The sequence below is a fragment of the Bifidobacterium santillanense genome (genome assembly GCF_018555385.1).
Lineage (GTDB): Bacteria > Actinomycetota > Actinomycetes > Actinomycetales > Bifidobacteriaceae > Bifidobacterium > Bifidobacterium santillanense.
In genome coordinates this window covers 1-57,671 of sequence record NZ_JAFEJS010000011.1, presented here as the reverse complement: position 1 = coordinate 57,671, position 57,671 = coordinate 1, and the positions used below count along the sequence as shown (strand labels likewise).

At 63.8% G+C, this 57,671-nt stretch carries 37 protein-coding genes (1 of these 37 running past the window's edge); 10 read left to right on the top strand and 27 right to left on the bottom strand.

Annotated elements, in window-relative coordinates; genetic code table 11:
• The 15 genes from JS528_RS09365 to JS528_RS09295 form a co-directional block, all read right to left on the bottom strand.
• A protein-coding gene (locus JS528_RS09365; protein ID WP_214358794.1) for an alpha-galactosidase crosses the window boundary here: on the bottom strand, window positions 1–1,441 show its 5' portion. 710 nt of this gene lie to the left of the window's left edge; 1,441 of the gene's 2,151 nt are visible here — the first part of the coding sequence; it begins with the start codon at window positions 1,439–1,441; its stop codon lies off the left edge, out of view.
• Between the two features lie 880 nt (window positions 1,442–2,321).
• On the bottom strand, window positions 2,322–3,290 hold the full coding sequence (locus tag JS528_RS09360) for a hypothetical protein (RefSeq protein ID WP_214358793.1): 969 nt from the start codon (window positions 3,288–3,290) through the stop codon (window positions 2,322–2,324).
• A gap of 780 nt (window positions 3,291–4,070) precedes the next feature.
• A complete protein-coding gene (locus tag JS528_RS09355) occupies window positions 4,071–5,858 on the bottom strand; it encodes an ABC1 kinase family protein (RefSeq protein WP_214358792.1) in 1,788 nt (595 codons plus the stop codon).
• Between the two features lie 135 nt (window positions 5,859–5,993).
• A complete protein-coding gene (locus tag JS528_RS09350; RefSeq protein ID WP_214358791.1) occupies window positions 5,994–6,275 on the bottom strand; it encodes a phasin family protein in 282 nt (93 codons plus the stop codon).
• A 138-nt stretch (window positions 6,276–6,413) separates the two neighbouring features.
• A complete protein-coding gene (locus JS528_RS09345) occupies window positions 6,414–7,181 on the bottom strand; it encodes a type 1 glutamine amidotransferase (protein WP_214358790.1) in 768 nt (255 codons plus the stop codon).
• A 14-nt stretch (window positions 7,182–7,195) separates the two neighbouring features.
• The gene (locus JS528_RS09340; protein WP_214358789.1) at window positions 7,196–8,629 is read right to left on the bottom strand and encodes a Mur ligase family protein; all 1,434 of its coding nucleotides are present in this window, start codon (window positions 8,627–8,629) and stop codon (window positions 7,196–7,198) included.
• Window positions 8,630–8,636: 7 nt separating this feature from the next.
• A complete protein-coding gene (dnaB, locus tag JS528_RS09335) occupies window positions 8,637–10,148 on the bottom strand; it encodes a replicative DNA helicase (RefSeq protein ID WP_420838211.1) in 1,512 nt (503 codons plus the stop codon).
• Between the two features lie 258 nt (window positions 10,149–10,406).
• Window positions 10,407–11,747 (bottom strand): MATE family efflux transporter, encoded by a 1,341-nt coding sequence (locus JS528_RS09330; protein WP_240541445.1) that lies wholly within the window; start codon window positions 11,745–11,747, stop codon window positions 10,407–10,409.
• Window positions 11,748–12,473: 726 nt separating this feature from the next.
• On the bottom strand, window positions 12,474–14,360 hold the full coding sequence (locus tag JS528_RS09325) for a [protein-PII] uridylyltransferase family protein (protein ID WP_214358787.1): 1,887 nt from the start codon (window positions 14,358–14,360) through the stop codon (window positions 12,474–12,476).
• A gap of 155 nt (window positions 14,361–14,515) precedes the next feature.
• The gene (locus tag JS528_RS09320) at window positions 14,516–14,854 is read right to left on the bottom strand and encodes a P-II family nitrogen regulator (RefSeq protein WP_101622482.1); all 339 of its coding nucleotides are present in this window, start codon (window positions 14,852–14,854) and stop codon (window positions 14,516–14,518) included.
• Window position 14,855: 1 nt separating this feature from the next.
• The gene (locus tag JS528_RS09315) at window positions 14,856–16,142 is read right to left on the bottom strand and encodes an ammonium transporter (protein ID WP_214358786.1); all 1,287 of its coding nucleotides are present in this window, start codon (window positions 16,140–16,142) and stop codon (window positions 14,856–14,858) included.
• Window positions 16,143–16,464: 322 nt separating this feature from the next.
• Window positions 16,465–17,613: a signal recognition particle-docking protein FtsY gene (ftsY, locus tag JS528_RS09310; RefSeq protein WP_214358818.1), complete on the bottom strand. Its 1,149-nt coding sequence runs from the start codon at window positions 17,611–17,613 to the stop codon at window positions 16,465–16,467.
• Between the two features lie 1,208 nt (window positions 17,614–18,821).
• A complete protein-coding gene (locus JS528_RS09305; protein WP_214358785.1) occupies window positions 18,822–19,274 on the bottom strand; it encodes a hypothetical protein in 453 nt (150 codons plus the stop codon).
• Window positions 19,275–19,449: 175 nt separating this feature from the next.
• On the bottom strand, window positions 19,450–20,496 hold the full coding sequence (locus JS528_RS09300; protein ID WP_214358784.1) for a glycosyltransferase family 2 protein: 1,047 nt from the start codon (window positions 20,494–20,496) through the stop codon (window positions 19,450–19,452).
• A 135-nt stretch (window positions 20,497–20,631) separates the two neighbouring features.
• Window positions 20,632–21,411, bottom strand: a complete 780-nt coding sequence (locus tag JS528_RS09295) for a TetR/AcrR family transcriptional regulator (RefSeq protein ID WP_240541444.1) — start codon at window positions 21,409–21,411, stop codon at window positions 20,632–20,634.
• A 210-nt stretch (window positions 21,412–21,621) separates the two neighbouring features.
• On the opposite strand from JS528_RS09295, the gene JS528_RS09290 reads away from it, so the two are divergent.
• Window positions 21,622–22,989: a glycosyltransferase family 2 protein gene (locus JS528_RS09290; RefSeq protein ID WP_240541438.1), complete on the top strand. Its 1,368-nt coding sequence runs from the start codon at window positions 21,622–21,624 to the stop codon at window positions 22,987–22,989.
• Between the two features lie 4 nt (window positions 22,990–22,993).
• Here the strand turns inward: JS528_RS09290 and glf are convergent, their stop codons facing one another.
• Entirely contained in the window at window positions 22,994–24,169 is a 1,176-nt protein-coding gene (gene glf / locus JS528_RS09285; RefSeq protein WP_214358783.1) for a UDP-galactopyranose mutase, read from the bottom strand.
• 234 nt (window positions 24,170–24,403) lie between these two features.
• Here glf and JS528_RS09280 point away from each other — a divergent pair, with 234 nt between their 5' ends.
• Complete coding sequence (locus tag JS528_RS09280; RefSeq protein WP_214358782.1) at window positions 24,404–25,435, top strand: glycosyltransferase family 2 protein; 1,032 nt, start codon at window positions 24,404–24,406, stop codon at window positions 25,433–25,435.
• Between the two features lie 105 nt (window positions 25,436–25,540).
• On the opposite strand, the gene JS528_RS09275 is transcribed toward JS528_RS09280, so the two are convergent.
• The 4 genes from JS528_RS09275 to JS528_RS09260 form a co-directional block, all read right to left on the bottom strand.
• On the bottom strand, window positions 25,541–26,971 hold the full coding sequence (locus tag JS528_RS09275) for a hypothetical protein (protein WP_214358781.1): 1,431 nt from the start codon (window positions 26,969–26,971) through the stop codon (window positions 25,541–25,543).
• Between the two features lie 246 nt (window positions 26,972–27,217).
• Window positions 27,218–28,252, bottom strand: a complete 1,035-nt coding sequence (locus JS528_RS09270) for a right-handed parallel beta-helix repeat-containing protein (RefSeq protein WP_214358780.1) — start codon at window positions 28,250–28,252, stop codon at window positions 27,218–27,220.
• 260 nt (window positions 28,253–28,512) lie between these two features.
• The gene (locus tag JS528_RS09265; protein ID WP_214358779.1) at window positions 28,513–29,817 is read right to left on the bottom strand and encodes a hypothetical protein; all 1,305 of its coding nucleotides are present in this window, start codon (window positions 29,815–29,817) and stop codon (window positions 28,513–28,515) included.
• A gap of 222 nt (window positions 29,818–30,039) precedes the next feature.
• Window positions 30,040–33,135 (bottom strand): immunoglobulin-like domain-containing protein, encoded by a 3,096-nt coding sequence (locus JS528_RS09260; RefSeq protein ID WP_214358778.1) that lies wholly within the window; start codon window positions 33,133–33,135, stop codon window positions 30,040–30,042.
• A 206-nt stretch (window positions 33,136–33,341) separates the two neighbouring features.
• Between JS528_RS09260 and JS528_RS09255 the strand changes: the two genes are divergently transcribed.
• From JS528_RS09255 to JS528_RS11805, 5 genes are all read left to right on the top strand, one after another.
• Entirely contained in the window at window positions 33,342–34,550 is a 1,209-nt protein-coding gene (locus JS528_RS09255; protein WP_214358777.1) for a CAP domain-containing protein, read from the top strand.
• A gap of 167 nt (window positions 34,551–34,717) precedes the next feature.
• Window positions 34,718–35,962 (top strand): nucleotide sugar dehydrogenase, encoded by a 1,245-nt coding sequence (locus JS528_RS09250; protein ID WP_214358776.1) that lies wholly within the window; start codon window positions 34,718–34,720, stop codon window positions 35,960–35,962.
• Window positions 35,963–36,049: 87 nt separating this feature from the next.
• Window positions 36,050–37,531, top strand: coding sequence for an MATE family efflux transporter (locus JS528_RS09245; RefSeq protein WP_214358775.1), 1,482 nt, complete (start codon window positions 36,050–36,052; stop codon window positions 37,529–37,531).
• Between the two features lie 112 nt (window positions 37,532–37,643).
• Entirely contained in the window at window positions 37,644–38,669 is a 1,026-nt protein-coding gene (locus JS528_RS09240; protein ID WP_214358774.1) for a glycosyltransferase family 2 protein, read from the top strand.
• Window positions 38,670–38,746: 77 nt separating this feature from the next.
• The gene (locus tag JS528_RS11805) at window positions 38,747–39,835 is read left to right on the top strand and encodes a glycosyltransferase (RefSeq protein ID WP_214358773.1); all 1,089 of its coding nucleotides are present in this window, start codon (window positions 38,747–38,749) and stop codon (window positions 39,833–39,835) included.
• On the opposite strand, the gene JS528_RS09230 is transcribed toward JS528_RS11805, so the two are convergent.
• Window positions 39,774–41,273 (bottom strand): hypothetical protein, encoded by a 1,500-nt coding sequence (locus tag JS528_RS09230; RefSeq protein ID WP_214358772.1) that lies wholly within the window; start codon window positions 41,271–41,273, stop codon window positions 39,774–39,776. The genes JS528_RS11805 and JS528_RS09230 overlap by 62 nt on opposite strands.
• 160 nt (window positions 41,274–41,433) lie before the next feature.
• Here JS528_RS09230 and JS528_RS09225 point away from each other — a divergent pair, with 160 nt between their 5' ends.
• A complete protein-coding gene (locus JS528_RS09225; protein ID WP_214358771.1) occupies window positions 41,434–44,115 on the top strand; it encodes a glycosyltransferase family protein in 2,682 nt (893 codons plus the stop codon).
• Window positions 44,116–44,197: 82 nt separating this feature from the next.
• On the opposite strand, the gene JS528_RS09220 is transcribed toward JS528_RS09225, so the two are convergent.
• From JS528_RS09220 to rfbA, 6 genes are all read right to left on the bottom strand, one after another.
• Window positions 44,198–45,652, bottom strand: a complete 1,455-nt coding sequence (locus JS528_RS09220) for a sugar nucleotide-binding protein (RefSeq protein ID WP_214358770.1) — start codon at window positions 45,650–45,652, stop codon at window positions 44,198–44,200.
• A 13-nt stretch (window positions 45,653–45,665) separates the two neighbouring features.
• Window positions 45,666–46,688: a dTDP-glucose 4,6-dehydratase gene (rfbB, locus tag JS528_RS09215; protein ID WP_214358769.1), complete on the bottom strand. Its 1,023-nt coding sequence runs from the start codon at window positions 46,686–46,688 to the stop codon at window positions 45,666–45,668.
• Window positions 46,689–46,799: 111 nt separating this feature from the next.
• Window positions 46,800–50,900 carry a glycosyltransferase family 2 protein gene (locus tag JS528_RS09210; protein ID WP_214358768.1) on the bottom strand — a complete coding sequence of 1,367 codons (4,101 nt, stop codon included), beginning with the start codon at window positions 50,898–50,900 and terminating at the stop codon, window positions 46,800–46,802.
• Between the two features lie 23 nt (window positions 50,901–50,923).
• A complete protein-coding gene (locus tag JS528_RS09205) occupies window positions 50,924–52,162 on the bottom strand; it encodes an ABC transporter ATP-binding protein (protein ID WP_420838210.1) in 1,239 nt (412 codons plus the stop codon).
• 4 nt (window positions 52,163–52,166) lie between these two features.
• A complete protein-coding gene (locus JS528_RS09200) occupies window positions 52,167–52,991 on the bottom strand; it encodes an ABC transporter permease (protein ID WP_214358767.1) in 825 nt (274 codons plus the stop codon).
• Window positions 52,992–53,069: 78 nt separating this feature from the next.
• Window positions 53,070–53,963, bottom strand: a complete 894-nt coding sequence (gene rfbA, locus JS528_RS09195; protein ID WP_214358766.1) for a glucose-1-phosphate thymidylyltransferase RfbA — start codon at window positions 53,961–53,963, stop codon at window positions 53,070–53,072.
• Between the two features lie 129 nt (window positions 53,964–54,092).
• On the opposite strand from rfbA, the gene JS528_RS09190 reads away from it, so the two are divergent.
• Both JS528_RS09190 and JS528_RS09185 read left to right on the top strand, forming a co-directional pair.
• Window positions 54,093–55,514 (top strand): tyrosine-type recombinase/integrase, encoded by a 1,422-nt coding sequence (locus JS528_RS09190; RefSeq protein WP_214358765.1) that lies wholly within the window; start codon window positions 54,093–54,095, stop codon window positions 55,512–55,514.
• A gap of 81 nt (window positions 55,515–55,595) precedes the next feature.
• Window positions 55,596–57,671 (top strand): InlB B-repeat-containing protein (locus JS528_RS09185; RefSeq protein ID WP_214358764.1); only part of this gene is annotated, 2,076 nt, incomplete at its 3' end.

Genomic DNA, 57,671 nt, shown 5'->3' with positions numbered 1-57,671 from the left:
AGTCGGAGTCGACGTCGGTGCCGATGCCGGGCTGGACGTTGTAGTCGAACTTGAAGTAGCCGACGCCGTACTCGTCGACGAGGCGGTCGACGACCGTGTCGAGGTGTTTGCGCGCCTCGGGGCTGCGCAGGTCGAGCACGTAGCGCTCCTGCTCGACGACGCGGTGGCCGTTGCGCATGAAGAACGCGGAATCGGGGAGCTTGTCCGCCATCGGGCTTTTGACGCCGATGACCTCGGGCTCGAGCCACAGACCCGGGACCATGCCGGCGGCGCGGATCGCGTCGACGACCTCGCCGAGGCCCTTCTTCCCGGGGAAACGGGTCCTGGACGGCAGCCATTCGCCGACAGTCGGCCACCAGTTGCCGGAGTCGTCGTACCAGCCGCAGTCGATGCAGAAGATCTCGATGCCGACCTTGGCGGCGGCCTCGATGAGCGGCAGTTCCTTCTCGGTGGTCGGGTCGCCGTAGATCGTGTTCATGTAGTCGTTGAAGATGACGCGCGGACGGGCGTTGTCGACGTGGTCCGGCTGCGTGCGCATCGCACGACGGTAGTCGGTGACGGCCCTGACGACGTCGTCGAAGTCGCCGCCGAGCGCGACCGACGCCGGGACGGTGGCGAAGGTCTCGCCGGGCTTGAGGTTCCTTGCCCAGCCGTGGTCGACGCTGGTCGGACCGGTCAGGGCCATGTAGGCGTCGGCGGTGTCCTCGCCGATGTCCCAGCGCCATGCGCCGTTGTGCTCGATCTGGAACAGCCACGCGAGGCCGAACGTCTTGGACTGCTCGATGGCGAGCGGGGCGAAACGGCCGGTGGACCAGGTGCTGGTGGACACGACGCGGTGCTCGCCGCGCGGGTCGACGTTGGTGAGCTCCTCGGCCATGTCCGGGAAGTAGTCGCGCAGGGGCGTGGCGTGCCAGCGGCCCTCGGCAAGCCAATCGTACTTGCCCTCGATGGACTCCCATGCGGCGAGGTCGGCCTGCTGGCCCTCCGGCGCGCCGAACGCGGACGCCCAGCTGGTGATCTGCTCGATGCTCAGCGGAGGCTCGGTCTTGTCGGCGTTGGTGTTGGTGACGGTCGCATAGGTGCGGAACATCGGGATGCCGTTAGGCAGCTCGTAGGTGACGGTCACGGCGACGCCCTGCTCGGGGTCGGCGACCTCGACGTCGAGGCGCTTGACGCCGCGGGCCTTATCCTCGGACTCCCTGTGACCCACATAGCGCAGGTCGCGGCCGAGGGTGGTGTGGATGAGCTTGTCGCAGGCGATCCAGTGGCCGGTGCCGGCGATCTCCATCTCGACGATCGGGATGCGGTGGTCCAATACCGCCTTGACCGTTCCGCCGCCTTCGGTCGTCGCCTCGACCGACGCGACGGACACCGGGGACTCGTCGTCCCATTCGAACCGCAGGGTCAGCGCGTCATTGCCCCACGAGAAACCGTTCGCCATTGCGTTCCTCCTCGATGCACACCACGGGCGTCCGACTTCGGGGCGTCGGCCACGGTCCGGCGTCACCGCCGTGCCCGTTGCCGCCTTCATCCGCGACGCGCATCATGCCGGTCGGCCCGAACCGCACATCGTCCGTGCCGACCTTCGTTTTCCGTTGTCGTACGACACTATATTTTGATACCGGTATAAAGTCAAATCAGAACGCAACCATCCTTGGAATTTCAGGCGTTTCTCCCATTGTTATCATTTCTTTATTTCAACGGTTTCATACTATCGAGGACCGTGAGGCCAAGGTCTGCGCACGGAAGACGCCGATCATCCCGGGAACAACATGATCCGGCCCCTCTTTCGCATCACGCGCCAGACCTGCCACTTCTTCAACGGCATCGGCCTGCCGCTGCCCTCTTCCGCATCACGCACCGGACCTGCGCCTAAGGGATCCTGCCGGATCCGACTACACCCCTGATTACCCGCCACCCCCACCATGACCGTACGCTGAGCCCTCCTAGGCGTACGTCTTCCGTGGCCCGACCGGTCCTACCCCCTGTTTTCGTACGCCAAGCGATGGCCAGCATACGAAAACAGGGAGTTCGACCCGAATACCCACCGACAACGTACGCCAGGACGAACCCAACGTACGAAAAGCGGGGGTTGGGATGTGGAACCACGGGGAACGTACCCGATTCCCGACGTGCCGGCGCATCCCCGTCCACCGGCGAGATATGAGGCCACGGGGAACGTACCCGGCCCCAACATGCGGCAACGTGAACCCATTCCAGCCGGGTCGGAACCACGGGGAACGTACCCGTCCTCCAACAGGAACCCACCGACGGCCGGAATCGGAGGAAACATAACCGGACCCACGGGCCGGCGAGTCGAATCACCATGGACGACCGACCCAAGGCACCCCGACCTCGGAGAGCATACGAACCAAGGGCTTCTGCGCCACGACGTCGTCGTAATCGCAGTGAAGGACCGTCGTGACTCCAAGCGTCCGCAACGTCTGGTCTCGGTTCAGCTGGGCACCGACCACCTGTTTCACCGATCGACGTCCGGCCATGGAGGGATCGGAGTATTTGCGCATGCCGTCGTATTCCAGCACGATGATCCGCCCGTCATGAAGACGCCATAGGAAATCCACGCGGAACGTGCGATCCGCGGTTCGGAACTCCACCTGGAACTCGGGTACGGCGAATCCGCTGAGCACCGTCACGCCGTAGGTCATCGACTCGCCACCGTTCTCGCACTTGCCGTTGGCATACCTGAGCGCTCTCTCCACCGCAGTGCAGTCGGCGCGCATCCCGCGACACACCGCCCGCACCTCATCCATATCCACTCCCCTGCGGATGGCGGAGTCGAACATCGGCAGGGCCTGCAGGAACGAAGCTTCCGACGCGCAGTCCACCAGCGATCTCGCGGCACCGGTAACGGGAATACCCGCAACCATCACGGGCCGGATCGCCGGCACGAAGACACGCCGCAACGTATAGGCCCCCTGGGCCAAGGGCGTCCTGTCGCCCCTGCCACGGTCATCCGCAACCATCAGCTCACCGGCATGCATCCGCCACGTATGATCGAAACCATACGCATCGATAGCCGTCAGACCGGCGAACACCCATTTCAGATGCATCAGATGCAACGCCCGAGCCACATGCAATGACTGCTGACACGCGTTCAGCCCTCTCCAATACTCCGCTCTGGCGTACACATTCGGATACGGCGCAACCAGTTCACCGACGCCGAGTCGCCGATGCAAGGCTCGACGGGACGCGTCGTCGGCGCCGTACAGACATCTCCGCTGCGATTCGGCTTCACGAATCAGATCATTCACTACCTTGTGCTGTCTCATGATTCCACGGTATTGGACGGGGAAGGGGAACGCCACATCCGCATACGGGATGGGAATAACGGTTCACGGTCCGGTGGATGAACCTCCCCGACGTCCGAAAAATGTGGATAACTCCTCCCAGATTGGTCCGGTCACGGATGAACGGCCACCTGGGATGAATAAGACGGCGCATTGCATCCGAGAGGCCAACGACCCCAGCCACATGACATCATGTCTCGGATACGACGACCACGAATCGGGCCACCGGAGCTCATCATCCGGAGGTTGAGCGGCTTCCCCACCATGACCGTACGCTGAGTCCGCCTAGGCGTACGTCTTCCGTGGCTCTACCGGTCTTACCCCCTGTTTTCGTACGACAAGCGACGGCCAGCATACGAAAACAGGGGGCTTGATCCGGATACCCACCGACAACGTACGTCAGGATGGGCTCAGCGTACGAAAAGCGGGAGTTGGGGATGTGGGACCACGGGGAACGTACACGATTCCCAACAATATTCCCCACTGCCGTCTCCCGTAGGGTTGTGGAGCCACGGGGAACGTACTCAACTCCCGACGTGCGGCAACGTGAACCCATTCCAGCCGGGCGAGGGACCACGGGGAACGTACCCGGGCCCCGACAGGAGCCCACTGACGATCGGAATTACGGGAAACGCAACCGGGGACACCCAGGTCGGAGCTGCTCCTCGCCTTCAACTACGGAGCACATCGAAACGTAACCGGGGACACCCGGGCCGGAGGCCACGGGTGAACGGCCGGCCCCGGACGGAGGACCGACGAGGGCTAGCGCTTCTTGGACTTGCGGCCCTTCAAGTAGATGTCGAGGACGATCCAGCAGCCGAGGATGAAGGCGACGACGTAGCCCAGGAAGCCGACGATCGGGATGCCGAAGATGATCGGCTTCATGCCGGCGTAGTAGACGATCGACGAGCCGATGAACAGGCCGACGACGATGAGGGCCATCGTCAGACGATTGACCATGTCGGACAGCAATTGGAATGGCTCCTGGGAGCCGACGAGCTCCATGTTCATGCGCAATTGGCCGCGCGTGAGCATACGGGCGGCGACGTTGAGCTCGCTCATCGCGTCGAGCGCGCTGTGCAGGGCCACGTGCCCCTCGACGCCCAGGGACTTGAGCTCGTCCTCGACGGTCTGCTTGGTGGTCTTCGACGTGGCGATGTGCTGCGAGATGATCTCGATCATGTTCACGTCGGGGATGAACTCGTCCAACAGGCCCTCGAGCGTGACGAGCGCGCGCCCGACCGTCGTGATCGTGCTCGGCACCTCGATGCCGTGCCGCTGCGCGAGCGAGGTCAGGGCCGTGATGAACGCGGCAATGTCGAGGTCGGCGAGCTCGACCGTGCCGTACTCCTTGACGATCACGTCGAGGTCGGCGAGCAACGCGGGGTAGTCGGCCGGATCGGCCTCGGCGCCGGCGAAGCGCAACAGGCCGTCGGCCAGGGATGGCGAGTCGTGCTTGGCGACGGCGAAGATCATCTCCTTCATGACCGCGCGCGTCTTCGAGTCGAGACGCCCGGTCATGCCGAGGTCGATGAGCACGATCTGCCCGCCGCGCACGATGATATTGCCCGGGTGCGGGTCGGCGTGGAAGAAGCCGTCGTCGAGGATCTGCGTGGCGTAGTTGTCGACGAGCTTGGTGCCGATGTCCTTGAGGTCGTAGCCGGCGGCGACCAGTTCGCCGGAGTGCGAGACGGAGATGCCGTCGACGTACTCCATGACGACCACGTGCTCGGTGCACAGGTCCGGGTACGGCGTCGGGCAGTCCATGTACTTGAACCGCGAGGCGAACCGCTTGAATTCGGCGAGATTGCGGGCCTCGACGAGGAAGTCGGTCTCCGATTCGAACGTGTCCCACAGCTCCTCGACCACGCCCTTGAGGTCGACGATCTGCGAGGAGCCGATCACCTTGGTCGCGGCCTTGGCGATCGAGCGCATGATGGAGACGTCCTGCGCCATCGTCTCGCGCACGCCGGGGCGCTGGACCTTGACGGCGACGTCCTCGCCGGAGACGAGCGTGGCGCGGTGGACCTGCGCGAGCGAGGCGGAGCCCAAGGGCTTGGGGTCGATGTGCGCGAAGATCGTGTCGATCGGACGGCCGTATTCGCCCGAGAGCACGTCGATGACGGTCTGGTAGGGCATCGGATCGGCGTCGGCGCGCAGCTTGGCGAGCTCGTCGCAGAAGCTCAGCGGCAGGATCTCGGAGCGCATCGACAGGATCTGGCCGACCTTGACGAACGTGGGGCCGAGCGCCTCGAACATCAGGCGCATCTTGACCGGGGTCAGACCCTTCAGGGCGTCGAACTGGTTGACGATGCGCGTGATCTGCGCGAGACGCTTGGCCTTGCCCCAGCGGGTCAGATGGTAGCGCTGGGAGAAGTCGTCGCGGTGCGCGCCGAACAGGCCGATGGTCTCGGCGTACGCCGGGTACGCACCGGACGGGTAGTACGGCGATTCGGCGGAGGCGCGGACGCTCTCGGCCGACGGGGCGGCCGACTCCTTCGGCGCCTTGTCCGGAGAGGGGCGCTGCGACGTCGTATCTTCGGTTGTCATGTCTGCGACCTCCCTATCCTCTCCGGGTCATCCGCGCTCATCCGCGGCACTACGCAAGACGGGAGCGTCCCCGCGCCGACGTCACGGCTCGGGGTCCGCTCCCATGTGATTCATACGGCCCGACGGCCGGTCGACTCAGACCTCGGACGGCTTGTCCTCGGTCTCCTCCGCCGGGGTCTCGGCGTCGTCGGACTTGGCGGCGCGCTTCTCGTCGTCCTTGTCGGCGTCCTTGACGAGGGACTCACCCACCTTGCGCTTGAGCTCGGTGTTGAGGCTCTTGCCCTGCTCGACGGTCAGCTCGCCCTTCTTGACGAGGTCGTCGACGAGCTCGCTGCCCTTCTCGTATCCGGTGGCGAGGGCGCCGATGCCCGCCAGCACGACCTTGCGCAGGCCGTCACCCAAATCGAAATCAGCCATGATGTCCCTCCTTGTGAGGCCGGGCGCGGCCTGATGCCGCGCGCTCGTAGTTCTTAGGGTACTCCAACGGGGTCCGCCCGATTATTGGACGACACCCACGGATTCCGTCTGCCCGGCCGCCCGGACCGGCCCGGTCCGTCAGCGCGGACGAGCGGCGGCGACCTCGCGGGCCTTGGCGGCGACCTCGTCGAGGCGCGCGAGCTCGGCGGCCTGATCCGGGGTCTGCGCGTCCGTGGCGAGACGGCCGTCGTTGAGTTCGCCGTAGCGGCGTTCGACGGCGTTGCGGATGAGGAAGTCGGCGATGAGCGGGTTCTTCGGCAGCAGCGAGCCGTGCATGTACGTGCCGATCACGTTGTTGAAGCGCGCGCCCTCGGTGAAGTCCTCGCCGTTGTTGCCGCGCCCCTCCTCGTCGACCGAGCCGAGCGGCGACGTGCCCTCACGCAGGAACGTCTGTCCGGAGTGGTTCTCGTAGCCGATGATGTCGCCGAAGTCGTCGGAGTGCTCGACGAGGTTGCCGATCATGCGCACGTCCTTGCCGATCGTGTACGCGCCGATCACGCCGATGCCTTCGAGACGCGAGCCCTCGACGGTCTCGAAGTACTCGCCGAACAGCTGGTACATGCCGCAGATCATCAGCATCGGCGTGCCGTGGAACGCGAGCGAGCGGATCAGGTCGGCGCGTTTGAAGAAGTCGTCGATGATCTTGCTCTGGCCGCTGTCCTGGCCGCCGCCGCCGAGGATCAGGTCGACGTGGTCGGGCCAGTCGTCGCCCTGGTTGTACTGGTGGATGACCGGCTCGTAGCCGTACAGTTCGAGGCGGCGGCGGATCGTGAGCACGTTGCCGGAGTCGCCGTAGATGTTCATGTCCTTCGGGTAGAGGGACATCACGTCGATCGTCTTTCCCATTGTCGGAAACCTCCTTACTTGCCCACGCCGGCGTCGGCGACGTGCGCGATGCGGCCCAGTGCGGCGCGCACCTTGAGCATCGCGGTGTACGTGCAGTAGATGTGCTTGCGGGTGCCGGGGTTGCGCGCGACGAACGCTGCGAGCGCGGCGTCGATGTCGGTGTCGACCGCGCCGACCGGCACCTGGTCGTAGCCGAGGCGCAGGGCCATGTCCCACGCGCGCACGCCGGAGACCTGCGCGACGCCGGTTTCACGCAACGACGTGAAGTCGACGTCCCACAGCCAGCTCATGTCGCGGCCGTCGGCGTACTCGTCGTTGATGACGATCATCGTGTCGGCGCCCTCGGGCGGGAAGCTCGCGAGCGAGAGGCGGAAGCCCATCGGGTTCTTGACGAGCAGCAGCTCGGTCGGCGAACCGTTCACGTCGATGACCTCGCCGCGGCCGAACGCCGGGGTGACGCGCGAGACGGCGGCGATGAGGTCGTCGTCCTTCGCCTGGGCGAACCGGCGCAGACGCGCGCGGAAGTCGGACACCGGCGTGCCGGCCGAGGCGCCGGCCACGGACGGGGTGCGCGCGATGGCGTCCCGCCGCACCGCGCGTACGACGGCGAGCGCGGCGGCGGCGTTGTACAGGTTGTACACGCCCTCGAGCCTGACGTCGGTGTGGTGTTCGTCGCCGTCCATGAGGAACGTGGCGGCGTGGTCGCCGACCGCGGTGAGGGTGACGTCAGCGGGCAGGGCGGCCTCCGAACCAGCGGAGGCGGATGAGCCGGCCACGGACGGCGATGCGGCGGACGTCTCCCCCTCGACCGACACGGTCGTGGCCATGTCGTCGTCGGACGGGAAGAAGCGCTTGAGGTCGTCGGACAGGCCGAAGTAGCGCACTCCGGTGCCGGCGGGCGCGAGTCTGGCGAGGCGCGCGATGCGCGGGTCCTCGCGGTTGAGCACGACGGTGCCGTCGGTCGCGGCGGCGGCCTTGCCGAGCAGGCGCGCGGTGTTGTCGATCTCGCCGAAGCGGTCGAGCTGGTCACGCATCACGTTGAGCAGGAGCGAGTAGCGGGGGCGGACCTGATGCACGAAGTGCACGGCGTATGCCTCGTCGAGTTCGAGCACGGCGATGTCGGCGTCGAGCCGTCCGGCCAGCGATACGGTCTGGAGCAGCGCGGAGACGACGCCGCGCGTGAAGTTCGATCCGGTCGGGTTGGTGAACACCTTGAGTCCCAGATCGGAGAGCATCGAGGCGACCATGCGCGTGGTCGTGGTCTTGCCGTTCGTGCCGGAGACGAGGACGACGCCGAGCGGCAGCTGCGCGAGCGTGCGCGCGAGGAACGTCGGGTCGATCGTCTCGACGATCTTGCCGGGGAACGCGGATCCGCCGTGGTGCAGCGTGCGCGACGCCCAGCGCACGCCCTTGCCGATCAGCGGCGTCGCGAAGGAATTCCATGCCATATCTCTCTCACACCCCTTGGTTGTTGTAGTCCTGCGGCATGTCCTTGAACTTCGACGTGGCGCCGAGGAACGCCAGGTGGAAGGTCTCGGTGGGGCCGTTGCGGTGCTTGGCCATGATGATGTCGGCCTCGCCCGGACGGTCCTCCTTGTCGTAGAAGTCGGGCCTGTGGACCAGGAACACCACGTCGGCGTCCTGCTCGATCGAGCCGGACTCGCGCAGGTCGGACAGCTGCGGTTTCTTGTCGTTGCGCATCTCCGGGCCGCGGTTGAGCTGCGAGAGCGCCACGACCGGCACCTCGAGCTCCTTGGCGAGGAGCTTGAGCGCGCGGGAGAACTCGGAGACCTCCTGCTGGCGGGATTCGACCTGCTTGCCGGAGGTCATGAGCTGCAGGTAGTCGATGACGACGAGCTTCAGGTCGTTGGTCTGCTTGAGGCGGCGGCACTTCGCGCGGATCTCCATCAGGCTCATGTTCGGGCTGTCGTCGATGAACAGCGGGGCGTCGTCGAGCTTCGCCCAGAACGAGTTGAGCGTGTTCCAGCGCTCCGGCGTGATCTCGTCGGCGCGGCGCAGGGCGCCCAGCGGAATGTCGGTCTCGGCGGAGATGATGCGCTGCGCGAGCTCCACCTTGCTCATCTCGAGGCTGAACACGATCGTCGTCAGCCCGTGGTGCAGGGCGGCGGCGCGCGCGAAGTCGATGCCGAGCGTCGACTTGCCCATGGCCGGGCGGCCGGCGACGACGACCATCTGACCGGGCTGCAGGCCCTGCGTGATGTCGTCGATGTCGCGGAAACCGGTGGGCACGCCCTTGTTGACGAGACCCTGCTGGAGCTTGTCGATCTGGTCGAGCGCATCGTGCACGACCGGCGCGATCGCGGAGTAGTCCTGACGCACCTTGCCGACGGACATCTCGTACACCTCGGCCTGGGCGAGATTGACGACGTCCTCGGCCTGCGAGCCCTCGGCGGAGTAGCCGAGCTGGGCGATCTTCGTGCCGGCGGCGATCACGTTTCTGAGGATCGCGCGCTGGTGGACGATCTCGGCGTAGTACGTGGCGTTCGCGGCGGTCGGCACGGACGCGACGAGCGAGTGCAGGTAGTCGGTGCCGCCGACCTTGTCGAGGTCGCCGCTCTTGAGCAGCTGGTTGGCGACGAGCACCGCGTCGACCGGCTGCGAGGCGGAGAACAGGTTGATGATCGCCTCGTAGATGGTCTGGTGCTTCGGCTGGTAGAAGTCGGTGACCTCGATCATCTGCGAGACCTCGCCGATGGCGTCCTTGCTCATGAGCATGCCGCCGAGCACGGCCATCTCCGCGTCGTCGTCGTGCGGGGGCACGCGGTCGAACAGCGCGTCGCGCACCGGGGTGCCGGTCGCGCCGGGCACGTAGCCGTCGCCGCGGCCGTTGCCGCCGCGTCCGAAACGGCCGGAGCCGCCGTTGCGGCCGTAGCGGCCCGAACCGCCGCCCGATCGCGACGACTCCGCCGCATCGATCGGGTCGACCGGCCCGTCGACGGGGCCCATGTCGACGGGCTCCAGATCGTCCGGACCCGCGTCGAAGCCGGCGTCGTGCGGTTCGTTATCCCAAGGTTCCTCAGCCATAAGGCCACAGTATAGATTCACCGTGCGCCGTGGGAGGGCGCGGTGCGGAATCGTCACGTTCCCGGCGAGTCGGACGATATCCCGGCCTCCCCGCCGAGGGGAGCCGGCGGACACGGGCCGACTGAACGGAGTTCAAGCCCGACCTTCTCACCTCGGTCCGCATCCACGGACGGCGCGACCTCAGACGTCCAGCCACCCACCGCCGCGCACGCGCAGGCCGTTGGCCAGTCCCCTGCCGCCCATGAGGACGACGTTGAACGCGGACCAGAGCAGCACGGTGCGGGCGAGGTCGTTCGGGAGCGACGGCGTGACGAATCCGGTCAGGACGAGCAGGGCCGCAATGTACGCGGTTGCCGTCGCCAGGCACGTCGCGGCAAGGTAGCGGTAGTCGCGCGCGCCGATGAGGATGCCGTCGAGCGCCATCATCCACCCCTGCAGCGGCAGGAACAGGCCCATCGTGACCATGCCGACCGCGACCAGCAGCTGGATCGCGGGGTTCGGCGAGAAGAGGTGCCCGGCGAACAGGCCGGCGAGCGCGAAGCCGACGCCGATGACAGCGCCGACCGCGAGCCCCATGTGTCCGGTCACACGGGTGAGTCCTCGGGCGCGGGCCAGTGCGCCGGCGCCGAGCGCCGAGCCGACCAGCGTCTGGCCGGCGATGCCGACCGAATCGAGCATGTTCATCGCGAAGTTCCACGACGAATTGACCGCCTGGAATCCGGCGAGCACCTCGGTGCCCATTCGCGCGGCGCAGGCCACGGTCGCGACCATCGCGGCGCGGATGGCGAGCGTGCGCACGAACAGGGGCAGTCCGTCGCCGCCGGCGCGCGCGATGCCGGCCGCGCTGGGGCACAGACTCGCGCCGTCGGCCCGCGCCCACAGGACCGCGGGGACGGCGAGGAACAGGCCCATGTACCACTGCGCGATCAGCGTGGCCACGCCGGAGCCGACGATGCCCCAGCCGAAGCCGAACACGAACAGCACGTCGAGCACGGTGTTGAGCAGGGCGCCGCCGACCGCGGCGATCAGGGTGATGCGCACCTTCTGCAGTCCGCGGAACACGCCGTTGGCGGAGTAGACGAGCAGCATGCCGGGCGCGCCGAGCACGACCGCCCGCGTGTAGGCGACGGCCTGATCAAGCACCGCGCCCTGTCCGCCGAGCGCGCGGCACAGCGGTTCGGCGGCCGCGAACAGGCCGACGCCGAGCACGACGCCGATGCCGAGGGCGAGCCACAGTCCGTCGATGCCGGCCTGCAGGCCCTCGCGCCGGCGGCCCGCACCGAGCAGGTGCGCGACCTGCGCGGTGGTCGAGTACGCGAGGAAGATGCACAGGCCGACGGCCGTGAGGATGATCGTCGAGCCGATCGACAGGCCGGCGAGCGCCGCGTCGCCGATGTGCCCGACGATCGCGGTATCGATGAGGACAAACGCAGGCTCCGCGATGAGCTGCCCGAACGTGGGCACCGCCAGCGCAAGGATGCGGCGGTACGTGGAACGCATGTCCGACGCCCCGGCGGGCATCCCGCCGCCGGATGCTCCACCGGACACCCCATCGCCGGATTGCTTCGGTCCCGTCGTACGTCGCTCCATGTCATTCTCCTCCGCGGACCGTTCCATCTGCGATCCCGCCCCAACCTACACGCAACGACTCCCCTCTTGCGTGCGGACCGAGAACGCGTATGGCTTCATCTCCGTGCCATGCACACGGATGAGGCATCGATCACGGGAGTCTTCCACCTCGCGCATGCATCCGTTCACCAGCCGTTCAGCCTCGATTACCACGCGATTCCACGTCAAGCAAGTCGCCGTTTGACGCCGGAGAAGTTATCCCCAACTTATCCCCCGCTTATCCCCAAGTTATCCACCAAGTTATCCCCACGTTGTGGATAACTCAAGCCATTTTCCGCCTCATCACCCCCAAAAATGTGGATAACTTTTTCTTATCCACAACCCTCCCCCGCGTGTCGCACCGCACACACCCCATGTGCACTTCACCCCAGCCGCTCCCAACCTCTGGCGCGGCAGATGGTCGCGGCGGTGCGCGCGTAACACCCGTACGCAACGAAGTGAGGGGCGACGGTTTCCCGTTCGCGACCGTAGGCTTGGCTGCTGAGCCGTAAAGGAGCAATCCGGTGGATTGCTCCTAGGCGAAGTGAGCAGCTGCGCTGCGAAGGCCAGCGTCAGCTGGCGCCCGGAGCGTGTCGCGAACGGGAAACCGTCGCCCCTCACGCCCACCCACCAACAAAATCACAGCTGTGCGCGCACCGCCGCGACCATCTGGCGCGCTAACGTCTCCCTCCACTTGCTCCACCCGTACCGCTTGGTGATCGCCTCCTCGGGCGTCGCCCCGAGTGACGACCCGTCCGCGCGCGTCAGATCGTAGAGCATGTCGAGCAGCACCGGATCATGTCCCACGCGGTCAGCCAGCTCGCGCCCGGTCGCCGGATCGTTCGGATCGCGCCCGGTGGCGAACTCGCTCAGCGTCAGATGCTCGCGCACGAGGAGCGTGACCATGCGCACGGTATCGTCGTCGAAGCCCATGCGCCTGGCGATGACCGGCGCATGGCGCGCGCCCTCGGCCGCATGGTCGGCCACGCCGGAGCGCTTGCCGATGTCGTGCAGCAGTCCGGCGAGCAGCAGCGCCGTGTAGTGGTGGTCGTCGTAGCGCACCACGCCGTCGGATCCGGCGATCTCGCCGTCGACCTTCCCCGAACGGGCCGCTGCGGACGGGAACCCGCAGTCGTGGCCCAGACGCGTCACCACCTCGATCGTGTGACGGTCGATCGTGTAGCGGTGCGCGGCCGACACCGACGGACGGTTGCGGATACCGAGCCATTCGGGCATCCATTTGCCCGGAATGTCGGCGAAGTCGATCTCCTCCCACACGTCCAGCAGCGACGGGCCGCACGCGAGCAGGTCGACGAACAGGGCGCGCGTGTCGGCATCCCAACGATTGGAGTGGATCGGGCAGCGGCGCAGATTCGTGAGCGTCCCCGGGTTGATCGGCAGCTCGCGGCGACCGGCCTCGAGGGCGACGCGCAGCGCGAGCGACGCATCGGCCGACGGGTCGGCGCCGGGGGCGAGCACGATCTCACCCTCGTGCGCGGCGACGCCGGGGGCGAGGATGTCGAACTTCGGCGCCTCGCGATGGCCGCCGGCGCGCTGAGAGAACATCTGGAAGAACGCGAACCGCGGCTTCTCGTGCGTGAGCGAATGCTCGGCGCGCGAGGCGGTCGAGTCGAGCGAGAACGCGATGCGCCGGCCGATGCGCGCGAGCATCGTCTGCATGTCCTCGATCGCCTTGGCCTCGCGCTCGCCGCCGGACGGCAGGGTCGGGTCGGCGAGGCCGAGCATCGCGGCGACCTTGTCCTGATAGGGCGTGAGCAGCAGGTTCGTGTCCTTGTTCGCGACCAGATGGATGCAGTCGCGCACGTCGAGCAGGCGTTCGACGGCCTCGTCGTACACGCCGTGCGGGCGGTCGGCCAGCCAGGAGACGGCGAGCGCGGACACGAGGACCGAGTCGCGCAGGCCGCCGCGCGCCTCCTTGACGTCGGGTTGGTTGAGGTACTGGAGCCGGCCGAACTCGTCGAGGCGCGACTTGGCGGAGTCGAGGAGTTCGGGCAGGCGCTTGCGCGCGGCCTTGCGCCAGCGTTCGAGAATGGAGTTGGAGGTCTCGGTGATGAGCGCGGTGTCGCCGGCGATCGGGTCGACGTCGAGCCATCCCATCGCCGCGGGCAGGTCGTGGTCGGTGACCGACTCGCACTGCTGGCGCGTGCGGATGGAGTGGTCGAGGTCGAGCCCGGAGTCCCACAGCGGGTACCACAGCTTGTTGGCGAGTTCGTTCAGCTGCTGGTCGTTGATCGCGTGGGGGTCGTAGATGATGACGAGGTCGAGGTCGGAGGACGGGCCTATCTGGCCGCGGGCGAGCGAGCCGACGGCGGCGAAGCCGATGCCGTGGTCGGGCACGGCGAAGCTCACGCCGTCGACGGCCTCGGCCCACAGCTGTTTGAGGCAGCGCATCGCCAGTTCGGTACGGGCCCTGCGTTTGGCCGCGCCGCCTCGGTACACGCCGTCGTCGTCCGGACGGCTCAGTTCCATGAATCGCTGCTTCAACCCATCCACCGCACTGGTCATGGTGTTTCCTTTACGTCAATCCTCAATCGTTCAATCGTCAAATCGGTCCGAATACGACGGAATCCCCGCACGGCTGTGACAAGCGGCATGCGGGGATTCCCTGTCTATTGATGGCCCGAACCCTTACAACAAGTCCGGACGTCTGTGGCTATCCGTCAGATCGCGGCGGAACCGGACTCGCCGGTGCGCACGCGGGTGACGGAGTCGAGCGGCGCGACCCAGACCTTGCCGTCGCCGATGGTTCCGGTGCCGGCGGCCTTGACGATCACGCCCACGAGGGTTTCGGCGTCCGCGTCGTCGGCCAGAACCTCGACGCGAATCTTCGGAATCAGATCGACGGTGTATTCGGCGCCGCGGTAGACCTCGGTGTGGCCGCGCTGACGGCCGTAGCCGTTGGCCTCCGAGACGGTCAGGCCGTGCACGCCGGCGGCCGCGAGGGCCTCCTTGACGTCGTCGAGCTTATGGGGCTGAATGATTGCGGTGATGAGCTTCATCTCACCTCACCTCCTTGAGAACGGAGCTGGCGGTACCAGCAAAATCGTAAGCACGTTCGCCCTGATCGGCAAGATCGATGCCGCCGACCTCCTGGGCTTCGGTGACGCGCCAACCGATCGTCTTCTCGAGGGCGAAGGCGATGATCGCGGTGATGACGGCGGAGTAGACGATGGCGCACAGGGCGATGACGAGCTGGACGACCAGCTGCTTCCAATCGCCGCCGGCCAGCAGGCCGGTGCCCTCACCGAAGAAGCCGACCAGGACGGTGCCGGTGAAGCCACCGACGCCGTGGACGCCGACGACGTCGAGGGAGTCATCGTAGCCGAACTTGAACTTGAGACCGCAGGCGAGGCAGGTCAGGACGCCGGCGATCGCGCCGAGGACGATGGCCCACAGCGGGGAGACCACATCGGCGGCCGGGGTGATGGCGACCAGGCCGGCGACCATACCGGAGGCGGCGCCCATCGCGGTGTAGTGGCCGGAGCGGATCTTCTCGGTGAAGCCCCAGGAGAGCATGGCGGCGGCGGTCGCGGCGGAGGTGGAGACCCAGGCGTAGCCGGCGGTGCCGTTGGCGGCGAAGGCGGAGCCGGCGTTGAAGCCGAACCAGCCGAACCACAGCAGGAAGGCACCGAGCATCACGAACGGCACGTTGTGGGGGCGGAACGGCTGCACGGCGAAGCCCTTGCGCTTGCCGATGATCAGCACGATCACGAGCGCGGCGACTGCGGCGTTGATGTGGACGACCGTACCACCTGCGAAATCGTGGGCGGTGGCGCCGATGGCGGTGGAGATCGCACCGGTGCCGGACAGCAGGCCGCCGTTCCAGACCATGTGCGCCATCGGGGCATAGTCGAATGTGACCCACAGGGCGACGAAGATCATCCAGGTGCTGTACTTGACGCGCTCGGCGATGGCGCCGCAGATCAGGCCGACGGTGATCATCGCGAAGGCGACCTGGAAGGCCACATCGATGGAGACCGGGTACTTGTTCGCGTTCAGGCCGGTCGTGGTGAACACGCCGTCCTTGGCGACCATCGAATCCTTCAGCAGGAAGCCGGAGGCCGGATCACCGAAGATACCGGCGACGTCGGAACCCGCGTAGGCGATGGACCAGCCCCACAGGGTCCAGATGATCATGGTGACCGACAGCGCGGCCGCCTCGAGCATAAGCATGTTCAGCACGGCCTTCGCGCGAACCATGCCACCGTAGAAGAACGCCACACCCGGCGTCATGAGGAAAACCAGGGACGCGGAAGTCAAAATCCATGCGGCATTTCCGGAATCCATGTCTACCTCCCTCTCTTATGTATCTCTCCCCGGCGGGCCGGTGCGCGTCGCGTCGTATGTCGCGCGATCCGTGCGGCGGGTCGGGTCTCTGTTCGTTATTGCCGTCCCCTTGCGGGGCTAACAGTTCGGTAGTGAACGCCCGATTGGTTTTCGTTTCGTTACGGCAGGTTACGCGATTGTTAATCGCGCGGGGGTCGGTTCGGGCATGCGAAAGGCCCCGAACCGTTGCGGTTGTGGCTGGTTCGGGGCCTTGGTCCGTTTGTTACGGATGTTCGCTTCGTGCGATCGCGGGTGATGTTCCGTCGTTCACATCGTGGATGGGCTACGCCAGGATGCCGTCTACGAAGCCTTCGGGGTCGAAGGGGGCCAGGTCGTCGGGGCCTTCGCCTAGGCCGACGAGCTTGACGGGGACGCCCAGGGCCTTCTGGACGGAGACGACGATGCCGCCCTTGGCGGAGCCGTCGAGCTTCGAGAGGACGACGCCGGTGATGCCGATCGCCTCGGCGAACACCTTGGCCTGGGTCATGCCGTTCTGGCCGGTGGTGGCGTCGAGGACGAGGAGGACCTCGTCGACCGGCAGGTTCTTCTCCGTGACGCGGCGGATCTTGCCGAGCTCGTCCATCAGGTTGGCCTTGTTCTGGAGGCGCCCGGCGGTGTCGATGATGAGGACGTCGGCGTTGTCCTCCTTGGCCTTGGCGCTGGCCTCGAACGCGACGGACGCCGGGTCGGCGCCGTCCTTGTCGGAGCGGACGACCGGCACGTTGACGCGGGCGCCCCACGTCTCGAGCTGGTCGGCGGCGGCGGCACGGAAGGTGTCGGCCGCGCCCATGACGACCTTCTTGTTCTCGGAGACGAACAGTCGGGCGAGCTTGCCGGCGGTCGTGGTCTTGCCGGTGCCGTTGACGCCGACCATGATGATGACGCTCGGCTTGTTCGCGCCGGGCTTGTCGGCGTTGAGGCGACGGTCGGTGTCGCGTCCGACCAGATCGAGGAGCTTCTCCTTGAGGGCGGCGCGCACCTGGTCCGGGGTGGACTTGCCGGTGACGCGGGCGTCGGTGCGCAGGTCGTCGACGAGATCCATCGACGCCTCGGCGCCGACGTCGGCGAGCAGCAGCGTGTCCTCGACGTCCTCCCAGTCGGCTTCGGACAGGTTGTCCTTGGCGAGGATGTTGAACAGGGCCTTGCCGAACGGGTTGCTCGACTTGGCGAGCTTCTCCTTGAGACGGGTCAGTCGCGAGCCGACCTTCTCGGGCGCCTCGGTCTTCGGCTTCGCCGGGGCGGGAGCGGGCTCGGGTTCGGCCGGGGTGACCGGCTCCGCAGGAACAACCGGCTCGGGCTGAGCGGGTTCCGGCTCGGCGACCGGGGCGGATTCGGTGACGGGCTTCTGCTCGGCCGGGGCGGCCTTGGGTTCAGAGACGGGTTCCGGCTCGGCCGCGGGCGCGGGCTCGGCCGCCTCGGCGGCGGATTCAATCGGTTCGGTCTCGACGGCCGATTCCGCAGCAGTCTGAGGCTCCTCGGAGGTCGGCTCTTCCTTGGGCTCGCCGGACGACTCGGCCTCGGCGACTTCCTCGGCCGCGGACTTCTCGGCAACCGGTTCCTCGGCGGGTTCGCCGGCAGCGGTTTCAGCCTCAGAGGGCGCTTCCGCGGCCGGTTCGGGCTCCGAGGACTCAGTCGATTCGGACTTTGCGGGTTTCGCCGCGGGGGCAGGCGCCGGAGCAGATTCGGCCTCTACGGCTTCCTCAGTGGTGGACTGCTCGGCGGCCGGGTTGGACTCGGCTGCTGATTCCTCAGTCGGCTCGGGCTCGACAGCCGGCGCCGCGGCGGGCTGGGGTTCGACGGTCGACGGCTTCCGGTCCGTCTCCGGCTTTGCGGATTCGGGGGTCTCAGGCTCCGGAGCGGGCTTCTCGGCCTGCACGGCCTTGCGCTCCTCTTCTTCCCGGAGCCTGTCCTGCTCCTCCTGCTCGTGGAGCTGCTCGCGCTCCTCGAAGACCTTGTCAAGATCGCGCTTGCGCGACTTGGAGAACCACACGGCGAGCAGGATCAGGACGATCGCGACTACGCCGACGCCAATCATGGCCAAAGTATTGCTATCCATGACCCCCAGTCTAATGAAGGGCGCCTATTCCCCCAATCGACAAGTCCAACGGACTCAGCGAACCGCGCACATAGACAATCCTCGAACTCGGAACAGCTCGCCGCTAGGAGCACGACCATGCTTCCATGTGATCAAGCATCACGATCCGCCAACTTCTGGTGCTTTCGTCAACCTCATCATTGAAATTCCATGGTTCGGAAGCCCGCCCTTGGCACAACTCACGGATTTAGTCCCGCAATATGCGTTGTCCCAGATTCGCTTGGGACAACATCGCGAATCGACGATTTTCGGATATCGTGCCAACCCTCCTCCGAGACCTTCCCAACCCACTCATTGGAATTCCGCGGTTTTGGGGATCTTGATCTTGGGACAACTCACGGATTCGGGCATGACATGGGTGTTGTCCCAGATCGGCTTGGGACAACACCCGAAATCAAGCGCGAAAGACGCGTTGTACCGAGAGAATTTGGTACGCGATGTAAAAAACGGCCGAAGCGGCACGTAGTGCCAACTTCGACCGTCTCGAGCTCGCATCCGTAAGCCGGAACCGCCATCATGGATGACCCGAGCACGTAGTCTGAGGTTCACTCCGCGTCGGCGCCGGTAGAGGCGATCGCGGCCTTGGCGGCGGCGTCGAGGCTGCTCGTCGCACCGCGCAGGTTGTCGGCGTAATCGCGGATGGACTGGATGGCGTTGTCGACGTCCTGCTGCGAGCCGTTGGCCGGACAGGTCGGCGCGTCGCCGAGCGCGTCGACCTCGGCCCGAGCCGCCTTGAGATCCTTGAGTACAGACGGGTCCTGCACGTCCTTGGCGGTGAGCTTGGCCGCCTCGTCGGCCGACTCCTGCGTAGTCTTCAGGTCCTCCTGATGGGCGGCGAGCGCCTCGACCTGCAGCTGGCAGTTCTCGATGGACTCGGCGGAGGCCTTGCCGCCGCCGTTGGTCAGCATGAACGCCACGACGGCGACCACGACCACCACGATCACGGCGACGACGCCGATGATCAGGCCCTTCTTTGACTTCTTCTTCTCGTCCTGCATGATTGCACACTCCTTCGTTCTCGCAACGGCTCATCGCCTGGCAAACCGAAGAAAGCCTACTCGCAGGCCGAGGAACCGCAACCGGCGCTCACCACGTGGGACGGAAACGTCCAGCACCGATCGGGGTGATCATCTGGGAAACCGAATCGCCACCCCGCAGACGGGGCGAGACGGATCAGTTGAAGCCGACGACACGCTCGGCGACCTTGTAGCCCCAACGGATCACGAAACGCCCGACCGAGCCGTGCAGGTTCAGCGCGCGCGACATCGGCTTGCGGCGCACATCCTTGTAGATCGACTCGGAATGGGCCTCGATGTCGCGCCACAGCTGGCGCTTCTTCTCGTAGTTCTCCGGATCGCGCGAGAGGATCAGGAACACGCTCGCCACCGAGCTCTCGATCGCGAGGAAGTGGATCATGTACTTGTACAGACCGTCCGGCACGGTCCCGCGCTCCGGCGTCGCCTCGACCATGCAGTGGTTCACGCGGATCAGCTGGTCGACGCGGCGGATCATCACGTCGGTCTGCACGCTCTGGCCGTCACGTCCGATGAAGTAGTGGTAGAACGGCGTGTCCAGGTATCGCAGGGAACGCACCCACGGGAACGGCTGATACGCGTAGATGAAGTCGACGTAGAACGTGTGCTCGGGCAGCTGCATGCCGGACCGGCGCACCACGTCGGTGCGGAAGATCAGCGCGTGCATCAGGATGTACTCGGCGAGGCCGAAGTGGCCCATGTCGTCCCACGTGAGGCGCTCCCCCGCCTTCATCGCGTGGCGGAAGTTGACCTCGTGCTTGTGGCGCTTGCCGACCTTGTCGTACACGTAGTTGGTCACGAGCATGTCGACCGGGTCGTCGCCCACGGCCTCGTCGCGCAACACGCTCATCACCTGTTCGAGCGACTCCGGACCGACCCAGTCGTCGGCGTCCACGACCTTCACGTACATGCCGCGCGCCGCCGCGATGCCGGTGTTGACCGCGCCGCCGTGGCCCTTGTTCGGCTGGTGGATCGCGCGCACGACGCCGGGGAGGCGGCGTTCGAACGCCTGCGCGACCTCGAGCGTGGAGTCCTTCGAGCCGTCGTCGACGATGAGCACCTCGATGTCGTCGATGCGCCTCGCCGCCGTGAGCGAGTGCACGCAGCGCTCGAGATAGGTCTCCATGTTGTAGGCCGGAACTACGAAGGTGAGCGTCTTCGCCGTCGGCGTCGCCGGTTGTGTCATATGGTCTCGGTCCTCAACATCACAAGTCTGGTGGTAACTTTCAACGCCACACACTAGCACTCATTCGGCTAGGGCGGCGCTAACCCACACTTTCTGCACTTTTCGGCTCACGTTCCGGCGGCGGGCCGGCCGCCGTCAGATGGACCCGTCGACCTCATGACCGGCCCCGGACTCGCCCGGGGACAACGGGGACGGAACGTCGGCCGTCGCCCCGTGCGGCGCGGATTCCGTCGCGTCGGACCGCCCGACCTCGCCCTCGGGAGTCTTGTCCTCGACATTCCCGGCGCCCCCGGCCGCACGCCTGACGGCCTTGCGCCCCTCGAAGATGAGCTTGGGCTTGGAGTCGAGCCGGCTCAGGCCGTGCCAGGCGAGGTCCACGATGTACGCGGCCAGCTGCTCCTTGCTCACCTTGGGCCGGTCCGCCCAGTACTGTCCGGTGAACACGGTCATGCCGACGAGCATCTGCGCGTAGTACGGCACGCCCTTCGGAGAGAGCTTCTGGCGCTTGAACGTGGCCGTGAGCAGGTCCTCGACGCGCATCGAGATGTCGCCGAGGAGCGAGCTGAACGAGCCGGACGGGTCGGTGCTCGGCGAATCGCGCGAGAGCACCTGGAACCCCTCCGCGTTCTCCTCGATGTAGGTGAGCAGCGCGAGGGCGGTGCGTTCGACGATCTGGCGCGGGTGCATCGTCGGGTCCTCGAGCGCGGCGGTGAGCGTGCCGGTCAGCGCCTGCATCTCGCGGTCGACGATCACCGCGTACAGGCCCTCCTTGCCACCGAAATGCTCGTAGACAATCGGCTTGGAGACCTTCGCGTGACTGGCGATCTCCTCCACGCTCACCGCCTCGAACCCCTTGGCCGCGAACAGCGACCGTCCGATGCGGATGAGTTGCTCCCGTCGCTGGTACGACGTCATGCGTGAGGAATTGGCCATGGAATCGAGCTTAGCCGAAACGCGGAATCGTCGCCCGCGGGGCTGGATTCGAACAAATCGTGAAGCTCGTATGAAGACGGCATGGAGTTATTGGGGCGGAATCGCGTATCCGCGGCGGCTGGGCGGCGGGTCGGATAGGTTATGAAGTCGCTGTTAGTCGGATATATACGTCGTACGGTCTGAGAGGAGTCCATGACGCAGGAACAGGAACCGCACATGTCATCGCAGATTCCGGCGCCGGCCGCGATCGAACCGACCGGCGAGGAGCGCGCGGCGCGACGCGCGAACCGCGCGGGGCGGGCGACGCCGAAGTTCGTCGCGGCGACCGACGACGCGGCGTCGCGCCCGCCGCTCGTCACGGTCATCGTGACGGTGCGCGACGCGGCCGAGACGCTGCGGTTCTGCGTCGACTCGATCCTGCGACAGTCGTACGCGAACCTCGAGGTGATCCTCGTCGACGACGGGTCGGTCGACGACGGACCGGCGATCCTGGACGAGTACGCGCGGCGCGACGACCGCGTGACGACGATCTTCCTCAAGGACGATAAGGGTGACGGTCCGGATGACACGGAACGCGGGGACGTCGCGGCGCGGGCGCGCAACGCGGCGCTGGATGCGGCGCACGGCGAGTACGTGGCGTTCGTGGGCAGCGACGGCGTGCTTGACCGTCGCAACATCGAACTGCTGCTGCACGCGCTGATCAAGACCGGCGCGGACATGGCGAAGTCGCGCTGGGAGCGGTTCACGATCGACCAGCTGTACGGCGTGGCGGAGACGGCGGCCGAGGGCGCGCGCGAACCGGAGACGGTGACCGTGTTCACGGACGCGCTCGAGGCGTACCAGAGCGTGTTCCTCAAGAGCCTGCGCGTGATCGGCGACGAATTCGGGCACAACACCGAGGCGAGGTACCTGCACGACGAGGACTGGGGCCGGCTGTACCGGGCGTCGGTGTGGGACGGCGTGCGGTTGCCGGAGGACATCTACTCGCCGGAGCTGCTGGCCGCGGGCGAGCTGTACTCGCGCATGGCCAAGGTCGCGGACGTGGACGTGGTGCTGTACCGGTGGCTGCGGGAGGACGGCGACGCGGCGGGTCGCGGGGCGACCGACGGAGCCGCGGATATTGCGGAAGCCGGCGTCGACGAGCCGGCGAGCGCATCGTCCGCCGCCGGCGCCGCCGATGCAACGGCGGCGGACGGCGATGCCACGGGTGCACGGCCCGCGCGGCGCTTCCGCTACTACCACGACACGTTCACGGCCGGAACGGCGAACTTCCGGTTCGCGCACGAGCGCGGAATCCTGCCGGGACGCAGCTACTACACGATGACGACCGCGTACTCGGGCGCGAAGACCGCGCCGGACTTCGACGAGCCGGAGAACCAGCGGCAGTTCGAGCTGGATACGGCCGAGCTCGAGGAGCTGCGCGGCATGCTGACCTTCAGGCAGCGTCTGCAGTGCGGTAGTGTGCACCAGATGAGGCTGTTCGAGGAGGGCGTCAGGAAGTGGCTGCCCGCGTCGATGAGCGAGTCGCAGTACACGCCGATGCCGGAGGAGCTGGAGTAGGCGGTCAGCCGAGCAGCGGCGCGACCTGCTCCTCGTACGCGGTCAGGGCCGTGTCGATGACGTTGTGCATGTCGTAGTACTTGTACGTGCCCAGGCGCCCGCCGAACACGGTCCTCGGCTCGGCCGCGGCCTTTTCCGCATAGCGGGCGTACAGGGCCTTGTCCTCGTCGGTGTTGATCGGGTAGTACGGCTCATCGCCGCGCTCGGCGAAGCGGGAGTACTCCTCCCACACCACGGTCCTGCCGGGCGTGTACGAATCGGCACGCTCCGGGTTGAAGTTCCTGAACTCGATGGCGCGGGTGTACGGCACGTCCGAATCGGAGAAGTTCATGACCGGGCAGCCGAAGTGGTCGTCCTCCGCGTAGCGGACCTCCTTGAAGTCGACCGTGCGCCACTTGAGGTCGCCGAGCTCGTAGTCGAAGTAGCGGTCGATCGGGCCGGTGTACACGACCGGCACGCCCGCCGCCTGCAGGGCCTTCCTGTTGTACGGCTGCGTCTCGTCGAAGAAGTCGACGCCCAGTTCGACCGTGATGCGCGGGTCGTCGATCATGCGCTCGAACCACGCGGTGTATCCGTCCTTCGGCAGGCCCTCCCACGTGTCCTTGAAGTAGCGGTTGTCGTAGTTGAAGCGCACGGGCAGGCGCTTGATGATCGAGGCCGGCAGTTCGGCCGGGTCGGTCTGCCACTGCTTGGCCGTGTAGTTCTTGATGAACGCCTCGTACAGCGGGCGGCCGATCAGCTGGATGCCCTTGTCGTTGAGGTTCTGCGGGTCGGTGCCGGCCAGCTCGCCGGCCTGCTCCTCGATCAGGGCCTTCGCCTCGGCCGGCGTGTACGCCTTGCCGAAGAACTGGTTGATGGTGCCGAGGTTGATCGGCAGCGGGTAGACCACGCCGTCGTGCGTGGCGTACACGCGGTGCACGTAGTTCGTGAACTCGGTGAAGCGGTTGACGTACTTCCACACGCGCTCGTTGGACGTGTGGAACAGGTGCGCGCCGTACTTGTGGATCTCCGCACCCGTCTCCTTGTCGAAGTACGAGTACGCGTTGCCGCCGATGTGGTCGCGCACGTCGATGATGTGCACCCGCGCACCCGCGTGCTCCACCGCCTGCTGCGCGACGGTCAGGCCGAACAGGCCCGCGCCCACGATCACGAGGTCCGGATACTGCGTATTCTCCACCATGGAATCAACCTTCCTGTGTCCTATGTGCTTGCTGTCATTGTCCGCGACGACAATCGACAGAAGGCCGATTCATCGGGATACCGGTGACTAATTGTATCCGCACCCTCTTCCCCGGGTCTTCACCCGGATCGAGGATCGGAGATCCTTGCCTTACAATCTGAGTACTGAGGCCGGCCGCTTCCGATACCGTCGAGACAGCCGGATGCCGCATCAACAATCCAAGGAGTTGCAATCATGACAGCAGCCTCTCCGCTGGTTTCCGTCATCGTCCCGGTGTACAACGCCGAACGGTATCTGCGGTATTGCGTGGATTCGATTCTGGGGCAATCGTACGAAGATCTCGAGGTGATTCTGGTCGACGACGGCGCGACCGACTCCAGTCCGGAGATTCTGGATACGTACGAACGGCAGGATACGCGCGTGAGAGTGATCCATCAGACGAACGGCGGCATCGCCAAGGCCCAGAACACGGGATTGGACGCCGCGCACGGCGAGTACATCGCATTCGCCGACAATGATGACATTCTCGATCGGCGCAACATCGAACTGCTGCTGCACGCGCTGCTGCAGACGGGCGCCGACATGAGCAAGGCCCGATGGCGTCAGTTCGGCGTCTCCCAGCTGGACAACGTGGCCGCCGAGGCCGCGCAGGGCGTACGGGAGCCCGCGAACATCTCCGTGTTCACGCATCCGCTCGAGGCGTATCAGACCGTGTTCTGCAAGACCCTGCGTCTGCTCGGCGACAAGCTCGGCCGCAACACCGAAGCGCGGTACTTCAACGAGGCGAACTGGTGCCGACTGTACAGAAGGGAGCTATGGGACGACATCCGCTTCCCGGAGGGCATGTACGCGCAGGACGTGATGGTGGCCGGCGAGCTGTATTCACGCATGGACAAGGTGGCGGACCTCAACGTCAACCTGTACAACTGGCTGCAGTCGAGCGGTTCGGTGACGCACAAGGAACGCAGCTTCGGCTTCTACCACGATAACTTCGTGGCCGGCGCGACGAATTTCCGACTGTGTTTCGAGCAGGGGATTTGCCCCGCCCGCAGCTACTACACGATGGTCGAGCAGCTCGGCGAATCGCGCTCCGCACCGGATTTCGGCGATGGAACCAGTCAGAAACAGTATGCGGACGATAGAAAACAACTTGCTTCGCTGCTCAAGCGACTCGCTCCCCTGCAGCGCGTACACTGCGCCGTCACCTATGGGATTCGGCTCTTGGAAAAACAGATCTACGATCTGAAAATCAAGAGCATGAAGTAAACGATGTGGGTTGGTTCCCCGCGAAATACCGCGGGGAACCAACCCACATGCTTTGTGTCGTCAGATGATGCCCAGCCGTCTATCGACAAGCCGGAGACATCCGATTCAGCTCAGGCTCTTCCAGGCGACGCCCTCCTGATGCCAACCGGCACGGCCGACGCTCTGGTATTCGACCCAGCTGGTCGTGTACACGTGCTCGCCCGAATTCGGGTTGTAGAGACGGTACACGTCGACGGACGAGGAGGCGTCCACGTACCAGGCGATGCCCTCATCATGCCAGCCAAGCGCCACGAGGTGCCTGTGCTCGGCAAGGCTCATCGTCCAGTTGTGGTTGCCGTCGTTCGGGTTGTATTCGCGGTAGACCGGCTTGAGGTTCTCGTTGGAGGAATCCTTCTTGGCCGCCTTGAAGGACACGCCCTCGTCACGCCAGCCGAGCGCCACCAGATGGTCGCGTTCCGCCTCACTCGTGGTGTAGTGGTGCAGACCGGAGTTGCGGTTGTAGACGCGGTACACCGGAACGGCCGTCACCGTCGGAGTCGGGGTGGGGGTAGGAGTCGGGGTCGGCGTAGGCGTGGGCGTCGGGGTCGGATCGGGGTCCGGCTTCGGCGCGGTCCACTTGACCACCTCGTACGGGTAGGTCTTGTCGTCGTCCTTCGTCACGACGTAGCCGGAGGCGAGCTCCTTCTCCGTGGGCTCCACGTTGAAGCGGCCGCCGGAGATCGAGATGGACGGGGTGCCGTGCGTGCTCGGCTTGAGTTCGGAAACGCCCTTCTTATTGCCGGAGTAGAACTTGCCGCCGGTGACCTCGAGCTTGCCGTTGTCGAGCGCGCGCAGGGCGTAGCCCTTCTCGCTCTTGATCTCGACCGTACCGCCGACGAGGGTCTCGCCCTTGTCCGCGGCGGCGTCCTTGATGCCACTGGCGCCGAGCGGGACGAGCGGCGCGGTGATCGTACCACCGGTGATCTTCGCCACGTTGTAGTTGAGCACCGCGTAGAAGTTCTCGGTGGGCTGCACGACGGTGCCGCCGGTCATGTTGAGATAGCCGTGGTCGTCGTTCTTGATGGTGATCTTGCCGCCGGTGAACGTGCCGCCGGTGATGTTCAGCGTCGCGCCGGCGCCGTCCTCGCCACCGTACGGATTGTTCTCCGGACTCTCGTTCGCGGAGTACCAGCCGTTGGCAATCAGGCTGGAGTTGTAGCCGACGTTGCCCGGGTCGGTGACGCCGAACCTGAAGTCACCGCCGTTGATGGTCATGACGCCGAAGTTCTTGATCACGTAGTAGGAGTTGCCGCCGGAAACGGCCTTGTCGGTCGCCGGATCGTACAAGCTGGCCTCGCGCGAACGGGTGAAGTGGCCCGATTCGATGGTCACGGTGCCAGTCACGTAGTTCGCGAGTGCGGCCGCGCCGTCGGATGTATTGTCGACAGTGCCGCTTTGCGCGGCGGAGGAATCCTTGATGGTCAGGTTGCCGCGGTTGACGATCGTGTGACGGCGGCCGATGTTGGCCAGCGTGTAGCCGTTCAGATCAAGGGTCACGGTCTGGTTCTCCTTGATCACGATGGGCTCGCTGATCGAGCGGAGCAGCCTGACGGAGCGGACACCGACGGTGTCGATCGCCTCGGTGAGGCTCTTGTAGACCCTGCCCCTGTTGCAAGTTGCTACCGCTGACCGGGAATACCGTGTCCTTGCCGAAGGTGTTGTCCTTCTCGCTCAAACCGCCCTCGGTGACGTACGAACCAAGGAGGAGACCCACGTACGAGTTGAACGTGTTGCCGGTCACCGTCAAATCGGCATTCGGCCCCTGACTCGGCCATACGCTGTAGGACACGGCCGCGTAGCCTTCGATGGTGTTGCCGGAAACAGTTGTGCCCTTGGTCGCAGTGACGGCAATGGCGTAGGTGCGAGACTATCTGCCGACAAACCGGTGTCGTTGGTCACGGTGTTGCCGGAGAAGGTCAGTCCGGTGATGCCGTAGGTGCCGGCCGGCGTATTGCCGTTGCCGACGACGAACATCATCGAGCCGGATGTGCCGGCACCAGAAATCGGCCCGGCTGATACCGTGTTGTTCTTGATCACGGTATCGACATTCGGTTTACTCCCGTTGCCGACGATGTTCACGCCGACCGCGGAGTTGTTGACGACCTGCCCGAGCTTGAACGTGTTGCCGGAGATCACGGTGCCCGCGGCACCCTGTTCGAGCCACACGGAGCTCGGCTGCCAATCCTTGTTGTTCGATGCGCCAGCCGCAGGATCGCCCGCGGCGATCGTGAACGTGTTGCCGGTGATCCGGACGTTCTTGGCGCCGGACACGATGACGTTCTGGCCGTTCACGTTCGTCGCCGGATCGAGCTTGAAGTTCGCACCCTTGACGGTGACGCCGTCGGCGGCGATGCGCAGCGAACCGGTGACGACGGCATCCTTGGCGGCGGTGATGGTGAGCTTCTTCCTGACTGTCAGGCTGGAGGAAACGATACCGGTCAGAGTGACGGTGTCGCCTTCCTTGGCCGCGTCGATGACCTTCTGCCAGTCCTTGGCGACCGCGTTTGGCTTGGTACCGGTCACGCCGTCCTGAAGGATGCCGTGGTTGCCGTTGGGCGAGCCGGACTCCGCAGGAGCCATCAGAACACGAATTTTGGCCGGCTGAAGCGCAGCTTCTTCAGGCGTGGTCGTCGTCAGCGTCTTGACGACGTCCTCACTGTAGGGAACCGCCGTCGAACCGACCGAACCATCATCCAGAGCGTTGGCCGCCGGAACCACCGCCAGTGCGCCGAGTGTGCACAATGCCGCGATCACGCCCACGAGCTTGCGCGGCGCCATATACTTACCCCTTTGCACCCCTGTCTTCCTTTCCGTTAAGGAGCCAGTCGACTACCTTGCCGACCCACTTCAAGGGTACCCCCTTAACAACCCCCGAACCAAAGCAACAGGTGAAAGTGGCGAAGCTCACGGTAGCAGTCTCCGCCGCCACGTCACCATGCGGAATCGCTCCAATTCCGACCATGACCAACCCGTTGTCCAATTACAAGATGCCCCGACAGCATAAGCGCTGTCGGGGCATCAATCAGTTCAGAAAAGACTCACTGCGCGAGGTACGCGTTGAATGCGGTACCTTCGTCGTGCCAACCGGCCTTGACCGCAGCGGACGCTTCGGGCTTGGACACGGTGAACACGTGTTCGCCCGTATTCGGGTTGTACACGCGGTACACCGGGGTGGTCGCATCCGCAGCCACATACCAGGCCACGTTCTCGCTCCTCCAGCCGGCACGCACCAAGGCGTCACGCTCCTTGGCGCTCAGCGTGTAGTGGTGGGATCCGTCGTTCGGATTGTAGAGACGATAAACGGGGGTGTCCTTCTCGTTCGACGAGGCCTCGAACTGCGGGCCCTCACCGCGCCAACCGGCCTGGATCACCTTGTTGTACTCGGCCTTGCTGGTCGTGTACAGGTGCGAGCCGCCACGCGTTTCGTTCGGGTTGAACGCGCGGTACACCACCGCATGAGACGACGGAGTCGGCTTGTCGGGCTTCGTCTCGCCGGCCTTGAGCGTGGTGAAGTCAGGAATCGCACCGGGAGTGAAGTCGAAGGCGAGCTTGTTGATCTCGGACTTGTTGGACTCATTGTAATCGGACACCGGAGTGCCGCTCTTCAGATCGACGTGCAGGCCGACGCGGGCGGAGCGCAGGTCCACCGCCGTCTTGGTCTTCACACCGTCGCGCCACAATGCATCGAACTTGTTGTACGTCCAATACAGCGGATCGGTGTAGGAGGAATCGATGTTGTCCAGGTTGTTGCCGTAGGTGGTTCCCGGGGTCAGGCCGGTGAGCTTCACGGAGAAGGTGCCGCTGCCGGACTTGCCGTCCCACTGTGCTCCGTTGTCGGCCTGCCAGAAGGACTGTCCGCTGTACTTCGCCGCCAGGAACGTGCCGCTGTTGGCCTCGTGGCTCTTGGGCAGGTTGAGATCCCGCTCATGGAGTGCACGATCGGTCCCGGAGCTGCCGCACACATAGTCCTCAGGCCATGTCGCGATGGTGGAACCCCAGTCGGTGGTGGAGTCGTTGGCGATCGGCGTGATGTCGGTGACGCGGCTGATGTCCGCGACGGCGCACACGCTCTTGACGTAGGCGGGGTTGAAGGCGATCGGACGATAGCCGCCGCCCATGCCGTCAGGCGTGATGTATCCCTCGTACATGGTGATCTTCCAGTTGAACGTCACCGTCGCCGAATCGGAACCGATGTCCGACACCTTGACGTTGCTGATGGAGTAGTTGGCGAATGTGTTGGGCGAATTTTCCGGAACAAATGCGGCGTTGGCCGCCGGAACGCCGGCCACAGCTATGCCGGCTGCCGCCGCGAATGCGACGAAGGCCTTTCCAAAATGCTTCATTGCGGAGCTCCCTTAGTCTCTCTTCGGACGTCCCGATACCGGGCCGTCCACTGTGAGCGCGGTTTACGCCCACACTGAAAACGCTACCCCTCTTCATGGTCGTCATGGAATCCCGGCACACATGCTGATATGACAAAGTCGAGGGGCATCACTGCCGGTCATGCAGTGATGCCCCTGACGGTTTACGACCCGCTTATGCGGCGAGCCGACGGCTGGATGGCATTATTTGAGGCTTTGCCAGGCGACTCCCTCCTGCTTCCAGCCCGCACGGCCGACGTTCTCGTACTCGACCTTGGACGTCGTGTACACGTGCTCGCCCGAATTCGGGTTGTACAAGCGGTACACATCCGTGGAGGCAGTGCTATCCACATACCAAGCAATCCCTTCGTCACGCCAACCGAGCTTGATCAGATGCTTATGCTCGGTCAGCGAAGTGGTGAAGTTGTGGTTGCCATCATTCGGGTTGTACTCGCGATAGACCGGCTTGAGGTTCGCGTTCGAGGAATCCGCCTTCGCGGCCCTGAATGACACTCCCTCGTCACGCCAGCCGAGGCGCACCAAGTGATGGCGCTCCGCTTCACTCGTGGTGTAATGGTGCAGACCGGAGTTGCGGTTGTACACGCGATACACCGGCACCGCGGTCACCGTAGGAGTCGGAGTGGGCGTAGGGGTAGGAGTCGGCGTAGGCGTAGGAGTCGGTTCAGGAGTCGGAGGCTGCGGCTGGTCCTTCTTGACGACCGTGATCGTGAACGTCGCCGTCTTCTTCGAATCGGACTTCAACGTGACCGTCACCGTCACCTTGCCCACGGCGGACTCGGTAAACGGCTTCGACAAATCAACCTTCTCACCGGCTTCGTTCTTGGCGGCGAGCGTATATTCGTCAGACTTCAGATCAATCGGATCGCCCTTGGATGGAATCTTCGCGACCTTTAGGCCGTCGGCCGAGAACGTCTCACCGACTTCGTACTCCGTCTTGGCCGGATTCTTAACTACCTTGATGCCAATCACGGCAGGAGTAGGAGTCGGGGTGTTCTTCTTGAGACCGGCTTCGGCCTTCTCGAGAGCGGACTTCGCGTCATTCACCTGCTGCTGTGTCGCGGACTTATCACCTGCCACCTTCTGAGCGGTAACAAGAGCATCGGCAAACGGCTTCCACGAATCAGCCGTATAATCCTTCTCGCTCAGCTTCCCGGCCTTCGCGATGGCGGCGTTCAACGCGGACTTATCAACAGGAGCCGGAGCCGGCTTCTTCTCAAGAGCGTCAATCGCGGCATTGAGCTTGCCGGCGGCATCCGTCACCTCTTGCTGGGTCGCATCGGCCTTGGACTGCACCTGTTCGGCAGCAGACAACGCGGTCTGGAGCGACTTCCACGAGTCAGCGGTGTAGTCCTTCTCGTTCAGCTTCCCGGCCTTCGCGATGGCATCATCCAACACGGACTTATCCGCCGGCTTGGTTGCGGGCTTTTGCAGTCTAGCGATCGCATTGCGAAGTCGAGCTGTAGCGGAATCGATTGCATCCTGAGTGGCCTTGGCATTACCCTTTACTGCGTTTGCCGCAGACAGCGCACTCCGCAATGCTTTCCAAGAATCCTGCGTATATTCACTGTCAGACAGCTTTTCGGCATCCGCAATAGCCTGATTCAGTGCATCGTAGTTCAAGGCGATAACGGTAACGGTACGAGTCGCCGTTGCCGTGTTACCGGCCTTATCCGACACGCTGTATGTCACCTGATATTTTCCGGGCTTAGACGTATCGACATCGTTCTTCACCACGATTCTATCCGTCACATCACCGTCAACGTCATCCGTCGCAGTCACTCCGGATTTCGCGTCAAATGCAGAATTCTGTCCAACCGTGATATCAGAGACACCAGCGATTACAGGCTTTGCGGAATCCTTGCCTCCAGCAAATACCACACTCACCGGGAACCCGAATCTGTCCTCGTAATACTGAATATTGTATCGGTAGGTAACGGTACCAGGAACAGCATTGGCTGTAATTGAAGCACCTTTGAGGGTGCCACCATTCACATTATCAATTGTTCCGAGTTCGAATGGAACATATTTGGCAATATCCAGCGTATTCCCATTGGCAACGCGGAAGATGTTACCGGAAAAATCGCTTCTATTATCATAAGGAGCAGTTGTCGACAGTCGGACAGCAAGCAAGCTGTTGTTCTTGGCGTAGACAACCATCAATCGATTATTCTTAGATACGTCAAGTGATGTTAGCCGGTTGTCGTTGATGCTTAGGCTGGCGAGGTCGGAGTTCTCGCTGAGGTCAAGATTGCCGATTTCGTTGTTATCCAAAATCAGACTCTCCAGTTTGGTGTTCTTCGTAAGATCAAGAGATCGAAGATCATCATCATTGGCTTTCAGCGAAACAAGATTAGCATTACCGGAAACATCAATAGATGATATTTGAGTATCGGAAATATTCAGAATTTTTAACCGCGCATTTTGCTTGACATTAAGAGTCCCCAGCTTCGTCTTGGAGACATCCAAATAGAGTAATTCTGGATTCTTAGATATATCCAAAGCGGTGATATTTGTGCCGGAGAGACCAATTTCCGAGAGTTTTGGATTACCGGACGTATCCAAGGAAGACAATGAAGCGCCATCTGCAGTCAAACTGTCGAGACGAGCGTTATGACTGATGTCCAATGTCGTAATCTTGGTGTTGGAAATAAGAAGATTCTGCAGCTCAGGATTCTTCGATACGTCCAGTGATTCCAGACCTGTTGCTTGCACTGCCAGATAAGTCAGTTTTGCATTATGAGAAACGTCGAGGGATTGGAGATGAGGATTAACGTTCAGTGAAACACGTCTGAGTTCCACGTTCTTTGACAGATTCACAGAAGTTAAGGTCTTGCTGTAACCTTCCAATGTCTGCAATCGCGGATTCCCCGACAAATCCAAAACGGAAACATCCGTCGTCCGCGAGCCGAAAGACAGAGCCCCCAGATTGGGGAACAACTCTATTCCTTTGAGCGTATGAGCGATGCCATCGGCATCCCATTGCCCCATAGCTGACGCGCCATCGGTATCGATAACCGACACTGACTCACGTTCGGACTGGCTCAACACGCCATTGCCGTCTTTGTCGCATCGCTTGGTGACGTAATCCCTGAAAACCGGATCCGGGAAACTGGTGGCATTGATGGTCACGTCGCCGGACGTCTCGGCCGCATTGGCCGTAGCCGCACCAAACCCGAAACCAAACAACATCGCGACGGCGGCAGCCGTCGCAGTCAGCCTCGACCCCACATGGATGGGTTGTCGCATCGCTGCTTCCTTCTCTTCTTCAATGTCGGCCAACCGCCCCTACGCCCGTCGACGAGACGAAGTCGGGAAAGACTCCCAGCTTGCTTTCAGCTTCCTCCTCACCGTAGACAGAACGGCACCGCATACCCGTTTTCGCGTCATGTGCGCGAAGGGTAAAATCGGAGGCGAGAATGGGCGGTGAATGGTGAATACGGAATGCCAAAGGCCGACCTCGAGGAAGTCCCAGGAAAAGGGGAATTATGACGATTCGTTGCATCAGCAAGGCCATCGCGGCCGTTGCGGCGGTGGCCGCATTGGCCGTCGCGGGGCCGGTCTCCGCGGCCTCGGCCGACGAGACCGCCGCGCCCGCCACCACGATTGCGGTGTCGGCGAGCGCGAAATCGCTCGACTCCGACCCGCAGATCCGCAACAGCATGCTCGGCTACTACGAGTACATCGGTGCCGAGGATGCGGTCGCGTGGTTCGAGCAGGTCCGCGCCGACCCGTCGCGTGCGCCGTATCTGCGTCTCGGCGAGGCCAATTCGGCCACATCGATCGACAACGCAATCAAGGCGGCGCTGTCCGTCAAGCACGGCAACACGCTGCGCACCAACGACAACAACTTCCGCGGCCTCGCGCCGCTGCGCATCAGCCATCTGCTGACGGCCATGGCCGAAACCGCGTCGGACTGGATGTATTCCAAGGGTTCGATGCAGCACCAGAACTACAATCCGTTCGACTACGGCGACTACTCCGCCGCCGGCCAGAACATCGCGTACGGCTATCTCGACCCGTACGCAGGCTGGTACTTCACCGAGAAGGCCGCCTACGACCTCGGCTCCCGCAACGAGAACATCGTGGGTCACTACCTCAACCTGACCAAGTCCGGATACACCGTCACCGGCTATGGCGACACCGGCAAGTACTCGGCCCAAAACTTCGCCGCCTCCTCGAGCGACAAGGGGCTGAGCGTGGACGCCTACGTCGCGTCGCTGGTCGGATACAAGCTGCTCATCGCGAACTACAGCGGCGGCTCCGACGGCTCCTCCAAGCCCGAGCAGGGCGGCACGGAGACTCCGGTCTACCGTCTGTACAATCCGAACAGCGGTCTGCACCACTACACCACGTCCAAGGCCGAGACCGATCATCTGGTGTCCGTGGGATGGCGCTACGAGAACGTCTCCTTCACCGTGTCCTCCAAGGGCTACCCCGTCTACCGCGTCTACAATCCGAACGACGGCACGCACCACTACACGATGAGCCAAGCCGAGGCGCGCAGCCTGATCCGCAGCGGCTGGAACGACGAGGGCATCGCCTGGCACGTGCCCGGCGACGGCTCGATCCCGGTGTACCGCCTGTACAACCCGAACAACGGCGAGCACGTGTTCACCACCAGCTTCACCGAGTACGAGAAGGTCGGCGCGAGCGGCTGGACGCAGGAGAGCGTCGCCTGGATCGCACTCAAGTAACCCGAATGGCGGATATCGCCGATCCCGCAAAGACGAATGCCCCGCGAACGGGAATGGAAAATCTTCCCCCGTTCACGGGGCATTCGCATAATCCGCGGCCGGACCACGCCCATTCGACTACACTGATTGACCAGTATCGAGTTCGGACACAGGAGTTGAGGAGTCATATGAAAATCGCGGTTGCCGGTACCGGTTATGTGGGGTTGTCCGTGGCGTTGCTGCTGTCGCAGCACAACGAGGTCCATGCGCTGGACATCGTGCCGGAGAAGGTCGAGCTGCTCAACAACGCGAAGAGCCCGATCGTCGACGCTGAAATCACCGACTTCCTCCAGGAGAACGCCTCGGGCGAGCGTCCGCTGGACTTCCATGCCACGCTCGACCCGGAGCAGGCCTACACGGGCGCCGAGTACGCGGTGATCGCCACCCCGACCAACTACGACCCGAAGAAGAACTACTTCGACACCTCCAGCGTCGAGGCCGCGATCAAGGCCGTGCGCACGTACGCGCCGGACGCGTGGATCGTCATCAAGTCCACGATCCCGGTCGGCTACACCCAGCAGCTTCACGAGCGCCTGCACGACGACCGTATCCTCTTCTCCCCGGAGTTCCTGCGCGAGGGCCACGCCCTGTACGACAACCTGCATCCGAGCCGCATCGTCGCCGGCGCCCCGCAGGACGACCCGCAGGCCGTCGAGGCGGCGCGCACCTTCGTCGGCCTCCTTGCCCACGGCGCGGCGCCCGAGGAGACGGACCGCACCAACCCGGACGGCACCAAGGGCATCCCCCAGCTCGTCGTCGGACTGACCGAGGCCGAGGCCATCAAGCTGTTCGCCAACACGTACCTCGCCCTGCGCGTCGCCTACTTCAACGAGCTCGACACGTACGCGGAGTCGCGCGGACTCGACACGAAGTCCATCATCAGCGGCGTGTGCCTCGACCCGCGCATCCGCAACGACTACAACAACCCGAGCTTCGGCTACGGCGGCTACTGCCTGCCCAAGGACACCAAGCAGCTCCTCGCCAACTACGACAAGGTGCCGCAGAACCTCATCGAGGCGATCGTCGCGGCGAACCGCACGCGCAAGGACTTCATCGCCGACGAGATCATGGAGCGCGTCGAGGGCGTCGAGAACCCGGTCATCGGCATCTACCGCCTGACCATGAAGTCCGGCTCCGACAACTTCCGCCAGTCCGCCATCCAAGGCGTGATGAAGCGGCTCAAGGCCAAGGGCCTGACCGTCGTCGTGTACGAGCCCACGCTCGACGCGCCCGACTTCTTCGGCTCCAAGGTCACGCACGACCTCGCCGCGTTCAAGGCCGAGTCCAGCGTGATCGTCGCGAACCGCTGGAACGCCGACCTCGCCGACGCCGGCGAGAAGGTCTTCACGCGAGACCTGTTCCGCCGCGACTGACGCCGACTGACGCCGGCCGCCGATGATGTTGCGATGGTGGCGTATCGTATCCGCGGTACGCCACCATCGTCGTATGTGGAGGATGATATGCGCCGTGGGCTCCTGCTGAACCTGATCAGCAACGTCGTGTTCTTCGTCAGCGGGTATGCGCTGCACTTCTTCCTCGGCAACACGATGCCGCCGGCCGCCTACGGCGTGGTCGGCACGATTATCACCGTGCTCGACTTCGAGTACATGTTCGTCTCGAACGGCGCGCGTCAGTCGGTCGCCAGCGAGATCTCGCGCAAACGATACGACTTCCGTGATGTCGTCGGCAAGACGCTCGCCTTCCAGCTGATCGTCGTCGCGTTCTTCTTCTGCGTGAACTTCCTCGGCGCCCCGCTGTTCGGCATCGTCCTCAACGACGCGACGCTGGACCGGTACTTCCGCATCGCCGCGTTCCTGGTCGTCGTCAACGGCCTGCAGACCGTGCTGCTCGGCGTCAATGACGGACTGCAGCGGTTCGGCACGAGCGCGCTGCTGAGCACGTTCTACCCGATCGCCAAGCTCGGCGTGATCCCGCTCATCATCTTCGTGTTCCGCGACGACCCGGTCATCGGCGTGGAGGTCGGCTTCCTGCTCGCGGTGGTGCTGACGATCCTCCTCGGCTGCGCGCTGCTGTTCGTACGGCGGGACTCCCTGCCGAAACGGCGGTCGGCGGCCGACGGCGTGGAGCGAATCCCGTTCGGATACGTCGCCACGCACACGCTGAGCTTCTCCTTCTTCTTCATCATGGTCTCGCTCGTGCTGAGCGTGGACACCCTCATCGTCAAGGCCGTGGTCGAGCCGGCATCGATGGCCGGCTACTACACCGGCGCGATGAACTTCGGCAAGATCGCCTACTACCTGCTGCAGGCGTTCTCGACCGTCATCCTGCCGGTCGTGGCGAAGCTCGTGGGGGAGGGGCGGCGCGACGCGGCCGTGACGCGCACCGGCGAACTGCTGCTCATCGCGTTCGTGTTCATCCTCCCGATCTCCGTGGTCGTCTCCGCCAGCAGCGGCGACCTGCTCGCGGCGTTCTACAGCCCGTCGTTCGACGTGGCGGCCGCGACGCTCTCCTGCCTGTCGTTCTCCAACTTCTTCATGGGCATCACCGTGATCCTCAACATGGTCCTCAACTCGTTCGGCTCCAGCCGGTTCTCCGACGTGCTGTCGATCGTGTCGCTCGTCGTGGTGATTCCGGTGTTCATCGTCTCCGCGCGCACGTTCGGCATTACCGGCATCGCCGTCGCCAGCGTGACCTGCACCGGGCTCGCGATGCTGGTCACGTTCGCGCGCACGTACCGCAAGGTCGGCAACGTGATGCTGCGGCGCACGTGGATCGTCCTCGGCGCCAACGTGGTGCTGTGGGTCCTGGTGCACGTCACATTTGTGCATTTCAACGTTGCAGGACAGCTGACTCTGGAATCGGGCTTTACGAGTCTACCGGTGATTGCGGTACTGTACGCTGCGATCTACGTCGCATATCTGGCGGTCCTGTTCGCCGCCAAGGTCATCACCGTGCAGCAGCTCAAGGTGCTGGGGAAGTAGCCGCACTCCCCCGTGTTGGCGCCGACGACTATGATGAACGCGTTGAACAATCGTAGAACCCTATTCATGGCAGGTGCCTGACCCTATGCGTCTCTTCATACAGATTCCTTGCTTGAACGAGGAGAAAACCCTCCCCCTGGTGCTGAAGAACATGCCGAAGGAGATCCCCGGCGTCGACGACGTGGAGCTGCTCATCATCGATGACGGCTGCAGCGACAGGACCGTCGAGGTGGCGCGTTCGCTGGGCGTCAGGCACTTCGTGCACCACGCCAAGCCGATGGGTCTGGCGCGCGCGTTCCGCGACGGCGTGGACTACGCTCTGAAGCACGGCGCCGACATCGTGGTGAACACGGACGGCGACAACCAGTACCCGAGCGAGACGATCGGCGAGCTGGTGCAGCCGATCCTCCGCCACGAGGCGGATATCGTGGTCGGAGACCGTCAGACCGCCACCATCAAGGAGTTCAGCTGGTTCAAGCGCCGCATGCAGGCGTTCGGCTCGTGGGTGGTGAACCTCGCGGCCGGCACGCACATCCCGGACGCGGCCAGCGGCTTCCGCGCGTACTCGAAGAACTCGCTGCTCAAGCTCAACATCGTCACCGAGTTCAGCTACTGCATGGAGACGATCATCCAGGCGGGCAACAAGCGCATCGCCATCACCTCGTACGCGATCCGCACGAACCCGAAGACGCGTGAATCCCGCCTGTTCTCGAACATCTTCGAGCACATGGCGAAGTCCGGCGGCGCGATCATCCGCAGCTTCCTCATGTTCAAGGCGAACGTGATCTTCAAGTGGGCGGCCGTCGTCTTCGGCGTGCTCGGCCTGATCCCGTTCGTGCGGTATCTGGTGTTCTTCTTCTCCGGCTCCTCGGCCGGCCATCTGCAGTCGATGCTCGCGGGCGTGGCGCTGATCATGCTGTCGGCGTTCTGCGTGGCCCTGCAGATCATCTCCGAGGTGCTGCGCATCCAGCGCAAGCTCGTGGAGGACGAACTGGAGCGCACCAAGGAGCTCATGTACTGCAGGGAGAACCAGCGCATCTGGGCGCAGCAGGACGAGTGGGGCGGCTATACCGGCACGCCCACCGGACTGGCCGATGCCTCTGAAACTTCCAATAAGGGTGAGGACGCCGAGCGGTGACAAATCGGACCGAATCCTCTTCTCTCTGCCCCCGCGTACTTGCGTTCGGCACCTACAACACACGCAAGCATCCGCGCGTGGGCATCCTCATCGACGGCCTGCGCGCCAACGGGTGCGAGGTGACCGAGATCAACCACCCGCTGGAGCTGTCGACGGCTCAGCGCGTGGAGATCCTCAAGAAGCCGTGGAAGCTGTTCGGCTTCGGCTGGAACCTGTTGGGCCTGTGGCATGCGCTGCGCCGGGACGCGCGCGCATGGATGAGGCGCAACGGGCGCCCGGACGCGGTGCTTGTGGGCTATATGGGGCACTTCGACGTGCTGCTGGCCCACCACGTGTTCCACGGGGTGCCGATCGTCCTCGACCATCTCATCTTCGCCGGCGACACCGCCAAGGACCGCGGCGCGCAGGGGCTCAAGGTCAAACTCCTCAACCGGCTCGACCGCATGGCGATCGGCGCGGCCACGCTGACCGTGCTGGACACCGAGGAGCACCGCCGCATGTGCCGTCCGGGCGACGAGACGATGGTCATCCCCGTCGGCGCGCCGCGCGAATGGTACACAGCGGGCGACGCCGAGGCGGAGGCCGTCTCCTCCGGAGAGGCGACCCGCAGCAGGGACATCGTGTTCTACGGCCTGTACACGCCGCTGCAGGGCGTGCCGGTCATCGCGCGGGCCGCGAAGGAACTGGCCTCGCGCGGGCTCACCCCGCACTTCACGCTCATCGGCAAGGGGCAGGACTACGACGAGGTCCGCACCATCGCCGCCGGGCTCGACAACGTGGAGTTCCGCGAGTGGGTCGAGCCGGAGGACCTGCCGGCCCTGGTCGCCTCGCACGCGATCTCGCTCGGCATCTTCTCGACCACCCCCAAGGGCCTGCACGTGGTGCCGAACAAGGTGTACCAGTCCATGGCCGCCGGATGCGCCGTCATCACCTCGGACACCGCGCCGCAGCGCCGCATGCTCGGTGATGGCGTGACGTACGTGAAGCCGGGCGATGCGGTCTGGCTGGCCGACGCCATCGAAGAGCTGCTGGCGGACGATGAGAGACTGCACGCCGCTCAGCAATCGGCGGAGGAGACCGCGAAGGCGTTCACCGCGCAGCGCATCACCCGGCAGTTGGCCGATTGGGTGCGCCGAGCCGCGGCCTCGGCCGCAGGCAGACGGTAACCGCGGCGATCAGCACGCCGGCGCATGTGACGACAAGCGATGAGTACGCGGCGAATTGCGCCGGCAACCCCGCGTGCTCCATTGTCCCGCCGACGGCGAATGGCCATTTCAGCGCCGCCTCATACAGCAAGGCCGTCACCTTCAGCGTCAGCCACATGCAGACGACGCCATTCGACATCCAGCCCGGCAGGCCATCCCACGTGAATCCCATGGCGATGACGACGGCGAACACGATGGAGATCAGGCTGAAGTACACGGCGTTGTCGCTGCCGCCCTGCTTATAGAACAGCAGCTGCTGGAACACCGTGCCGCCGAACGACAACGCCAGCATCAGAGCCATCAGCAGGGCGGCGCGCCCCGCTCCCCTGCCCCCGAGGAACGCATTCGCGGCAGGCATGCCTCCGTCTCCGCGATACCGACGGACAGCCCACATGATGATGCCCATGAATCCGACCACCATGGGGATGACGGTCAGCAGCAGCACGAACGCCCATCCCCAGCCGGTATTGGTGACCGCGGAATTCTGGTACTGGGACATGGTGCTCTTGTAGAAATGCGGGTCCAGCAGCGCCTGGATGAACGTCTTGTTCGTGTTCCGCTGCAGATGGGTACGTGACCATTCCGGCTGTGAACCGGTGAAGTTTCCGGACAACGCGTGCAACCGGAGATAGAACCAGGCCGAAGCGGCCACGGCGATGATTCCGGGCAGCACGCACAACACGGTGATGTTGCGAATCCGGCGATGCGAGGACAGGAGGACCGCAAGGAACACGATCAGCAGGCACAGGCCCATGATCGGCACGGTCGATAGTCTGGTCAACGGCGCCAGAGCGACGATCAGCCACCATAGGACGATCATGCGGACGGTCGACGCATATGTCGTCAGCGAACCGGTCAATACATCGTCCTCAAGCATCGACCGAACGAGCTTGGCGGTCATGCCGATCAGCAACGTCACCCACAGACTCGCCAACGTGTAGTTGAAGACGACCGAGGGGAGGCACCGGTTCGACGCCACGATGACGGGCACGAGGGAGACGGCCGGGCATTCGCCGCCGATGACCCATTTCGCGGCCCAACGAGAGCAGACGATCAACAGAACGCCCATCACCCACACCAAGGCGCGCATGGCCCAGATGCCGCGAATCGGATGATGCAGGGTGTCGAACAGCAGGAAGACCGGCGCCTCCAGCGCATAGAACAGCGGCGGGTGCTGGTAGCGCCATTGGACATCGTACGGGTAGTCCATGTGGAGCGGATTGAACTCCGCCCCGCCGAAGAACGTCGGCAGATGCCCCTGGGTGAGCTGATAGACGTAATCGACCTCCAGCGTCTCGTCGAAACTGAAGAACGGCGGCCAGGCGATGTTCTGCCACAGGTCGCCGGCGGTGTAGATCAGCAGCGCCGCGACGAGCAGGACCAGCCCAGCTCCTCCCATACGTTGCCTCATCGCTATCGACCGCTTCGATATCCGCACCGTCGCCGGAGTTCCGGTCCTTCCATGCCTGCCACCCTTATTCACGGAAGGAGATTATACAATCCGGCCATCTCCTACAATGAGGGGCAGTACGTTCCCGTCAATCGCCGAAAGCCAGCATATGAAGCACACTTTGGACAAAGCCGTCGCGCTCGTGGCAGCGCATCGGCTGATTGCGACCACCATCGTCTTCCTACTGTTTGCCTTCGCCGTGGGCATCGGACGATTCCCCGCGATCAACGTGCAGTATGCGGCCCGATTCGGGGACTCGGTCTCCCCCGCCGATCAGGTGTCATTCGTGTTCGACGATAATCCCGGCTATTCGAAGTCCGCGACGCAACGCGCGTTCCCGATCAATGGCAACGCCGCCATCAACGTCGACTCACTGAACATGGATTCGAGGTCTCTGGTCATCTCGGCTCCGGAGACCGCCAAGCTCTCGCGGCTTGAGGCCAGCGTCGTCGCGGACGGCAAAACGCTGTACGGAGTATCCGTCATCCCCGGGGCCTCCATCGAACGGACATCGGATTCGAATCACGGCGGCAACGTCCGATTCTCGGTTTCGGCAGAACAGCTGACCGATTTGCAACGGAAGCTGGCGTTCACCTCGGAGATCAAGCTGGCGATTCTGGCCGCCCTGCTGGTGTTGTACGCGATCACGATCTGCCGCATGGGCATACTGCGTCATCTGGATCGTCGATATTTCGCCCTGGGCACGGTGGTCATGCTGCTCATCGGTGGTTTCCTCGCCAACGTATGGCTGGTCAAGAAGCCGATCATCTATCACTACTCCTATTCGTTCACGCAGCCGGTCAACATCGACGACGATTCGACGTACGAATTCAGCCAGCCGTTCGTCGCGCAGCAGGATGAACTGCGTTCCATCCGCATGCCGCTTTCCTTCACGCTGTCCATCGATCCGGCGGACACCGGTAATCCGAATTACGACAAGGTGTATGTGAATTCGCATGAATACCGAAACCGCTACGCCATCGAGGTGATGGATTCCTCGGATGGTTCCAGCCTGTATTCCGGCCTGCTGACCCCGGACCTGTTGGTGAGGGATTCCGATGGCATGCCCACGACCAAGGCGGAGATCCCGCTGCGGTACGACCATGCGGCGGGCAGGACCTTCGTCGTGAGCATCCACAAGCTCGACCGTCACCCCGCCACCGTCCAATTCCAGGGAGCGGCCCTCGAGCAGACCACGGAATCGCTGCCGATGGGTTCCACGCCCGATTCGATGGAGCTGTCGGTCAAGTCCTCGCAGCCGTTCACGTATCTGAACATCGCGATCGGATATCGGGGATACCCGTATCGGACCGTCATCACCGTGATCGTCCTCGGGCTTCTGGCATTGCTGCTGTGCAATCTGCTGGCCGGCAGACGCCTCGGCCGCATGGTCACGACGGCGATGTGCGCCGTGAACTATCTGGTGCTGTCCGCATACGCCTTCTTCCAATTCGGCGTGTACACCCGGTATCTGCAAGGGTTCCCGGATGAGGAGGCGCATCTCTCCTACATCGCCTATCTCAAACAGCATGGCGGGCTGATTCCCGACTTCGCCGATATGCAGGTATACGCCCGGACCAGCGCCAACAGTCTGGATCTCACGCAGCCCACCGAGTTCAATCGTCTTGGCCATCCGCCGCTGTTCTACCAGATCGAGCGCGTCTTCGGCGGCATGACCATCAGCGGAGGCACCGCGACCTTCGACGTCGTGCGCATGGAATTCGTCTCGTTCCTGATCGGGTTCATCGGCATCGCGCTGGTGTTCTATCTGGGTTTCACGCGTATCCGCAAGATCCCCGCGTTGCATCTGCTGTTCGGACTGATGGTCATCAGCCCGCCGAACCTGCTGTTCACGATGAGCGGGGTGTCCAATGATTCCATGACCCTGTTCGCGGTCTCCGTGTTCGTATTCGGCATGGTGCGGTTCTTCGAACGCCGCTATGATCTGCTGACGTACGGCGTCATCGCCTGCGGCGTCACGCTGTCGTTCCTCAGCAAGTTGACCGCGGCCATGGTCGTCGGTCTCATCTCGCTGGGGGTGGTGATCTACACCCTGTTCGTGGAACGCGATCGGAAGCCGTTCATGCGGGCGAGTTTCCTGGGGACGCTGCCGATCTACCTCGTTCCGATCGGGTATTTCGGCTACATGATGGCCCGATTCCACACGCTGCAGCCCAGTTTCCAGAAGTTCGACTTCTCCGGATACGTGAAGTCGAACTTCTATGTCGACGCGGAGCACCGACTCTCGTACAACGTGTGGGAATACGTGAACTACTACGTCCGGCATTTCCTGGATACGTGGCAGGCCCTGGCCGGCACCATAGGCGTGCCGAAGCCCGAGGCCCCCCTGTATGCTCTGGACCGCATGGCCGTCATGGCGGTGCTCGTGGTGCCACTGGCGGTCTTCCTGATGAGTCGCTCCCGTCACCGCGATTACTTCATCATCGTCGAGACGGCGATGCTCGCGACCGCCGTGTACCAGTGGTATTCCGCATTCAACGGGTTCTATAGGAACGGCTACCCCGGTGCGTTCTCCAGTCGCTATTATCTGTGCGCGACGTCTCTGTTCGCATTGGCGATCGTCTGGATGATATGCCGCAGATTCTCGGCGAAGACCGATGATTCGCTGCTGACGACCCCGTCCCATACGAATCGCCCGGCGACGGTACCGTTGAGCGAATTGGGAATGGCCCTATGCCTGATTGCCATCGTCCTGCTGACGTTCGATGGATTCATCTATTCGTTGCTGTATCAGGCGGACGGGGTCACCGGCTTCACCGGCCAGCCGTAAATGGCCGTCATATAGAGGAGAGGGAGCCGCGGAAATTCGCGGCTCCCTCTCCTCTATGTTGATGTTGCGTCCGAGGAACGTATTACTTGTTGAGTTCCTTGTCGACGTATGCCTTGAGGGATTCCTCCCAGTCGGCGGGGGTGTAGCCGGCGTCCTCAATCTTGGTCAGGTCGAGCGCGGAGTGCGTCGGGCGCGGGGACACGGGGTTCTTGGCGTTGGCGAAGTACTCGGCGGTCGAGATGGGCTTGACCTTGTCGCCGTTGCCGTTCGTCAGGTCGAAGACCTCGGCGGCGATGTCCGCCCAGCTCTTGACGGCGCCGCTTCCGGTGAGGTTGTACGTGCCGTACGGGGCGTGGCTGTCGAGCAGGTGGAAGATCGCCTCGGCCATGTCCCGGGTGAACGTCAGGCGCCCGAACTGGTCGTCCACGACGGTCACCTGGTTGAGGCCGTCCTCCGGGTCGGCGACGCGGTTGGACAGGTTCATCATGGTCTTGACGAAGTTGTGGCCCTCGCCGATCACCCAGGAGGAGCGTAGGATGTAGTGCTCGGGCGCGTTGGCCACGGCGATGTCGCCCGCGGCCTTCGTCTGCCCGTACACGCCCAGCGGCGCGAATGCCTCCGACTCCGTGTGCTGCTCGGCGGTCCCGTCGAACACGTAGTCCGAGCTCACGTGCACCAGCGTGATGTGATGGTCCTTGGCGACCCTGGCGAGCAGGGCGGGACCCTGGGCGTTGGCCTTCCACGCGACGGGGCGGCCCTCGGCGGTCTCGGCCCTGTCGACGGCGGTGTAGGCGCCCGCGTTGATGATCGTCCCGTACAGCGACCAGTCGTACCTGTCGTACGCGGCCGGGTCGGAGAAGTCGAACTCGTCGATGTCCGTGTACTCGAAGCCCTCAAGACCGTGCTCCTCCGCGTAGGCGCGGATCGCATGGCCCAGCTGCCCGTTGCACCCGGTCACCAGGGTGCGCTTCGGGCTCATGGGCTTGGCGTCCTTGAGCATCGGGTGGTGCAGGTCCGCCTCGGACCGCTCCGACTGCTCCAAGGGGATCGGCCACCGGATGTTCAGCTCGGGGTCGGCGAGGTTGACGAACGTGTAGGTCTTCTTCTGCTCGAGGCTCCAGTGGGCGTTGACCAGGTACGTGTACACGGTGCCGTCCTCGAGGGCCTGGAAGCTGTTGCCCACGCCGCGCGGCACGTAGATCGCCCGGCTCGGGTCAAGACGGGTCGTGAACACCTGGCCGAACGAGCCGCCCGGACGCAGGTCCACCCACGCGCCGAAGATCTCGCCCGCCGCGATCGAGATGTACTTGTCCCACGGCTCCGCATGGATGCCGCGCGTCACGCCCTTCGTCGCGTTATACGAGATGTTGTTCTGCACCGGACCGAAATCCGGCAGACCCAACGCGGTCATCTTGGCGCGCTGCCAGTTCTCCTTGAACCAGCCCCGGTTGTCCCCATGCACCGGCAGATCGAACACCAGCAGACCCGGGATGTTCGTCTCCGTGACCCTCAGTTCCTTCTCGAACTCAAAACCCATGATCATTCCCCTCTCACTGGCCCTGCCGCTTGTACTTGGCCTCGGTGGCGGCCTTGGCGGGCTCCCACCACGCGCGGTTGTCCGTGTACCACTTGATGGTCTGCTCGAGGCCGGACTCGAAGTCGGTGTGCTTCGGCCTCCAGCCCAGCTCGGTCTGCAGCTTGGTGGAGTCGATCGCGTAGCGGCGGTCGTGGCCGGGACGGTCCTTGACCCAGTCGAACGCGTCCTCGCTCTGTCCCATCATCCTGAGGATCATGCGCAGCACGGTGATGTTGTTCTTCTCGCCGTTCGCGCCGATCAGATACGTCTCGCCGATCCTGCCCTTGGTCAGGATCGTCCACACGCCCGTCGAGTGGTCGTCCGTGTGGATCCAGTCGCGCACGTTCAGGCCCTGACCGTACAGCTTCGGACGCAGCCCGTCGAGGATGTTCGTGATCTGACGCGGGATGAACTTCTCCACATGCTGATACGGGCCGTAGTTGTTCGAACAGTTCGAGATCGTCGCACGGATGCCGAACGTGCGGTGCCACGCCCGCACCAGCAGGTCCGAGCTCGCCTTCGTCGACGAGTACGGGCTGGACGGGTGGTACGGGGTCTCCTCCGTGAACTTGGCCGGATCGTCCAAAGCCAGGTCGCCGTACACCTCGTCCGTGCTCACGTGGTGGTAGCGCACGTCGTACTTGCGGCACGCCTCCAGGAGGCGGAACGTGCCCTCCACGTTGGTCTTCAGGAACGGCTCCGGGTTCGCGATCGAGTTGTCGTTGTGCGACTCGGCCGCGTAGTGCACGATCGCGTCATGCCCCGGCACGATCCGGTCCAGCAGCTCCGCGTCGCAGATGTTGCCGTGCACGAACTCCACACGGTCGCCCAGGATCGAACGGATGTTCTCGAGATTGCCCGCGTACGTGAGCGCGTCCAGGACCGTGATGTGCACGTCGGGATGGTTGTTGTACACGTAGTGCACGAAGTTCGAACCGATGAAGCCGCAGCCACCGGTCACAATGATGTTACGAGGAGTGAATACTTCTTCAGCCATGCTTCACCATGGTACCTGTTGGCGGGAACAGTGAAGCGATTCCCCCGACCCACGCAAACGGCCGGCGACCTCTGTGAAGAAGCCGCCGGCCGTTCAACGGAATCGTGCGAATCAGACCTTACGAACCCAGTAGTTGCCCGAGGTGCGAGACAGATTCGGGTTGTAGTACGGGTCGTTCTCGATCAGCGCCGGGTACTTCTTCCGCATCTTGTCGGCCTCCTGCTCGAGGCGTTCCTTCTTCTTCTGGCTCTTGATGTCGTAGCCGCGGGTGACGGACTCGTAGTGGTACAGCTCCACCTCATGCGCCCAGACGATGTCACGTCCCAGATCCCTGCCGATGCGCAGGCACAGGTCGACGTCGTTGTACGCGACGGCGAGATCCTCGTCGAATCCGTTGACCGCATGGAAGTCGGCGGCCTTCACCATGCAGCAGGCGGCGGTCACGGCGGAGTAGTTGACGTTCTCGATCAGACGACCGAAGTAGCCGAGATACGTACGCGGGAAGCCGACCTGGATATGGCCGGCGGCACCGCCCAGACCGAGCACGATGCCGGCGTGCTGGATGGTCTCGGTCGGGTAGTACAGCTTCGCGCCGACGACGCCGACGCGGTCCAGCTGCGCGAACGACACCATACGGGTCATCCATTCGGGGCTGATGACCTCGGTATCGTCGTTGAGGAACAGCAGGTACTTGCCCTTCGCCTTCTGCGCCGCGAGGTTGTTGATCCTCGAGAAGTTGAACGGGATGTCGATCTCCTCCACGCGGAAGCGGTCGCCCAGCTGCTGTTCGTAGCGCTTGTACAGCTCGAACATGTGCGGGTTGGTGCTGCCGTTGTCCGCGATGACGATCTCGTAGTTCTTGTACTCGGTCTTCTCGATGATCGAGGTGACGCAGCGTTCGATGTTGTCGTACCCGTTCTTGGTCGGGATGATGACGGACACCAGCTCGGGATCGGCGATCGCGTAGTGCACGTTGTAGATGCCGTTCGGACCGGCCGAGACCACCTCCGCGTCGACGCCGCGACGCTCCATGGCGGACTGCAGGGCCTTCAGACCGGCATCGGACGCATAGCTCTTCGCTCCGGCTCCGGACGCGGTCGACGTGGCCAGCGTACGCCAGTGGTACAGCACCTTGGCGATGTGACGGATGCGGGAGGGCTCGGTCTTCTCCACGAAGCGCAGCACCAGGTCGTAGTCCTGGGAGCCTTCGTAGCCGACGCGGAAGCCGCCGATCTCGTCGACGATGGACTTGCGGTACACGCCGAAGTGGCTGATGTAGTTCGTGCTCAGCAGCAGGTCCGGGGAGTAGTTCGGCTTGAAGTGGGGATCGAAGCGGTTGCCCTCCTCGTCCTCCTTGTCCTCGTCGCTGTAGATGAGGTCGGTCTCCGGGTTCTCGTTGAGCGCCTTGACGACTTCGAACAGGGCCTGCGGCGCCAGTTCGTCGTCGTTGTCCAGCAGACCGACGAATTCGCCGTCGGCGATCGCCAAGGCGGAATTCGTGGCGCGGGAGATGTGGCCGTTCTTGTCGCGGAAGACCAGACGGATGCGGGAATCGCGATTGGCGATCTCCGTCAGCTTCGGACGGACGCGCTCGTCGGTGGAGCAATCGTCGGCGAGGCACAGCTCCCAGTTGTCGTAGTACTGGCCGATGACGGAGTCCACGCACTTCTCGAGCCACTGCGGGTCCACGTTGTAGACCGGCACCAGCAGAGAAATCAGCGGCTTGTAGGAGAAGCCGTCGATCTGCCTGCGCACATCGGCCGGATTGTACTGTTCGGTGCGCTTGATGAGCTTCTGGTACGCCTGCTTCTGCCACCTCGGCGACCAGTACTTCTCGATCAGGCGCTTGCCGGTGGCGCGGGGGTGCCGGAGCAGAGCGACCTTGTGGAAGAAGGACGCCAGTCCCTCGAGCACCGGGGAGGTGCGCACGTTGAGCTTCGCTTCCTTGTGGTCCGTGGGTGTGGTGAACACCAGCGCCAGTCCCTTGGCGGCGCGCTTGGGATTGCCGTGCAGCGCGATCTCGGCCTTGAATCCGAGGACCGAATCTCCCGGCACTGGATTCTCGAGGTTCACGTCCAGACGGACGATGCGTTCGAGACGCTCCAGCGTGGCGTCCGGCGTCTCACGCAGCGTGATGTCGACTTCCTCGTTACCGTGCAGGTCGGCCGCCCAACCCGTGACGAGCACCGTGGTGCCGCCGTTGCGGGTCTCCACGCGGTCCAACACGTACTTGATGCCCTCCTGCTTGGAGTAGTCGGCGGGGAAGCACACCGAGGCGAACGGATCGGCGAGGTTGCGGCGGGAGTTGATGTACTTCACCGCGTCGGCGCCGTCGATGGTCAGATGATCGTGCTTGAGATCGGTGAACACCGAGTACGGCTGCCACAAGGCGGCGCGGCCGGACTGCTCGCGCACGCGAACGCAGTAGTCGATGCCGCGCAGCCCCGGCTTGAGCTGGCTGTTGAAGCCGCCCATGTCGACGAACTCCTTGCGCGTGACCAGCATGCAGTCCTCGGTGACGGCGAACATGTCCCTCGGCAGCAGGTCACGGAAGTAGTAGCCGATGCCCTCGTCCCACGCGCCGCGCATCTCGAACGGCTTGCCGCTCCTCAAGGCACGAAGGGTCACGCCGACGTTGACCACCCGGTGACGAGAGTCGAAGATCTTGCCGCCGACCACGGCGATACCCTGGTTGTGGGAGTAGTTCACCATCTCCCTGAGCCACTGCTTGTCCTGCGGCATCATACCGTCGAGGAACACGGCCAGCGTCTCGTCCGCGTCGGCGGCGGCCCGGGTCGCCTCGTCGCCATCCTCGATCCGGACGAATCGGACCGACGGGTAATCGGCGGAGTCCTGGAGCTTCTGGAACTGGGCCTTGTTGTAGCCGGCCGCGATGACGACGACGGACGGCAGATCGAACGTGTAGTCGATCTTGTAGGTGCCGAGATTGTCCAGCATGCGCACGTTGCCCGTGATGCCGCGACGCTGCAGCGCGGCCTCGATCGCGGCGCGACCGGCCTCGTACGCATACATCTTGCTGCGCGGGTCTCCGGCGACGGAACTGGCGAGCGTACGCCAGTGGTACAGCATCTGCGGGATGTGGTGGACCTTCCGCGCCTGTTCAGTGGCGCGCAGCACGAAGTCGTAGTCCTGGCTGCCGTCGTATTCGCTGCGCAGGGCGCCGACGGTGTCGAGCAGCGGCTTGGAGACCACCACGAAGTGAGTGATGTAGTTGTGGCCCAGCAGCAGGTCGGGAGACCAATCGGGCTTGAAGAACGGGTCGAAACGGGTGCCGTGCTCGTTGATCTTGTCCTCGTCCGTGTAGACGAAGTCGATCTGCGGGTCGTCGTTGAGTGCCTTGACGACCTCGAACAGAGCCTGCGGGGCCAGCTCGTCGTCGTTGTCCATGAACCCGACGTAGTCGCCGGTGGCCAGTTCGATGGCGGAGTTGGTGGCCTTGGCGATGCGCCCGTTCTCGGAACGGAAGGTGACCTTGATGCGCGGATCCTGCTTGGCGAGTTCCTCGAGCAGCGGCTTGACGTGCTTGGCCGGGGAATGGTCGTCGGCCAGGCACAGCTCCCAGTTGTCGTACCACTGGTTCTGCACGGATTCGACGAACTTGCGCAGCCAGACCTCGTCCACGTTGTAGACCGGGGTGACGATGGAGATCAGCGGCCTGCGCTGGAATCCGGCAATCTGCGAAGCCGCCTCGTCCTTGGTCATGGTCTCGTTGTTGGCGATCCAGCGCTCGTAGAAGCTCTGCTGCTTGACGAAGCGGCGCTTCACCGCCCCGTACAGGGCCTTGGCTCCCTGCTTCGTCCACGCGTGGGAGAGGTAGAAGGACATCTGGCGCATGCGCTTGCGCACGAATTCCGAATGCAGCTCCCTACGGACACGGTTCAGGTCCACCTTCCTGGCGATGGTGCCGCCGGGCGTCTCGCATCCCATGATGAACACATGGTCCCCGGCGGGAATCGTGATGCTGAATCCGGACCGCTCCCTCGGGTCCAGACCGAAAACCGGCGTGACGTCAGGCCTCACCTGACGGGTCAGATGTCCGTTGCGCGCCTTGATGGACAGGTCCAGCGCACGGTTGCGCAGCTTGTCGACCGCCCATCCGGTGACGACGATGCGCTTGTCCGAACCGATCACCGTCTCCTCGACGGTTTCGATGGATACCTGATATGAGCGATTGCCCAACACCGTGTACATAGTGATGCTCCTCGTATGTTCCGTCAGTCGACGGTGATGGTAACGGCTTCCTGCGGGTTGACGACCGACATGACCGGCATGGCGGTGCCCTTGATGTGGAACCGCAGCGCGTTCTCGCGGATCATGATGCGATCGGAGTCGTTCTGCAGCGCGCAGTTGATGCGGTAGTCGCCGAAGGCCAGCACGTTCCTGACATGCAGGGAGACCTCATGCTTGCCCGCGGAGATCGTGTCGTCGTCGTTGTCGGAGAGCGGCACGGACAGAACCGGCACATTGCGCCCGTCGTAGATGTCCACGAACAGATTCTTGGCCAGAAGGTCCCTGTCGCAGTCGAGGTCCAGCACGAGATCGAAGTCCTCGCTTTCGGCGAGGAACTTCTGGGTATCACCGTTCACCAGCAGACGCATATCGTCCAGCACGACGATCTCGCGCTTCTTCTCGGTCGTCTCCTCCTCGACCACCTGCTTGGGCGGGAGGAACGAATCGGAGTACGCGTCGGCGATCTCGTCCGGATCGCCGATCTTGGAGATGCGCCCATCCTGGATGAACATCGCGCGGTCGCAGTATCGGCGGACGTCGGGCATGGAGTGCGTGACCAGGATGACCGTCTTCTTCTGGCGCTTGGCCTCGAAGAAGTAGTCCTGGCACTTCTTCTGGAACGCCTCGTCGCCGACGGCGAGCACCTCGTCGAGCACGAGGATGTCGCCCTGGGACTTGATGGCCACGGAGAACGCGAGACGGACCTGCATGCCGCTGGAATAGTTCTTGAGCTTCTGCTCCATGAAATCGCCGAGCTCGGCGAACTCGACGATGTCGTCGTACATGGCGTCGATCTCGTCGTTCGTGAAGCCGAGCATGGCGCCGTTGAGGTAGACGTTCTCGCGGCCGGTCAGCTCCGGGTTGAAGCCGACGCCGAGCTCGATGAACGGCACGAGCTTGCCGTCGACCTCGATGGTGCCGGAATCCGGCGTGTAGATCTGGGAGATCAGCTTCAGCAGAGTGGATTTGCCGGAGCCGTTCTTGCCGACGATGCCGAAGAACTCGCCCTTGGCGATGTCGAAGGAGATGTCCTTGAGCACGTGCTGCACACGGTACCCGCGAATGCCGCGGATCCAGTTGAAGATGGCGTTCTTCAGGCTTCCGGCACGTTCCGTGGGGAGCTTGAAGCTCTTCGACACCCCCCTGACCTTCAGGGCGGTGCCGACCGGCTTCTTGATTTCGTTCTGCGTCTTCTTGGTCACGGTGTCGTTGTTATTGCTCACGGTCTCACACCAACTCTGCGAAATGCTTGGACTTGACGGTGAAGTAGTGGAATCCGCCGAGGAAGACCAGGAAGCTGAACACCACCGGCCACAGCGAGACGGGGAACTTCACCCACTCCCAGATGGTGGGGTTCTCGGGGGCGATCATCACATGGCGCGCGTCCTGCACGATCTGCGCCATCGGGTTCAGGGCGAGATCGAGCTTGGCGATGAGCAGGCCCCACTCGCCGGCCCTGCTGGAGATCATGCTGATCGGGTAGATGATCGGGGTGCCGTAGAAGCCCGCCTGCATGACGACCTCCCAGATCGGGTTCAGGTCTCGCAGGTTCACGTATACGGCGGCGAGGAAGAACGCGATGCCCAGAGCCAGCAGATACTCCTCGATGAGGATCGGGACGATCAGCAGCCACGAGGCCGTGGGCATGACCCCGTTGAGCATGCAGAACAGGATCACCACGATGAAGTTGAAGCCGAAATTGATCAACGCGCTCATCGAGGAGGCGATGACGACGATGTGCTTCTGGAAGTAGATCTTCCGCAGCAGGTCGCCGTGGCCCACGATGGACATCATGCCGCCGGTGGTGGTCTCGTTGAAGAAGTTCCACATGATGATGCCCAGCAGCAGCGCCACCGCGAAGTGCGGCACGTCCGCGCCGAACCGCAGGAATCGGATGAACACCACGTACATGATGGCGAACAGCATCAACGGCTTGAGCACGGACCAGATGTATCCGAGCACCGACTGCTGGTAGCGCAGCTTGAAATCGGTGCTGACCATCGCCTTGAGCAACAGCCTGTTCTTCTTGGTGAAGATTTCCTTAATAATCACTAGGGCTCCTAGGTCTCCTCGCGTCATAAACGCGTCAATAGTACTCCCACCCTCGAGAAGGGTGGGAGTCGAACGGCGTCAGGCGTCCTTGGGCTTGGCGATGATGCGGTCCTCGGCGACATCCTTGAGATGCTTGCCGTACGGGCTCTTGCCGTACTTGACGGCCGCTTCCATGAGCTCGTCGCGGGTGATCCAGCCGTTCTCGTAGGCGATCTCCTCCGCGACGGCGATCGGCAGGCCCTGCGCGCGCTGTACGGTGCGCACGAACTCGCCCGCCTCGTACAGCGAGTCCATCGTGCCGGTGTCCAGCCACGCGTAGCCGCGGCCGAGCGTCTGGACGTTGAGCGTGCCGTCCTCGAGGTACATCTTGTTGAGGTCGGTGATCTCGAGCTCGCCTCGCGCGGACGGCCTGACCGCCTTCGCGAACTCGGTGACGCGCTCGTCGTAGAAGTACAGACCCGTCACCGCGTAGTTGCTGGCAGGATGCTCCGGCTTCTCGACGATGGAGATGGCCTTCTTGTTCTTGTCGAACTCGACCACGCCGTAGCGCTCGGGATCGTCGACGTAGTAGCCGAAGACGGTGGCGCCGTGCTCCACGGCGGCGGCCTTGCGCAGCGTCTTGCCGAGACCGTTGCCGTAGAAGATGTTGTCGCCGAGCACCAGCGCGCACGGCTCCCCCGCGATGAACTCCTCGCCGAGGATGAACGCCTGCGCCAGACCGTCCGGGCTGGGCTGCACCTTGTAGCTGAAGTTCACGCCGTACTGGGAGCCGTCGCCGAGCAGACGCTCGAAGTTCGGCAGGTCATGCGGCGTGGAGATGATCAGGATGTCGCGGATGCCGGCCATCATGAGCACGCTCAGCGGGTAGTAGATCATCGGCTTGTCGTAGACGGGGAGCAGCTGCTTCGAAGTGACCGTGGTCAGCGGGTACAGCCTCGTGCCCGAACCGCCGGCGAGGATAATGCCTTTCATAACGCCCTTTCCTCCGACGAAACGTCGGAGTTCGTGATTCTTTCTGCGATTTTCCGGATAACGGAATCCATACTAGCGTTCGGCCGGTCGGGGAGCGAACACGGCCACGCGTCTCTTCATACAACGTTCATGCTTCCATCCGCACATTTTTCCTGTTCGGATGGCCGTTTCCGCCTTCGCCGCGACTCCGCTGCATCGTGTTCCCATCGTGTCCGGAGAGCGTCGCCGGACGTTCTCGTCCTTGACGTTTGGGAACGCTACCATACATGCATGGCTCATGTTTGGATCGATGATCTCTGGCTGAAGAAAGACAATGGCGTCCCGGCTTCGGCTGCGGCGAAACGATCGCTCTCCGCGTCCGGGAACCCGTTGAACGCGCAGGTCCCGGAGCAATGGAGAACCTCCCGCTACGGACACGGCAAACGTTGGCGCTGCCGCTGGTACACGCTGGAGAGCGGCGCACGACGGCAACACTCGAAGGCGTTCGCCAAACTCGCGGACGCCGAGGCGTTCCGCGTATCCATGGAGGACGACGTGCGACGCGGCAAGTACGCCAATCCGAACGACGCGAAACGCAAATTCCAGGATGTGGCCGGCATGTGGCTGAGATCGAAGAACAACGTCAGCGAGGGCGTCCGCGCACGCTACGAGTGCGAGATGCGGGTCTACGTCATACCCAAATGGACCGATGTACCGATAGGGTCAATCACCCACGACGACATCGCACGATGGGTGTCGGAACTGTCCACCGGAACATACCCCGTGGGACTGCACTACAACCGCAAACCCAAGCCGCTGTCCCCACGCAGCGTGAAGAGCATCGTCAAAGTCGTGTTCGCCGGGGTGCTCGACTACGCGGTGAGGGTCCGGTTCCTCATGGAGAATCCCGCGCGTGAGGTCGAGATTCCCAAACCGGAGTACAAGGACCTCGTATTCCTTAATATCCACGAAATCGAGGCGCTCGCCCGAGCCGCCGAAATCGTCGGCCGGCCGGTGGACGCCACCATCATCCTGTTCCAGAGCTACGTGGGCACCAGAATCAATGAGACGTTCGCACTGCAGGTGGGCGACATCGACTTCGCGAAACGGCAGATCCGCGTACGACGAACGTGGAAGAACGGCGCGAAGAAACAGCAGCTCGGCCCACCGAAATCGGGGCATCCGCGCACCGTGGCGTTCCCGAAGTTCCTGACGAAACCGTTGCGGGAACTCAGCAAGGGGCAGCCCGACACTGCGTACGTGTTCCGGGCCGTTCGCGGCGGACACATCAACGACCACAACTGGCGAAGACGCATCTGGCACAAGGCCGTGGACATCGCGCAGTTGCAGGACATCGAGGGGCTGACCCCGCACAGCCTCAGACACTCCTATGCGGCCATCGCCATTCGGGCAGGCGCGGACGTGAAGATCCTCCAGCGGCAGATGGGGCACACCTCCGCCAGCCTCACGCTGGACATCTACGGATTCCTGTTCCCGGAGCGACTGACGCAGGTCGCCGACGCCGTCGACGCCGAACGAACCGCCGCCATCGTGTCCAAACGTGTGCGATAGTGCGGTTTCATTGCCGCTTGCCAGCATTTTCAGATGTTGCCGGATTCGGAACCCATAGCCCTAAAAGAAAGGTTCCTGAAGATGACAGGAAATACTAGCAAGTGGCGCGCGCCGCTCGCCGGCCTGGCCTCCGTCGCGATGCTCGCGACCATGGGCGTCGCCGCCAGCACCGCCAACGCGGCCACCTATTCGGCGTCGCCGTCCTTCGATGTGAAGGTCTTCAAGGCTGATGCCCCGGCGGCCAGCGCCTACTGGGGTGCTTCCAAGCGTTACACGTACGGCAAGGCGTTCGATCTGGATCAGCTGACCGATCCGTACTCCGGCATCGACAACAAGGTCCTGACCGGCTACTCCTATGATCTGGCGGGTAAGAACAAGGTCGCCGACGGCAAGATTGCCATCAAGGGCGACACCAAGCTGTATGCGCAGTACGCCGCCGCTCATGTTGTGACCTTCTACAACGAGGACGGCACGTCCGTCCTTGGCCAGGCCGACGTGAAGTCCGGCGCCGCTCTGGACGCCGAGACCTACGCGAAGTCCGGCGCCGAGGCGGCCGCAGACTCCGCCAAGCCGTCCGGCAAGAAGTTCGTGGGCTGGAAGCTGTCGACCGCGCAGGACAACAACGACTTCTACACGACCCAGGCCATCTCCGCGGACACGAAGCTGTACGCGGTGTACGAGTCCTACGCCGGCCCGCAGGACCAGGAGAACCTGAGCGTGGTGAAGTTCCACGTGAGCGACTCCACCGCCGACTACACGCGCTACACGCTGGCGGGCAACCCGTTCCCGGCCTTCCGTGTCCCCGCTTGGGACGGAGTCTCCGGCTCCACCACTGAGTACCTGAAGGACGTGGACCAGTGGAGCGCCGATAAGGGCAACTCCTCCGCCTACAACTTCGGCGCCGATGTCGAGAACAGCAACGTCAACTACGGCGCGGCTGACCTGACCCTGTACGGCTTCGGCGAGTTTGGCGACAAGAACTGGACCGTCACCTACAAGTTCCAGGACGCGAACTCCCTCGTTGACGGTGACGCTGTCTCCTACGACACCACCAAGGTGAACGTGGCCGCGGGCTCTAAGATTGTTAAGCCGAACGACCCGGCCAAGTGGGACCGTGAGTTCACCGGCTGGTACGCGGACGGCAAGGACGTCGACTTCAACACCGCCGTCGAGAACCTGCCGGGTGCCAATAAGGCCAAGCGCACGGTCACCGTGTACGCCGGCTGGGACAAGGAGAACATCTCTCAGGTCGTCTACAACTACAACTACTTCACCGCCCTGTGGGCCAACCCGACCTCCGGCGTCTACGCCGCCAAGGGTCAGGCCATCGACTTCGTGACGAAGGGCAGCAAGATTAACGCCCCGACCGGCGTCGAGGACTACTTCCAGACCGCGGCCGACAAGGCTCACAACACCTACACGTCCCGCACCGTCAAGGGCTGGGCCTCCGTGAAGGACGACGCCCCGATCTCCGTGGTGAAGGCCGACACCGAGGTCTACGCCCAGTGGGCCGGCGTGTCCGCTGTGAAGCTCAACGGCAACGGCGGCGACTTCAAGAACGGCACGCACTACGCGTACGCGACCCTGACCGACGGTCAGAAGTGGCAGGACGTGGTCGAGACCCCGACCCGCTCCGGCTTCACCTTCGCCGGTTGGTACCAGTCCGCCACGAGCAACGTGAAGGCCAACCTGTCCGACGGCTACTGGTACACCGGCACCACCAAGGGCGCCGCCATCGCCGACAACGACACCTTGGTCGCCCGCTGGACTCCGACCGAGCAGCTCGACAACGAGGCCGCGTTCTTCGCGTTCCCGCTCAAGGGCGCCACCGAGGCCACCGACTGGACCCCCGACTTCTCGAACAAGTCCGCTGATTACAAGCTGGCTGAGAAGTACGCGAAGACCGAGGCCTCCTGGAAGACCTACGTCGACTACGTCTACTCCCTCGAGGACGAGTTCAACGCCTACAACAACCTGAAGCCGGGTCAGGAGAAGATTGATGCCGGTCGTGCTCTTGCGGCTAAGCTGCAGGCTGCTCAGGCGAAGTTGGTTGATGATAAGGCTCCGGCCGGCACCACGACCGTGTACCGTCTGTTCAACCCGAACGCGCGTGACGCGGGCTCGCACCACTACACCGCGTCCGTGGTGGAGTACAAC

Bases quoted from the DNA above. Each gene is read 5' to 3' on its own strand.
- JS528_RS09295 (WP_240541444.1), bottom strand. From the start codon at position 21,411: ATGACGTCGTACCAGCGACGGGAGCAACTCATCCGCATCGGACGGTCG.
- JS528_RS09355 (WP_214358792.1), bottom strand. From the start codon at position 5,858: ATGACAACCGAAGATACGACGTCGCAGCGCCCCTCTCCGGACAAGGCG.
- JS528_RS09305 (WP_214358785.1), bottom strand. From the start codon at position 19,274: ATGCAGGACGAGAAGAAGAAGTCAAAGAAGGGCCTGATCATCGGCGTC.
- JS528_RS09190 (WP_214358765.1), top strand. From the start codon at position 54,093: ATGCTTCCATCCGCACATTTTTCCTGTTCGGATGGCCGTTTCCGCCTT.
- JS528_RS09255 (WP_214358777.1), top strand. From the start codon at position 33,342: ATGACGATTCGTTGCATCAGCAAGGCCATCGCGGCCGTTGCGGCGGTG.
- rfbA (WP_214358766.1), bottom strand. From the start codon at position 53,963: ATGAAAGGCATTATCCTCGCCGGCGGTTCGGGCACGAGGCTGTACCCG.
- JS528_RS09290 (WP_240541438.1), top strand. From the start codon at position 21,622: ATGACGCAGGAACAGGAACCGCACATGTCATCGCAGATTCCGGCGCCG.
- JS528_RS09265 (WP_214358779.1), bottom strand. From the start codon at position 29,817: ATGAAGCATTTTGGAAAGGCCTTCGTCGCATTCGCGGCGGCAGCCGGC.
- JS528_RS09315 (WP_214358786.1), bottom strand. From the start codon at position 16,142: ATGGATTCCGGAAATGCCGCATGGATTTTGACTTCCGCGTCCCTGGTT.
- JS528_RS09280 (WP_214358782.1), top strand. From the start codon at position 24,404: ATGACAGCAGCCTCTCCGCTGGTTTCCGTCATCGTCCCGGTGTACAAC.
- JS528_RS09340 (WP_214358789.1), bottom strand. From the start codon at position 8,629: ATGGCATGGAATTCCTTCGCGACGCCGCTGATCGGCAAGGGCGTGCGC.
- JS528_RS09345 (WP_214358790.1), bottom strand. From the start codon at position 7,181: ATGGGAAAGACGATCGACGTGATGTCCCTCTACCCGAAGGACATGAAC.
- JS528_RS09320 (WP_101622482.1), bottom strand. From the start codon at position 14,854: ATGAAGCTCATCACCGCAATCATTCAGCCCCATAAGCTCGACGACGTC.
- glf (WP_214358783.1), bottom strand. From the start codon at position 24,169: ATGGTGGAGAATACGCAGTATCCGGACCTCGTGATCGTGGGCGCGGGC.
- JS528_RS09360 (WP_214358793.1), bottom strand. From the start codon at position 3,290: ATGAGACAGCACAAGGTAGTGAATGATCTGATTCGTGAAGCCGAATCG.
- JS528_RS09250 (WP_214358776.1), top strand. From the start codon at position 34,718: ATGAAAATCGCGGTTGCCGGTACCGGTTATGTGGGGTTGTCCGTGGCG.
- dnaB (WP_420838211.1), bottom strand. From the start codon at position 10,148: ATGGGCCCCGTCGACGGGCCGGTCGACCCGATCGATGCGGCGGAGTCG.
- JS528_RS09270 (WP_214358780.1), bottom strand. From the start codon at position 28,252: ATGGCGCCGCGCAAGCTCGTGGGCGTGATCGCGGCATTGTGCACACTC.
- JS528_RS09325 (WP_214358787.1), bottom strand. From the start codon at position 14,360: ATGACCAGTGCGGTGGATGGGTTGAAGCAGCGATTCATGGAACTGAGC.
- JS528_RS09300 (WP_214358784.1), bottom strand. From the start codon at position 20,496: ATGACACAACCGGCGACGCCGACGGCGAAGACGCTCACCTTCGTAGTT.
- JS528_RS09210 (WP_214358768.1), bottom strand. From the start codon at position 50,900: ATGTACACGGTGTTGGGCAATCGCTCATATCAGGTATCCATCGAAACC.
- JS528_RS09350 (WP_214358791.1), bottom strand. From the start codon at position 6,275: ATGGCTGATTTCGATTTGGGTGACGGCCTGCGCAAGGTCGTGCTGGCG.
- rfbB (WP_214358769.1), bottom strand. From the start codon at position 46,688: ATGGCTGAAGAAGTATTCACTCCTCGTAACATCATTGTGACCGGTGGC.
- JS528_RS09225 (WP_214358771.1), top strand. From the start codon at position 41,434: ATGAAGCACACTTTGGACAAAGCCGTCGCGCTCGTGGCAGCGCATCGG.
- JS528_RS09330 (WP_240541445.1), bottom strand. From the start codon at position 11,747: ATGCCCGCCGGGGCGTCGGACATGCGTTCCACGTACCGCCGCATCCTT.
- JS528_RS09245 (WP_214358775.1), top strand. From the start codon at position 36,050: ATGCGCCGTGGGCTCCTGCTGAACCTGATCAGCAACGTCGTGTTCTTC.
- JS528_RS09220 (WP_214358770.1), bottom strand. From the start codon at position 45,652: ATGGGTTTTGAGTTCGAGAAGGAACTGAGGGTCACGGAGACGAACATC.
- JS528_RS09230 (WP_214358772.1), bottom strand. From the start codon at position 41,273: ATGGGAGGAGCTGGGCTGGTCCTGCTCGTCGCGGCGCTGCTGATCTAC.